55 protein-coding genes and 1 tRNA gene (1 of these 56 running past the window's edge) are annotated in these 57,671 nt (G+C 35.3%); 54 read left to right on the forward strand and 2 right to left on the reverse strand.

All coding sequences use genetic code 11. The annotated features are described in order from the left end of the window. The first annotated feature begins 186 nt into the window (after nt 1–186). On the forward strand, nt 187–348 hold the full coding sequence (locus tag DFR79_RS16110; RefSeq protein WP_166638024.1) for a hypothetical protein: 162 nt from the start codon (nt 187–189) through the stop codon (nt 346–348). Between the two features lie 73 nt (nt 349–421). Here the strand turns inward: DFR79_RS16110 and DFR79_RS09665 are convergent, their stop codons facing one another. Beyond that, nucleotides 422–1,147 (reverse strand): hypothetical protein, encoded by a 726-nt coding sequence (locus DFR79_RS09665; protein ID WP_133515289.1) that lies wholly within the window; start codon nt 1,145–1,147, stop codon nt 422–424. Nucleotides 1,148–1,272: 125 nt separating this feature from the next. On the opposite strand from DFR79_RS09665, the gene cdaA reads away from it, so the two are divergent. The 49 genes from cdaA (at nt 1,273) to DFR79_RS09905 (ending at nt 53,485) form a co-directional block, all read left to right on the forward strand. Further along, complete coding sequence (cdaA, locus tag DFR79_RS09670; RefSeq protein WP_243727763.1) at nt 1,273–2,058, forward strand: diadenylate cyclase CdaA; 786 nt, start codon at nt 1,273–1,275, stop codon at nt 2,056–2,058. Continuing rightward, on the forward strand, nt 2,058–2,447 hold the full coding sequence (locus DFR79_RS09675) for a hypothetical protein (RefSeq protein ID WP_133515291.1): 390 nt from the start codon (nt 2,058–2,060) through the stop codon (nt 2,445–2,447). Before cdaA ends, DFR79_RS09675 begins: the two co-directional genes overlap by 1 nt. A 108-nt stretch (nt 2,448–2,555) precedes the next feature. Next, on the forward strand, nt 2,556–3,908 hold the full coding sequence (gene glmM / locus DFR79_RS09680; RefSeq protein ID WP_133515292.1) for a phosphoglucosamine mutase: 1,353 nt from the start codon (nt 2,556–2,558) through the stop codon (nt 3,906–3,908). Nucleotides 3,909–4,270: 362 nt separating this feature from the next. Next, on the forward strand, nt 4,271–6,094 hold the full coding sequence (glmS, locus tag DFR79_RS09685) for a glutamine--fructose-6-phosphate transaminase (isomerizing) (protein ID WP_133515293.1): 1,824 nt from the start codon (nt 4,271–4,273) through the stop codon (nt 6,092–6,094). Nucleotides 6,095–6,917: 823 nt separating this feature from the next. After that, entirely contained in the window at nt 6,918–7,865 is a 948-nt protein-coding gene (locus DFR79_RS09690; RefSeq protein WP_208107524.1) for a sugar ABC transporter substrate-binding protein, read from the forward strand. 66 nt (nt 7,866–7,931) lie between these two features. Further along, nucleotides 7,932–9,434 (forward strand): sugar ABC transporter ATP-binding protein, encoded by a 1,503-nt coding sequence (locus DFR79_RS09695; RefSeq protein WP_133515295.1) that lies wholly within the window; start codon nt 7,932–7,934, stop codon nt 9,432–9,434. A gap of 1 nt (nt 9,435) precedes the next feature. After that, nucleotides 9,436–10,377: an ABC transporter permease gene (locus tag DFR79_RS09700; RefSeq protein WP_208107525.1), complete on the forward strand. Its 942-nt coding sequence runs from the start codon at nt 9,436–9,438 to the stop codon at nt 10,375–10,377. Nucleotides 10,378–10,458: 81 nt separating this feature from the next. Next, nucleotides 10,459–11,448, forward strand: a complete 990-nt coding sequence (locus tag DFR79_RS09705; RefSeq protein ID WP_133515296.1) for a LacI family DNA-binding transcriptional regulator — start codon at nt 10,459–10,461, stop codon at nt 11,446–11,448. A gap of 48 nt (nt 11,449–11,496) precedes the next feature. After that, complete coding sequence (locus DFR79_RS09710) at nt 11,497–12,546, forward strand: NAD(P)-dependent alcohol dehydrogenase (RefSeq protein WP_133515297.1); 1,050 nt, start codon at nt 11,497–11,499, stop codon at nt 12,544–12,546. 83 nt (nt 12,547–12,629) lie between these two features. Further along, entirely contained in the window at nt 12,630–13,019 is a 390-nt protein-coding gene (locus DFR79_RS09715; protein WP_133515298.1) for a VOC family protein, read from the forward strand. A 41-nt stretch (nt 13,020–13,060) separates the two neighbouring features. Then, nucleotides 13,061–14,002, forward strand: a complete 942-nt coding sequence (locus DFR79_RS09720) for a carbohydrate kinase family protein (RefSeq protein ID WP_133515299.1) — start codon at nt 13,061–13,063, stop codon at nt 14,000–14,002. Nucleotides 14,003–14,028: 26 nt separating this feature from the next. Next, nucleotides 14,029–14,685 carry an HAD family hydrolase gene (locus DFR79_RS09725; protein WP_133515300.1) on the forward strand — a complete coding sequence of 219 codons (657 nt, stop codon included), beginning with the start codon at nt 14,029–14,031 and terminating at the stop codon, nt 14,683–14,685. Nucleotides 14,686–14,926: 241 nt separating this feature from the next. After that, on the forward strand, nt 14,927–15,304 hold the full coding sequence (gene acpS / locus DFR79_RS09730; RefSeq protein ID WP_133515301.1) for a holo-ACP synthase: 378 nt from the start codon (nt 14,927–14,929) through the stop codon (nt 15,302–15,304). A 4-nt stretch (nt 15,305–15,308) separates the two neighbouring features. Beyond that, nucleotides 15,309–16,913: an NAD(P)H-hydrate dehydratase gene (locus tag DFR79_RS09735; RefSeq protein WP_133515302.1), complete on the forward strand. Its 1,605-nt coding sequence runs from the start codon at nt 15,309–15,311 to the stop codon at nt 16,911–16,913. Between the two features lie 11 nt (nt 16,914–16,924). Beyond that, nucleotides 16,925–17,467 (forward strand): dCTP deaminase, encoded by a 543-nt coding sequence (gene dcd, locus DFR79_RS09740; RefSeq protein ID WP_133515303.1) that lies wholly within the window; start codon nt 16,925–16,927, stop codon nt 17,465–17,467. A gap of 16 nt (nt 17,468–17,483) precedes the next feature. Beyond that, entirely contained in the window at nt 17,484–19,733 is a 2,250-nt protein-coding gene (locus DFR79_RS09745) for an IGHMBP2 family helicase (RefSeq protein WP_133515304.1), read from the forward strand. 197 nt (nt 19,734–19,930) lie between these two features. Continuing rightward, the gene (locus DFR79_RS16115) at nt 19,931–20,077 is read left to right on the forward strand and encodes a hypothetical protein (protein ID WP_166638025.1); all 147 of its coding nucleotides are present in this window, start codon (nt 19,931–19,933) and stop codon (nt 20,075–20,077) included. Nucleotides 20,078–20,170: 93 nt separating this feature from the next. After that, nucleotides 20,171–20,476, forward strand: a complete 306-nt coding sequence (locus tag DFR79_RS09750) for a CopG family transcriptional regulator (RefSeq protein ID WP_243727765.1) — start codon at nt 20,171–20,173, stop codon at nt 20,474–20,476. Further along, complete coding sequence (locus DFR79_RS09755) at nt 20,457–20,807, forward strand: type II toxin-antitoxin system PemK/MazF family toxin (RefSeq protein WP_111572463.1); 351 nt, start codon at nt 20,457–20,459, stop codon at nt 20,805–20,807. The genes DFR79_RS09750 and DFR79_RS09755 overlap by 20 nt, the downstream gene beginning before the upstream one ends. 180 nt (nt 20,808–20,987) lie before the next feature. Continuing rightward, nucleotides 20,988–21,362 carry a hypothetical protein gene (locus DFR79_RS09760; protein WP_133515306.1) on the forward strand — a complete coding sequence of 125 codons (375 nt, stop codon included), beginning with the start codon at nt 20,988–20,990 and terminating at the stop codon, nt 21,360–21,362. Nucleotides 21,363–21,379: 17 nt separating this feature from the next. Continuing rightward, a complete protein-coding gene (locus DFR79_RS09765) occupies nt 21,380–21,814 on the forward strand; it encodes an ATP-binding protein (RefSeq protein WP_208107526.1) in 435 nt (144 codons plus the stop codon). A gap of 19 nt (nt 21,815–21,833) precedes the next feature. Beyond that, nucleotides 21,834–23,168 carry a [Fe-Fe] hydrogenase large subunit C-terminal domain-containing protein gene (locus DFR79_RS09770; RefSeq protein ID WP_133515307.1) on the forward strand — a complete coding sequence of 445 codons (1,335 nt, stop codon included), beginning with the start codon at nt 21,834–21,836 and terminating at the stop codon, nt 23,166–23,168. Next, entirely contained in the window at nt 23,158–23,487 is a 330-nt protein-coding gene (locus tag DFR79_RS09775) for a serine kinase (RefSeq protein ID WP_133515308.1), read from the forward strand. Before DFR79_RS09770 ends, DFR79_RS09775 begins: the two co-directional genes overlap by 11 nt. Further along, nucleotides 23,488–24,228, forward strand: coding sequence for a PHP domain-containing protein (locus tag DFR79_RS09780; RefSeq protein ID WP_133515309.1), 741 nt, complete (start codon nt 23,488–23,490; stop codon nt 24,226–24,228). It begins immediately after the preceding gene. A 22-nt stretch (nt 24,229–24,250) separates the two neighbouring features. Continuing rightward, on the forward strand, nt 24,251–24,733 hold the full coding sequence (nuoE, locus tag DFR79_RS09785; protein WP_133515310.1) for an NADH-quinone oxidoreductase subunit NuoE: 483 nt from the start codon (nt 24,251–24,253) through the stop codon (nt 24,731–24,733). Nucleotide 24,734: 1 nt separating this feature from the next. After that, nucleotides 24,735–25,292 carry an ATP-binding protein gene (locus tag DFR79_RS09790; RefSeq protein WP_133515311.1) on the forward strand — a complete coding sequence of 186 codons (558 nt, stop codon included), beginning with the start codon at nt 24,735–24,737 and terminating at the stop codon, nt 25,290–25,292. Next, the gene (locus DFR79_RS09795; RefSeq protein ID WP_133515312.1) at nt 25,292–25,654 is read left to right on the forward strand and encodes a (2Fe-2S) ferredoxin domain-containing protein; all 363 of its coding nucleotides are present in this window, start codon (nt 25,292–25,294) and stop codon (nt 25,652–25,654) included. Before DFR79_RS09790 ends, DFR79_RS09795 begins: the two co-directional genes overlap by 1 nt. Nucleotides 25,655–25,677: 23 nt before the next feature. Beyond that, nucleotides 25,678–27,480, forward strand: a complete 1,803-nt coding sequence (nuoF, locus tag DFR79_RS09800) for an NADH-quinone oxidoreductase subunit NuoF (protein WP_133515313.1) — start codon at nt 25,678–25,680, stop codon at nt 27,478–27,480. A gap of 24 nt (nt 27,481–27,504) precedes the next feature. Then, a complete protein-coding gene (locus tag DFR79_RS09805; RefSeq protein WP_133515314.1) occupies nt 27,505–29,226 on the forward strand; it encodes an NADH-dependent [FeFe] hydrogenase, group A6 in 1,722 nt (573 codons plus the stop codon). A gap of 286 nt (nt 29,227–29,512) precedes the next feature. Continuing rightward, a complete protein-coding gene (gene nagE / locus DFR79_RS09810) occupies nt 29,513–30,952 on the forward strand; it encodes an N-acetylglucosamine-specific PTS transporter subunit IIBC (RefSeq protein ID WP_133515315.1) in 1,440 nt (479 codons plus the stop codon). Nucleotides 30,953–31,044: 92 nt separating this feature from the next. Beyond that, nucleotides 31,045–31,950 carry a haloacid dehalogenase-like hydrolase gene (locus tag DFR79_RS09815; protein ID WP_133515316.1) on the forward strand — a complete coding sequence of 302 codons (906 nt, stop codon included), beginning with the start codon at nt 31,045–31,047 and terminating at the stop codon, nt 31,948–31,950. Between the two features lie 282 nt (nt 31,951–32,232). Continuing rightward, nucleotides 32,233–33,090, forward strand: a complete 858-nt coding sequence (gene glcT, locus DFR79_RS09820; protein WP_133515317.1) for a glucose PTS transporter transcription antiterminator GlcT — start codon at nt 32,233–32,235, stop codon at nt 33,088–33,090. Nucleotides 33,091–33,252: 162 nt separating this feature from the next. Next, nucleotides 33,253–34,674, forward strand: coding sequence for a PTS transporter subunit EIIC (locus DFR79_RS09825; protein WP_133515318.1), 1,422 nt, complete (start codon nt 33,253–33,255; stop codon nt 34,672–34,674). An 80-nt stretch (nt 34,675–34,754) separates the two neighbouring features. Beyond that, nucleotides 34,755–35,234: a PTS sugar transporter subunit IIA gene (locus DFR79_RS09830; protein WP_133515319.1), complete on the forward strand. Its 480-nt coding sequence runs from the start codon at nt 34,755–34,757 to the stop codon at nt 35,232–35,234. A gap of 143 nt (nt 35,235–35,377) precedes the next feature. Beyond that, nucleotides 35,378–36,514, forward strand: a complete 1,137-nt coding sequence (proB, locus tag DFR79_RS09835; protein ID WP_133515320.1) for a glutamate 5-kinase — start codon at nt 35,378–35,380, stop codon at nt 36,512–36,514. Beyond that, nucleotides 36,504–37,760 carry a glutamate-5-semialdehyde dehydrogenase gene (locus tag DFR79_RS09840; protein WP_133515321.1) on the forward strand — a complete coding sequence of 419 codons (1,257 nt, stop codon included), beginning with the start codon at nt 36,504–36,506 and terminating at the stop codon, nt 37,758–37,760. The genes proB and DFR79_RS09840 overlap by 11 nt, the downstream gene beginning before the upstream one ends. A 19-nt stretch (nt 37,761–37,779) precedes the next feature. Further along, nucleotides 37,780–38,583: a pyrroline-5-carboxylate reductase gene (proC, locus tag DFR79_RS09845; RefSeq protein ID WP_133515322.1), complete on the forward strand. Its 804-nt coding sequence runs from the start codon at nt 37,780–37,782 to the stop codon at nt 38,581–38,583. Beyond that, nucleotides 38,584–39,054: a tRNA (adenosine(37)-N6)-threonylcarbamoyltransferase complex ATPase subunit type 1 TsaE gene (gene tsaE, locus DFR79_RS09850; RefSeq protein WP_133515323.1), complete on the forward strand. Its 471-nt coding sequence runs from the start codon at nt 38,584–38,586 to the stop codon at nt 39,052–39,054. Next, nucleotides 39,048–39,755, forward strand: coding sequence for a tRNA (adenosine(37)-N6)-threonylcarbamoyltransferase complex dimerization subunit type 1 TsaB (tsaB, locus tag DFR79_RS09855; protein ID WP_133515324.1), 708 nt, complete (start codon nt 39,048–39,050; stop codon nt 39,753–39,755). Before tsaE ends, tsaB begins: the two co-directional genes overlap by 7 nt. A 16-nt stretch (nt 39,756–39,771) precedes the next feature. After that, nucleotides 39,772–40,809 carry a tRNA (adenosine(37)-N6)-threonylcarbamoyltransferase complex transferase subunit TsaD gene (tsaD, locus tag DFR79_RS09860; protein WP_243727766.1) on the forward strand — a complete coding sequence of 346 codons (1,038 nt, stop codon included), beginning with the start codon at nt 39,772–39,774 and terminating at the stop codon, nt 40,807–40,809. Continuing rightward, nucleotides 40,810–42,171 carry a DUF512 domain-containing protein gene (locus DFR79_RS09865; RefSeq protein WP_243727767.1) on the forward strand — a complete coding sequence of 454 codons (1,362 nt, stop codon included), beginning with the start codon at nt 40,810–40,812 and terminating at the stop codon, nt 42,169–42,171. 238 nt (nt 42,172–42,409) lie between these two features. After that, a complete protein-coding gene (locus tag DFR79_RS09870) occupies nt 42,410–42,703 on the forward strand; it encodes a co-chaperone GroES (protein ID WP_133515326.1) in 294 nt (97 codons plus the stop codon). A 109-nt stretch (nt 42,704–42,812) separates the two neighbouring features. Beyond that, entirely contained in the window at nt 42,813–44,480 is a 1,668-nt protein-coding gene (gene groL / locus DFR79_RS09875) for a chaperonin GroEL (protein ID WP_133515327.1), read from the forward strand. A 558-nt stretch (nt 44,481–45,038) separates the two neighbouring features. After that, nucleotides 45,039–45,848 (forward strand): pyruvate, water dikinase regulatory protein, encoded by an 810-nt coding sequence (locus tag DFR79_RS09880; RefSeq protein ID WP_133515328.1) that lies wholly within the window; start codon nt 45,039–45,041, stop codon nt 45,846–45,848. A gap of 14 nt (nt 45,849–45,862) precedes the next feature. Continuing rightward, complete coding sequence (gene ppdK / locus DFR79_RS09885; protein WP_166638026.1) at nt 45,863–48,487, forward strand: pyruvate, phosphate dikinase; 2,625 nt, start codon at nt 45,863–45,865, stop codon at nt 48,485–48,487. A 190-nt stretch (nt 48,488–48,677) separates the two neighbouring features. Continuing rightward, nucleotides 48,678–50,216, forward strand: coding sequence for a glutamine-hydrolyzing GMP synthase (gene guaA, locus DFR79_RS09890; protein WP_133515330.1), 1,539 nt, complete (start codon nt 48,678–48,680; stop codon nt 50,214–50,216). Between the two features lie 23 nt (nt 50,217–50,239). Continuing rightward, nucleotides 50,240–50,545: a YerC/YecD family TrpR-related protein gene (locus DFR79_RS09895; protein ID WP_133515331.1), complete on the forward strand. Its 306-nt coding sequence runs from the start codon at nt 50,240–50,242 to the stop codon at nt 50,543–50,545. Between the two features lie 71 nt (nt 50,546–50,616). Further along, nucleotides 50,617–51,876, forward strand: a complete 1,260-nt coding sequence (locus tag DFR79_RS09900; protein WP_133515332.1) for a hypothetical protein — start codon at nt 50,617–50,619, stop codon at nt 51,874–51,876. 205 nt (nt 51,877–52,081) lie between these two features. Next, nucleotides 52,082–53,485 carry an NAD(P)/FAD-dependent oxidoreductase gene (locus DFR79_RS09905; RefSeq protein WP_133515333.1) on the forward strand — a complete coding sequence of 468 codons (1,404 nt, stop codon included), beginning with the start codon at nt 52,082–52,084 and terminating at the stop codon, nt 53,483–53,485. A 155-nt stretch (nt 53,486–53,640) separates the two neighbouring features. Here the strand turns inward: DFR79_RS09905 and DFR79_RS09910 are convergent. Further along, nucleotides 53,641–53,717 (reverse strand) — tRNA-Pro (locus DFR79_RS09910). Between the two features lie 158 nt (nt 53,718–53,875). On the opposite strand from DFR79_RS09910, the gene DFR79_RS09915 reads away from it, so the two are divergent. The 4 genes from DFR79_RS09915 to DFR79_RS09930 all read left to right on the forward strand — a co-directional run. Next, nucleotides 53,876–54,346 carry a redoxin domain-containing protein gene (locus DFR79_RS09915; RefSeq protein WP_133515334.1) on the forward strand — a complete coding sequence of 157 codons (471 nt, stop codon included), beginning with the start codon at nt 53,876–53,878 and terminating at the stop codon, nt 54,344–54,346. Nucleotides 54,347–54,622: 276 nt separating this feature from the next. Next, entirely contained in the window at nt 54,623–55,111 is a 489-nt protein-coding gene (locus DFR79_RS09920; protein ID WP_243727768.1) for a DUF456 domain-containing protein, read from the forward strand. A gap of 97 nt (nt 55,112–55,208) precedes the next feature. Next, on the forward strand, nt 55,209–57,188 hold the full coding sequence (locus DFR79_RS09925) for a UvrD-helicase domain-containing protein (RefSeq protein WP_133515336.1): 1,980 nt from the start codon (nt 55,209–55,211) through the stop codon (nt 57,186–57,188). A 2-nt stretch (nt 57,189–57,190) separates the two neighbouring features. Further along, on the forward strand, nt 57,191–57,671 hold the 5' portion of the coding sequence (locus DFR79_RS09930) for an ATP-dependent helicase (protein ID WP_133515337.1). Its footprint extends 1,742 nt past the window's final position; 481 of the gene's 2,223 nt are visible here — the first part of the coding sequence; the start codon lies at nt 57,191–57,193; its stop codon lies off the right edge, out of view.

Here is a 57,671-nt window from a genome sequence, read left to right on the forward strand (position 1 = left end):
AAAGTTAGTGGATTGCAGAGAGCAATAAAGTCTCTTGCATTCTAAAATATTTAAAGGGAGTCTTAATCTATTTCCAAAAGCTACTTGACACAATCTTTTCAAAAATTAACTTGACAGCTGTTATAAGTACTGCTATACTCTAATTAAGCTCATATAATACTATAACACTATAAGGAGGGCTTAATAATGAGAAATAAAAATGTAAAATGTAATGTTTGTGGAAGTCAGAACTGGTCTGGTGCACTATATTGTGAGAAGTGTAGTGGAGACTTATATCATAATCATAATGATGAAAAGATCGCAGCAAAAATTAACCAGGTAAATAGTATCTTTAAGCTGTGGGAGTAAAGTAAATAAGAATTTAAAAAGGTCGGCCCTGGGCCGGCCTTTTATGTTATTATTATGTTATTATATAATTTTTTTAAATTATTACAAAATCAAAACCATAGATAAAGACTATGTAGAGTGTTAAAAAATAGCTGTAAAAAATAATTGGTGTAAAGAGATTATAATCGCTTATAAGATAGAGATAATTACTGATAATTACTGAAACAAAAATTATTAAAATAAAGGCTGGATTAAATTCTAGAAATAAGACTGAGGCAAATAAACCACTAAAGATAACTGCTATAAAACCGGGTAAATATAGATCAAATAGTGAAAAAATTATTTTATTAAATAAAAATTGCTCTACACTGGCTGTAAAAAAAAGAATAATAAAAACCATAACCAGGAGTGGTAGGTCACTATAAATTACTCTGAAAATGTTTTCTCCTAACTGAAGAGGGAAAAAACTGCTTTCAACTTCAGGTCTATAATTAAGATTAATTAAGATAACACCAGCTGTTAACAGGAGAAAGATATAAAATAGTGCTTTGAAATTAACTTTTTCTTTTTTAAACTTAAATCCTAGATCAGCAAAGCTAAAATCATAAAGTAAATTAAAATAACTGTAAATTATGAACAAAAAAACAATATGGGAGAGCACATTAATTGCAAAAGCTAAGATTTCATTAATAAAAATTAGTGAGGTGAAATCTTTTTCTATAATATAATAACTGCTTAAAGTAATAAAATACCAGGCGACAATAATTATTAAAAAGTCTTTATAATTAATTCGTTTATCGGAAAAAATATTATTTTTCAAATTATCACCTCCTCTCTCTTATTTCTATTAAAAATAGATGATTCCTTTAAAAAATTATTTTTTTAAGGTGATTTTAAAAATAAGCAGGGTTTAAGTTGTTGTTTGCCGAATATTTATAGTAAGAGGTGATAAAATTGTCCTGGCAGGTTATAACAAGTTTATTGGATATTTTTATAATTGCGTTTATTATTTATTATTTACTTAATATTATTTCCGGAACAAGAGCTGTCCAGTTGATTAAGGGACTGGGTTTGATTTTTTTAGTCGCCCTCCTGGCTCAGCTTTTAGAACTAAATACTGTTAACTGGTTTTTAGACAGTTTTTTAACCATTATTATGGTTGCACTTCCAATTGTTTTTCAGCCGGAATTGAGACGAGCTTTAGAACAGATAGGAAGAGGCGGTTTTCTTAAAGAACAGTTCTGGCAGAACTGGGGTCCAAAGGAAATCAACGAGATTGTTCTGGCTATGGCAGATATGTCAGAAAAAAAGATTGGAGCTTTAATTGTTATTTCGCGTAGAGTTGGCTTAAAAAATTACATTGAAACAGGAATAGAGCTTGATGCTTCAATTAGCAAACAGCTTTTATTTAGTATTTTTCAGCACGAATCTCCTCTCCATGATGGTGCTTTAATCGTTGAGAATGGTAAGATTCAGGCAGCCAGCTGTTTTTTGAATCTTTCTACTCGTTCTGACATTAATCCAAGATTGGGAACAAGGCATCGAGCGGCAATCGGTATTACCGAGGAATCTGATGCCCTGGCTTTAGTAGTTTCCGAAGAAACAGGTGTAATCTCAATTGCTGAAGACGGAAAGTTAAGCCGTCATCTTGATAAAGCTGAACTGAGAGAATCACTGACCCACGGTTTTGAAAAATCTAAAGAAAAATCGTTTATGAGGAGGCATTTCTAATGTTTTCTCTAACTGAAAATAAAAAGAGGTTAATTTTAGCGTTTGTAATTGCTGTTTTACTCTGGGGTTATGCAAGTAATCAAACTGCCAATATTTTTAATTATGGTGAAGAACAGGCAGCATCATTTTTAGTGGATATTGAAGTTAGAAATTTACCTGAAGGCTATCAGATAGAATCAATGTCTGTTGAGCGTGCTGTAATCAGAATTGATTATGTTTCATATTTTTCTCAGCTGAGCAGAGATGATATTACTGCCTATGTTGATTTGCGTAATGTTAAGCCAGGTGATAATATGAAAATAATTGAGGTCAAATTACCTAGTTCAGCAAGGTTGATTGGGGTTGATCCCGGGTATTTACTTGTCAATATTGCAAGAGAAGATGAATGATTAAACTGTAATATATTGAGCTGATATTTAATTTGCATAGTAAAAATTCGAAATTTAATGTTCAATACTGGTTGAGTAAGATCAATATTAATAACTGAGGTGGAAAATTTGGAGAAGAAATTGTTTGGAACTGATGGTGTGCGCGGTGTTGCCAATCACGAGTTAAAAGGTGAGCTGGCATTTAAATTGGGTAGAATTGGTGGTTATTATTTGACAAGAAATTCAGCACAGGAACGGCCGGTAGTCATTATTGGGAAGGATACCCGACTCTCTGGTGATATGCTGGAGGCTGCACTGATGGCTGGTTTGACTTCAGTGGGAATTGATGTTTACAGGCTGGGAATAATTCCGACTCCTGGTGTCTGCTTTTTAAGTAGGTCGAAAGACGTAGCTGGTGGAATTATGATTTCTGCTTCTCATAATCCAACTGCTGATAATGGAATTAAATTCTTTGATCAGAATGGAATTAAACTCAGTGACCAGGCGGAATTAGAAATTGAAGAGCTAATTTTTAATGATCATTCGGAAGAATTACCCTATCCAATTGATAATAAGATTGGGCTGGTCGAAGAAAAGTATGACTGGATTGAGGAATATATTAATTTTGTAATTAAGAGTACTGAACAAAAACTGGATGGCTTAAAAGTAGTAATTGACTGTGCCAATGGTGCTGCTTATCAGGCGTCACCGGCTGTTTTTAAGTCACTGGGAGCAGAAGTAGTTGTAATTAACAATCATCCAAATGGTGCAGAAATCAATGTTAATTGTGGCTCGACAGCTCCTGAGCTGGCAGCAGAAAAAGTAATAGAGACCGATGCTGATTTAGGTATTGCTCACGATGGTGATGCAGATAGAGTAATTTTAATTGACGAAAAAGGTGAGATTGTAGAAGGCGACAATATTATGGCAGTTGCTGCTAGAGAGATGATTGCTAAAAACAAATTAAATAAGAAGACAGTGGTTACCACCAAATATAGTAATCTGGGATTAAAAGAAAGTCTGGCAGAAGTGGGAGCTAATCTGGTAATAACCCAAAATGGAGATCGGTATGTGCTGGCAGAAATGCTGAAAAATAATTATAAACTGGGTGGAGAAAAATCAGGACATATTATATTTAGTGAATACAACACAACCGGTGATGGAATTTTAACTGCAGTTAAAATTGCTGCAATAATAAAAAAGAGAGATAAGCCTTTATCTCAATTAAAAAAAGTTATGAGTTACTGGCCCCAGCTCCTGGCAAATATAAAGGTCAGTCAGAAAAAAGACTGGGAGCAAAACACTAAGATTGGAGCTGAAATTAGAGCTGCAGAAAAGGAGATCGGAACTTCTGGTCGGGTTTTTGTCCGTGCTTCCGGAACCGAACCTCTGATTAGAGTAATGCTGGAAGGTAAGGAAGAAGAACTTTTAAATAAATGGGAAGCAAAATTAACTCAATTAATTAGTGAAGAATTGAACTAAATAGTTTGCTATTTATAGCAATTCATAATAAAATTAAGTTTGTATTTGCTGCTATTTAGTTAAAAATGCTAAATTATTAGCACTTTAAAAACAGATAAAGGAGGTGAGTATAAAAAAAGATGATGATAAAGCGCCAGAACCTGATTGCAGCGGTATTTTAATCAGGTGGACGAGGAAGAAGGTTATCGAATCTTCGGCGGATGCCTTCAGGTAGAGGCTGTTTACCTTAAGTTTATTTCTTAAAATCAGCAGGTAATTGTTGAGACAGAGGAGATAAACAGCAGCTGACAGTTAAATATTGTGTAAATAAATATTAAAAATAATTGATTTAAAAGATACGAATATAATGGAGGTTAAAATATATGTGTGGAATTGTTGGTTATATTGGAAAAAAAGATGCAGCACCGATTTTACTGGAAGGTTTAAAAAAGTTAGAATATAGAGGTTATGATTCAGCCGGGATTGCTGTTCAGGAAACCCAGGGAATAGCATTAGTTAAAAAGAAAGGTAAGTTAAACAGCCTGGAAGAAATACTTAAACAGAAATCTCCTCGAGGAAATGTAGGGATTGGACATACTCGCTGGGCAACTCATGGTAAGCCTTCAACCCCTAATTCTCATCCTCATCAGAGTTCAGAAGGAGAATTTGTGGTTGTCCACAATGGAATAATTGAAAATTACCTGGAATTGAAAAATCAATTAAAAAAGGAAGGTTATATTTTTGATTCGGAAACTGATACAGAAGTTATCCCTAATTTAATTTCCAAATTTTATCAGGGGAATATAGAAGAAGCTGTCCGTAAGGCAGTGGCTTTGCTGGAAGGTTCTTATGCAATAGCTGTATTATCAAAAAAAGAGAAGGAAAAAATTGTTGCTGTACGGAAAGACAGTCCTCTAATTATTGGTTTAGGTGAAGATGAGTATTTTATCGGTTCTGATATTCCTGCTATTTTGGATCATACCAGAAGTGTTTATATTTTAGATGATAACGAAATGGCGGTACTTGAACATCAGGGTGTTAAAACTTATACCGTAGAAGGTGAAGAACTGGACAAAGAAGTATTTAATGTTGACTGGGAAGCTTCGATGGCTGAAAAAGGTGGATATGATCATTTCATGTTAAAAGAAATCCATGAGCAGCCAGAAACAGTCAAAAAATGTATCAATGGTCGTCTAACAGCGACAGATGTGCAATTTGATAGCTTTAATATGGAGCAGGAAGAATTGAATGAGTATAATAAAATATATATAGTTGCCTGTGGAACTGCCTATAATTCTGGTTTAGTAGGGAAGTATGCTATTGAAAAGCTGGCCCGAATTCCAGTAGAGGTTGCAATTGCATCTGAATTTAGATATCGAGATCCTATTGTTGATGAGAATACCCTTGTAATTGTAGTCAGTCAGTCTGGAGAAACAGCTGATACTCTGGCTGCTGTGAGAGAATCTAAAGCTAAAGGTGCCCGGATTATTGGTATCTGTAATGTAGTTGGAAGTACAATTGCCAGGGAATCAGATGATGTTATTTATATTCATGCAGGTCCAGAAATAGCTGTAGCTTCTACCAAAGCCTATATTGGAATGATTACCGTCCAATATCTGCTGGCGATTTATTTTGCCCGGATTAAAGGTTTATTAAAGGATGATAAAAGCAGAGAAATAATCAGCAGCTTCAGACGCATTCCAGAACAAATAAAAGAAGTTATAGAAAAAAATGAAGCAGAGATTAAAGCTCAGATTGGTAATTATGCTGAGCGAGAGAATATATTTTATATTGGCCGCGGTCTAGATAATGCTGTGGTAGAAGAAGCTTCACTTAAACTTAAGGAAATCTCTTATATCCACGCAGAGTCATATCCTGCTGGTGAACTTAAGCATGGAACTCTGGCTCTGGTTGAAGAAGGAGTACCGGTGATTGCTGTAGCTACTCAGCCTGATGTTATTGATAAAACCTTAAGTAATATCAAAGAAGTTAAAGCACGAGATGGAGTTGTGACTGCTGTAGTAACTGAGGGAGAAAAAGATCTGGATGATATTGACTACAGATTTGAAATACCTGCTACCAACGATTTATTAACAGGTATTCTTTCAACCGTTCCTCTGCAGCTGCTGGCATATTATGTAGCAGTTGAAAGAGAATGCGCGATAGATCAACCGCGGAATCTGGCCAAAAGTGTAACTGTAGAATAGGAACAAAACTATATATATTCAAATAAGAAGTTCTTAATTAACCGGAGCTCTGATTTAGGTTTTAGCCTAAACCAGAGCTCCGGTTATTTCTAATTAGAATGTATGAATGATTTGCATCTTCAAAAAATAGATCTAATAATATCTTAGTAAAAGTATTGAATAGTTTTTAAAATTTATCTGGGATTAAATTTGTTAAAAAAGTTTGACAATCAAAATAAATTATTGTAAAATAAATTTAATCGATTACGTAAAGGATTAAATGAATTATATTGCTGAGCTTAATAGATAAACTGATTTGAAGAAGATAATATGGGAGATTTTATGAAAAACCTTAAAAAAAGCAAATAAAAAGATAATAGATTTTTTTATATCTGTTATGAAGCTTATTATATGCGAAAAAAAGTTTTGAAAGATGATACTTTATTTGTGAAAAATTAATAGCAATTTGATTAAATAAAGTAGAATTATACAAAATTATAGTGTCTATTTATTTTAATGGTAAAAATTACTATTTAATCACAGAAAATATTATTTTAAAGTATTTGATAAAATAAAAATTTTGCACTCTATTTAATGGATTACGCAAACGATTAAATAATTTTCAGCAAATGTTTGACAATTCAAAAAAGTTCCTGTATAATCTATTTAATGGATTACGCAAACGATTAAATGAATATTTTTTTGATTTTAAAAATATTTAAAGGAGGTGAGGTCCCAGTTAGTGAAGTTAATAACATAAGTTAGTAATTGTTTCATTGTATTTTAAGGGAAAAAATAACTAAAAATCAAAATTTTAAAACTATTAAAAATGGAGGAATTTTTAATGAGAAATTTAAAATCAGTATTTGTTTTAACAGCAGTGTTTTTTGCTTTAGTTTCACTTACAGGTATGGCTTCAGCTCAGGATTTTAGTGTCGGTATGACAGTACAGGATTTAAGCAATCAGATCTGGGCTTCTACTGCAACTGAACTTGAAAAATTGGTGGAAGCAGATGGTGGAGAATTTACAGCTGTAGATTGTGATAGTAATGCAGCAAAACAGGTAAGCCAGATTGAAAACTTTATTGCTAGTGGTGTTGATGTAATGATAGTACATCCAGCTCAAAAAACTGCTGTTGAAGAGCCTCTAAAAAGAGCCATGGATCAGGGTATCAAAGTTTTTAGTTGGGATGAAAAGCTTAAAAATTCTAACATGAACTGGGTTATTGACAACTATGAACTTGGTAGAATGATTGGAAGTCATGCAGCAAAGTGGATTAATGAAAAACTAGGAGGAACAGCAGAAGTTGGAGTGTTAACTTATCCTCAAATTCAGATATTGAAACAAAGAGGAGACGGAATTGTTGATGCAATAAACGAAAAGGCTCCTGATGCAGAAATAGTTGCTAAAGCAAGTGCAATTAATCCTATAGAAGGTATTGCAAAAACAGAAACATTTTTACAGGCACATCCTAATATGAAAGTTATTGCTGCTATCGGTGGAGGTGGAGCTGTAGGTGCTAATGAGGCTGTAAAAGCTGCAGGCAAATTAACTGAGGATTTTGGTATCTTTGCTGCAGATGCAACAGATCAAGAATTAAAAGCTATGATGAATAATGAAGCAAATAGAATGTCTGTTCTAATCACTGGAGACGCAGAAAAAATGTCAAAAGTTATTTATGGATATGTTCAAAAACTTCTTAGTGGTGAAGAAGTACCTCAGAATGTTTATAGAGAACTTATTCCTGTGACTCAAGAAAATGTAGATCAATATTATGATGAAAAAGAGTAAGTAAATTATTAAAAGACGGCCCCTCATGAGGGGCCGTCTATAAAATAAACAGAGAGGAGCTAAATTATGGAAGATAACATTATACTCCAATTAAAAAATATAACAAAAAAATATCCAGGTGTAACAGCTCTTGATAATGTTTCTTTAGATATAAAAAAAGGAGAGGTACATGCTCTAGTTGGTGAGAATGGAGCTGGAAAATCAACTTTAATTAAAACTTGTACAGGAGCAATATCTCCTAATGAAGGTAGAATTATAGTTGAAGGTAATGAATTTTCAGAGATGAATCCTAAATTATCAGAGGGAAATGGAATTTCAGTTATTTATCAGGAATTTAATTTAGTAGGAGAACTAAGTGTGGCTGAAAATATTTTTCTTGGTAATGCTATCAGAAATGGCATAGTTATAGATAGAGAAAAAATGATAGAGGAATCTCAAAAAATTTTTGATCAATTAAAAATAGATATAAACCCAAAAACCTTGGTTAAAAATCTTACAGTAGGATATCAACAAATTGTTGAAATAGCCAAAGCTTTATCAAAAAATGCAAAGATATTAATTATGGATGAGCCCTCAGCACCCTTAACTAAATCAGAGTTAAAACATTTATTCGAAATGGTAGATAAACTTAAGAAACAAGGTGTAACTATTATTTATATCTCTCATAGATTAGATGAAGTATTTAGATTAGGTGATAGAGTTACAGTAATTAGAGATGGAGAAAAAATAAAAACATTAAATACTGATGAAACTAATGTTGATGAGCTTATTAATTTGATGGTTGGTAGAGAATTGAAAGAAACTTTTCCTCCTCGGGAATGTAATATACAAGATGATATTTTACTCGAAGCAAATCATTTGACTGGTAATGGAGTTTATGATTGTTCTTTTAAAGTAAAAAAAGGTGAAGTTTTAGGTTTTGGAGGTTTAATTGGAGCAGGTAGAACTGAATTATCTGAATTAGTTTTTGGTTATTCTAAAATTGAATCAGGTGAAATTATATATAAAGGTGAAAAAATATCACCAAAAAGTCCAGAAGAAGCGATTGATTATGGGATAGCTTTAGTACCAGAAGATAGGAAACAGCAGGGTGTTTTATTAGATATAGATATTAAGGGAAATATTTCCATGTCAATTTTGCAAAGAATTTCTTCTTACTCTGTAGTAGATAAAACAAGAGAAATAGATATCTCTAGTAATTATAGAAAAAAAATGAACATAAAAACACCTAATCTTGAGCAAAAAGTTAAAAATTTAAGTGGTGGTAACCAACAAAAGGTCGTTATAGCAAAATGGCTAGCCTCAAATCCAGATTTGATTATTTTAGATGAGCCAACTCGTGGTATTGATGTAGGAGCAAAATTTGAAATTTATAAATTAATAAATCAGCTTGTTGCTGAAGGTAAAACAATTATTCTTATTTCTTCAGAAATGGAAGAATTAATAGGGATGTCTGATAGAATAATGGTACTTGCTGAAGGAGAAATTACTGGGATGTTACAAAAAGATGAATTCAGTCAGGAAAAGATTTTAAATTATGCATCAAAAACTGAAAGAGAGAGTGATTAGGATGGATTTAGCCAAAGTTAGAAAGTATGGAATTTATATAGCTTTAATAGTTCTTATTATATTTTTTAGTCTTAATAGTAATGCGTTTTTAAACCCAGGTAATTTAATTAATATTGCTAGACAAAGTTCTATGTTAGGAATTGCTGCAGTGGGAATGGCTTTTGTATTATTATTAGGTGGTATTGATTTATCAATTGGCTCACAAATTAGTTTGGTAAACATTATAGGTGCCTGGTTAATGGCTAAAGCTGGTATGAACCCGATTTTTGCTATTCTTATATCTTTAACTGTTAGTACCTCAATTGGGTTTATGAATGGTTGGATCATTGCAAATATTAAAATGCCTCCTTTAATTGTAACTTTAGCAAGTTTAACAATTTTGGAAGGTTTAGCCTTTATAATTTCAGGTGGTGTTCCAATTTTTGGATTTCCAGAATCATTCTCTGTAATAGGACAGGGTTATGTAGGATTTGTCCCTGTTCCAGTAATTATAATGATTGTTATAATGGCAATAGGTGCCTTTATTTTAAACAAAACATATTTTGGAAGATATTTTTACGCTGTTGGTGGTAATGAGGAAGCATCTGAATTATCTGGTATCAATGTTAAAAGGGTTAAATATCTTGTTTATACTCTATCAGGTTTATTTGCTGGTATTGCAGGTATAGTTATGCTTTCCAGAACAAACTCTGGACAGGCTATTGCTGGTAAGGGTTTTGAACTCGATGTATTAACTGCTGTTGTGCTTGGTGGAGTAAGTATAACTGGTGGTTATGGTAAAATTTATAATGTTGTTGCAGGTGTACTTATTATGGGAGTTTTAAGTAACGGAATGGTATTAATGAATATAGATTCTTACTATCAGTTGGTTATTAAAGGCCTGGTATTAATGTTTGCTGTTGGATTTGACAGTTATCAAAGATTTGTAGTAGCTAGTGATTAAAGCAAGTTAATAATTTATAACTTATTTAAATTTATAAGCGTATAATTTTATAAGAAAATTTTTGAAATGGAAGTGAATTAAATGAAAGCAAGAATGGAAGATGTAGCAAAAAAAGCTGGTGTATCTACGGCTACAGTTTCTCATGTAATTAATGAAACAAGATTTGTAGCTGAAGATACAAAAAATAAAGTAATTGAAGCTATGAAAGTATTAGACTATCATCCTAATTCTGCTGCTAGATTATTAAGAAGTAAGGAATCAAAGATCATTGGTTTTTTAGTCCCTGATATAAGTAATACATTTTTTACAAGAATCGCACGAGAAATAGAAGTGATTTTAAGTGAAAAAGGATATAATTTAATTGTTAGTAATTCTGATGAAAGAATTGAAAAAGAAAAAGAGCAGTTAAAAGTATATCAATCCCAATTAATTGACGGTTTAATTATGGCACCATCTGCAAATGATCACAGTTATTTAGAAGAAGAATCTAAAGATTATCCTATAGTATTTATTGATAGAAAGCCTGATGGTTTTAACCAAGGAGATTGTGTACTTGTAGATAACGAAAAGGGGTCTTATCAGGCAATTGAACATTTAATCAAAAAAGGTCATGAAAAGATTGGAATTATTACTGGCCTTCCTGGTTTAACAACTTCTACAGAAAGATTAAATGGTTATAAGAAGGCCTTAACTGATTATAATATTGAGATCGACGAAAATTTAATTAAAATTGGGGATTCTAAGTTTGATAGTGGTTATGAACTGACTGAGGAATTAATAAACTCTACAAATATTACTGCACTTTTTGTAACAAACAATTTAATGACTGTTGGATCTATGAATTTCCTTAAAGAAAAAAATATTAAGATTCCTGAAGAAATTGCTATTATTGGTTATGACAATTATGAGTGGGCTACAATTACTGATCCTCCTCTATCTGTAGTAAAACAACCGATTAATGAAATTGGAATCAAAGCTGCTGAATTAATTCTAAATCGTATTTCTGATAAAAAGAAAAATTTTGAAGATGTTAGACTTGAAAATGAACTAATTATTCGTTCATCTTGCTGATATTAAATAAAGATATTAAAAATAAATTTATAAAAGGATGTGTATTAAATGGAAGGGAAAATGAAAGTAGCTGTAATGGAAGGTATTGGGGAAATGGGTTTTGTAGAAAGAGATATTCCAACTCCTGATAAAGATGAAGTTCTTATTAAACTTGAGTATGTAGGGATTTGTGGATCTGACATGCATTATTATGAACATGGAGCAATTGGAGATTATGTTGTTGAACCACCATTTGTTTTAGGGCATGAGCCTGGTGGAGTAGTTGTGGAAGTTGGTGAAAATGTAACTCACTTAAAAGTAGGTGATAAAGTAGCTTTGGAACCAGGAAAAACTTGTGGAGAATGTGAGTTCTGTAAAAGAGGAGATTATCATTTATGTCCAGATGTTGAGTTTTTCGCGACTCCACCAATAGATGGTGTTTTTCAGGAATATGTAGCACATGAAGCTGATTTAGCTTTTAAGTTACCTGATAATGTTAGCACTTTAGAGGGAGCCTTAATGGAACCTCTTGCTGTTGGATTTCATGCTGCCTTTCAGGGAGATGCAAAAATAGGTCAAACCGCTGTAGTAATGGGGGCTGGTTGTATTGGCTTAGTAACCATGATGGCCTTAAAAGCTATGGGCTTAAAAGAAGTATATGTAGTTGATATTTTAGAAAAAAGGTTGAAAAAAGCTTTAGAATTAGGTGCAACTGGAGTTATTAATGGTAAAGAAGAAGATGCTGTAGCAAAAGTTAAAGAAATTACTGGTGGTAAAGGCTGTGATCTAGCGATTGAAACAGCTGGGACTGAAATAACTACTAGACAATGTATTGAAATGACCAAGAAAGGTTCAAATATTGTTCTGGTAGGTTATAGTAATTCAGGAGAAATGACTTTACCAATGAGTTTGGTTCTGGATAAAGAATTAACATTTAAGACAGTGTTTAGATATAAACATAAGTATCCAATTGCTATTGATGCAGTAGCAGCTGGCAAAGTAGATTTAAAAGGTGTTGTAACAGATATCTTTGAGCTTGACGATGTTCAAAAAGCTATGGACTATAGTGTTAATAATAAGAAGGATGTTGTTAAAGCAGTTATAAAAATTGGTGATTAAATAATATTGATAAAATTAAAGGTTTACCAGTAATATTTAAATATTACTGGTAAACCATTTTAAATAATTAAGGGGGTAAATTTATGTTAAAAGACTTAGCTTCAGGAATTCAACATGTAGGAATACCAACAATTGATATTAATAAAACAGTTGATTTTTATCAAGGTCTAGGTTTTGATTTGGCTTTTAGTACAACTGATGATTCTGGAAATCTTGATGTTGCTTTTTTAAAGTTAAAAAATTTAGTTATAGAAACATATCAGGAGGGTACAGAATTATCTCAAACGGGATCTATTAATCATATTGCAATAGATGTAAACGATGTAGAAGAAGTATTTAAAAAACTAATGGAAAAGAATTATGATATTTTAGATAAAGAGATTAATTTTTTGCCTTTCTGGCAAAATGGAGTTAAATTTTTTACTATTAAAGGACCAAATAATGAACAAATTGAGTTTTCAGAAATGCTTTAAGTTGAAAAAATTGTTAATCAGATTTGGGAAGGAGATTTTCAATGCAGGGAGTAATAACTTTAGGAGAAGCTTTAATTGACTTTACACCATTAGATGATCAGAACATGGATTTTCGTAAAAACCCTGGAGGAGCTCCAGCAAATGTTGCTGTTGCTTTAAGCAGATTGGGGATAGATGTTAGTTTTATCGGTAAGGTTGGAGATGATGTTTTAGGTAACTTTTTAGCAAAAAAATTACAGACAGAAAAGGTTAATATTGATAATTTGATTTTAACTGAGGAAGCAAAAACAGCAATTACTTTTGTTACTCTAGATGAAGATGGAGACAGGAGCTTTGATTTTTACATAGATCCAAGTGCTGATCGATTTTTGAGAGCAGATGAGATTAACAGCAAATTATTTAAAAAAAATAAGATCTATCATTTCGGTTCAATTTCTTTAATCGATGAATCAGCAAGAACTGCAACAAAAAAAGGGATAGAGCTAGCACATCAAAACGAGATGTTGGTCTCTTATGATCCTAATTTAAGGGAAATGCTCTGGGATTCTCTTGCTGAAGCAAAAGAAATAATTTTATCTGTTATGAATAAGATTGACATTTTAAAAGTTTCAGAAGAAGAGCTTGAATTTTTGACAGGGGAAAAAGATATTAAAAAAGGAGCAGAGGAGTTAAAAGCTGAATATGATATCCCAGTAATATTCATTACCTGCGGCAGTAAAGGTTCATATTATTTTAAAGATCAGCTTGGTTTTGTAGAAGCCTTTAAGGTAGATGCAGTAGATACAACTGGGGCTGGAGATGCTTTCATGTCTGGAGTTTTATACAATTTTAATAAGGTCGATTTAACCCTTACAGAAATTGATAATAAGTTTTTAGAGAAAACTTTAAAATTTGCCAATTATTCAGGTTCGCTGGCAGCATCAGCAAGTGGTGCAATGGCTGCATTACCTACATTAGCAGAAGTACAGGAATTAGAACTATAAAATTACCTAAAATAGGAGTAATAATAATGATTAAAGGAATTATTTTTGATATGGATGGTCTTATGTTTGATACAGAGAAACTTTCTAAAACGATATGGAAGAATATAGGGAAAGAAAAAGGATATAATTTTGATGAGGATTTATTTGACCAGCTTATTGGCACAGATATAAATACTACAAAAAATATTTTTAAAGATAAATTTGGGTCTGATTTTTCTTATGATAAAATGAGAAAAAGAAAAGGTAAAATTATGGCTAAAAAAATAAAGAAAGATGGCGTGCCTATAAAAAAAGGATTAAATGAGACTATTAAATATTTGAAAGAAAATGATTATAGGATCGCTGTTGCTTCATCCAGTTCTAAAGAAACTATTGAATTTTATCTTAGATCAGCTGATTTAAATGGAGAAATTGATTCTATAATTGGAGGAGATGAAGTAAAAGAAAGCAAACCCAATCCAGAAATTTTTAATAAATGTTGTGAAAAAATGAACATAAATAAAAAAGAAACTTTAATTCTAGAAGATTCAATTAATGGAATCTTAGCTGCTGATAAAGCAAATATTAATGTAATATTAATTGAAGATATAGTTAATGTACCTGATGAAGTAAAAAAAATGGCTTATAAAGAATTAAATCATCTAGGTGAATTGCCTAATTTTTTGGAGAAAATTAATAATTAAATATTTATCTTTGAAATTTAATCCATTAAAATAATATTAATAAAGAAAATTTAAAGCCCTTAGATTAAGTGAGAGTCTGCTTAATTTAAATGGGCTTTTTTCTTTTTCGGGGGAAATCTATTTTTAAAGCCTGATTGAGACAATCAAACGCTTAAGTATTTTGCATTTAGGTGAGAATTTTAATATAATTATGATAGACAACTTATTTAATAGTAGAAATGTAAAGTAGAAAGGAAATGTTATGATAATTGGCACCGGAATAGATATTGTGAAAAATAGCCGTATAGAAAGCTTGATTAAAAAATATGGACTGCGGTTTTTAAAAAAAATATATTTAGATAATGAAATTGAATATTGTTATAATAAAGTTAATGCCACTCCCTCTTTTGCTGCTCGTTTTGCTGCCAAAGAGGCAGTACTTAAAGCCCTTGGTACGGGAATGCGCAAAAACAGCTGGCATGATATCGAGATATTTAATAATCAACTGGGGAAACCGGAAGTTAGATTATTTAATAATACTTCTAGTAGAGCAGTAGAATTAGGAGTAAACAATATTTTTTTGAGTATTTCTCACGAAAAAGAATACAGTGTAGCACAAATCATTTTGGAAGGAGCTTAAAAGAATGTATGTTTTGACTCCAGAATCAATGGCAAAGTGTGATCAGGAAACTATAGAGGCTGGTGTTCCAGAAATTTTATTGATGGAGTCTGCAGCCCGGGAAACTGCTGAATTTGCAGACAAAATTATAGAAGAGAAATTATTGAACAGAGTTAATTACTATCAAAAATCTGAAAAGAAAAAAAATAAAAATTTTAGAATTACAATTCTGGTGGGTAAGGGCAATAATGGGGGAGATGGTCTGGCAGCAGCTCGATTTCTGGCCAGTAAAGGTTATCGGGTTGAGATAGTTCTTGCTGCCGCTGTGGAGGATCTTTCTGGTATCAACAAGAAAAATTTTGAACTCTGTCTTTATCATAATCTTAAATACTATCAATTTGATGATTTAAATTCGAAAAAATTATTGAGTAAATTAAAGCATAGTGATTTTATCATCGATGCTCTGCTGGGAACAGGTATCAAAGGTCAAGTTAGAGGTAACAGTAAAGAAATAATTGCTTTGATAAATCAGGTAGTTGAAGAAGATGGCAAAAAGGTTCTGGCTGTAGATATTCCTTCCGGGATTAACGGGGAAGATGGAAGTGTAGCCGGGAGAGCGGTTAAGGCTGATTATACTGTAACCATGGCTGCCTATAAACGGGGACTGCTTTTATATCCCGGCAGTGATTATGCCGGCAGAGTTGAAGTAGTAGATATCGGAATTAAAGAAGATGTAATTGCTAAAAATAGTAAAGATCTTAAGTTGTTTACCAGAAGTGAAGCTCAATCTTTACTGCCGTCTAGAAAAAATGACGGGCATAAGGGTACTTTTGGCAAGATTGCTTTTCTGGCTGGCTCCAGAGGGATGGGGGGAGCTCCCCTTTTAAGCTCAGAAGCAGCTCTGAGAAGTGGTTCCGGGCTGGTTTATCTTCTGACAGCAGCTGAGGTCGAAGCTGGGATTGCAAATCAATTAAGGGAGCTTTTAAGCATTCCTCTGGCTTCCAGTGATGGAATCATAGCAGAACAGTCACTTGCCAGGATTTTAGATTTTAGTGCAAAAGCAGATCTGCTGGCAGCTGGCCCGGGTCTGGGTAATAATCAGGCCACCCAAAAAGTTATCAGAGGTATCCTGGAAAACCTGAGTCTGCCGCTGGTACTTGATGCTGATGCACTTAATTCAATTACAGATCTAGATTTATTAAAAAAATATGACGGGGAAATATTAATTACTCCTCATCCTGGAGAAATGGCCAGGCTGCTTGATAAATCAATTGCGGAAATCAATCAAAATAGAATTAAAATCGCTGCAGATTTTGCCAAAAAATACAGGGTTAATATTATTCTCAAAGGGGCTGCAACAGTTACTGCAGCAGCTGATGGTAGGGCCTATCTTAACCAGACAGGGACTAACGGAATGGCTACTGCCGGTAGTGGTGATGTTTTAACAGGTATTGTTTCTGCCCTGATTGGTCAGGGGATGCCTATTTTTGAAGCGGCCGCACTGGCTGTTTATGTTCATGGTAGAAGCGGAGAACTGGCAGCAGAGCAAAAAAGTGATTTTGGCTTAAAATCAGGTGATTTAATAGACTTATTGCCAGAAGTATGGAATTTTTTAAAAATTAAATATTAAGGAGTTAAATAATGATACTATCAGATAATACAATAAAAAAAATGTTAGCAAATAAAGAACTTATTATAGATCCTGTTGATGAAATGCAGATTCAACCAGCTTCTGTTGATATGAGGCTGGGTGATGATTTTCTTAAAGTAGATGAAAATTCTCTGCCTTTAATGACTTTAAACGATCAGGTACATTACGAAGAAGTAAAAGGTTCAGAAATTATTATTCCACCGCATTCATTCTTACTTGCTACAACAAAGGAATATATTAAACTACCCGATAATTTAACTGCCTTTGTTGAAGGAAGAAGTTCTATTGGTAGAATGGGGCTTTTTATTCAAAATGCGGGCTGGGTTGATCCCGGATTTGAAGGGCAGATTACTCTGGAACTTTATAATGCAAACAGACTTCCGATAAAACTGGAAGCTGATCGCAGAATCTGTCAGCTTGTTTTCGCCTCGATGGATAATAAAGCAGATAACCCATACCGGGGAAAATATCAGGGGCAGAAAAATACAGTTGGCACCAGAGTTTTTAAAGATCCAGAAAATAAAAAGAGATAGACCTGGAGGTGTAGTTATGGTAACATTAGTTATTTCGAATATAGATAAAAGTATTGGACCTGGTGACATTGTAGGTGCTTTTATCAATGAAGCCGGGACAGCAAGTGATGATATTGGTAAAATTAATATAGACCAGAGAAATAATAAAGCTGAGGTAGAGGTGAACTGGGATTCTGCCTCTCAAATTATTGAAGCCATGGATAATAATCAGATTGGTGGAGTTCAGGTTCAGGTAAGTGCTAAAAATCAGGATGACTTAATTGATAAAGAAATTATAAATTATTATAATAAATTTCATAAATTAGTGGATTTAGAAAGAGAGGAAGAAATAGATAGACATAAGCTGGAAATAAAATATTTATCGGCCAGAGAAAGACAGGCAAAAGGGAGAACATTATTAGATCTACACGGAAAAGATAATGGCACCACTTTCGGCCACCGACCTCTGGTAAAATTTACTTCTAAATATCAGGGAGAACGGCTGGCAGAGACCCAGATAACTCCTGGAGATTTAGTAATGATCAGTCTAAAAAAGCCTTTACATCCAGATAATCCTACCGGGACAGTGGTAGAAAAAACATCTTATTCGATCACAGCTGCTTTTGAGAGTCACCCCCCTGAGTTTATTTATAATAAAGGGGTAAGACTTGATTTGTTTGTTAATGATACCACTTTCCAGAGAATGTTTACTGCTCTGGATAAAATAAAAAATCCCGAAAACGAGCTGCAGCAGAGAAAAAGAGATATCCTGCTGGATAGAGAAAGAGCAAGATCTGCTGAGAAAAAGGAATTAGAACTTGATTCTCTTAATCCTTCTCAGAAAAATGCAGTAGAAAATGCGCTGGCTGCAGAGGATATTTATTTAATTCAGGGGCCTCCTGGAACCGGTAAAACTGTAACAGCAGTGGAACTGATAGCTAAGGCTGCTGCACAGGGTGATAAGGTTCTGGCAGCGGCAGATTCGAATACAGCAGTTGATAATTTGCTGGAACTGCTGGCTGAAAAAGAGCTTAATGTAATTAGAATTGGGCATCCAATTCGAGTGACTAATAAATTAAGGGAACATACCTTAGATGAGATAGTTTTAGAACATCAGGATTATTTAGACGCAGAAAAATTGCGAGATCAAGTTTCTGATTTAATCAACAAACAGGAATCTTATATTTATCCTGGTGGAAAATACAGAAGAGGTTTATCAGACCAGGAAATAAAAAATTATGCAGAAAAAGACTTGGAACATCATGTTCGAGGGATCAGTCCTGAGGTTATTGATGAGATGGCAAGCTGGTTGGAGCTGCAGGAGAAGATAGATAAGTATTTTAAAGAAATAGAAAGGCTGGAAAATAAAGCTGTAGAAGAACTACTGGATCAGGCTGATGTTATATGCACTACCAATATTACAGCCGGTTCTGAATTGTTAGAAAACAGGGAGTTTGATTTAAGTGTAATAGATGAGGCAACTCAGGCGACACAACCGGCTGCTTTAATCCCTTATCTAAAAGCTAAAAAAACGATTTTGATCGGTGATCATAAACAGCTGCCTCCGACAGTTGTCAATCAGGAAGCCGCAGAAAATGGTTTAAGGGTTTCCTTATTTGAAAAGTTAATTGAAAATTATCAGGAAGATCTCAGCTCTCTGCTGGAAATTCAGTATAGAATGAATAGAAAAATTATGGGTTTTTCCAGTATTTATTTTTACAATAACAACCTTAAAGCAGCTGCTTCTGCAGCAGAACAGAAAATAGATGATCTGGGAGTTGAAATATCTAATGAGGATTGTTTTACAGATAAATCATTAAAATCGGAATATCCCTTGGTCTTTCTGGACACCAGAGAAATGAAGTCAGCGGAAAGGTCCTTTGAAGGTTCAAATTCTTATGATAATCCTGTTGAATCAGAAATTGTACTTGATATCCTTGATCGAGCTCTTAAATCTTCTCTGTCAGAAGATGATATTGCGGTGATTGCAGCTTATAAAGATCAGGTTGATTTAATAAATCAGCATAATAAATTTCAAAATGTTGAAATTGATACAGTTGATGCTTTTCAGGGAAGAGAAAAAGAAATGATTATTTTTTCTGCTGTCCGCAGCAATCAAGAAAATAATATTGGTTTTTTAAGAGATTTGAGACGACTTAATGTTGCTTTAACCAGGGCTAAAAGAAAAATGATTTTTATCGGTGACAGCAGCACAATCTGTGAGCATGATGCATATGATAAACTGCTTAAATATATTAAAAAAAGTGGCCTCTATTATAAACTCTAGTTAGTTTCTAAAATTATCATTAAATATCCAGATATTATATTTCTCTGGAGAGCTTTTACAGAGATATAAAAAAATGATTGATCCCAGTAATATCAGTAATTTAAAGGGATATTTTTGTTGACACTATTCAAATTTTAAGATATAATTAGAGTGTCTAAAAGTATTTCGAAATTATTTTAGGATGAGGTGATCAGGAAGTGGAGAGGCTGCGCCGCAAGAAAAACTTTAGTAAAAGTGAAAGAGAAGAGATTGCCAGAGCAATGGTTAAGGGCTATGAAAAAATGGCTGCAGTAAATGAAGATCTTATTCGAAATGTTTCTCTACTTAAGGATGGGGCTAATTAGTCTCATCTTTTTTCTTCATTTTTCAAAAATCTAGCTGTTAAATTGATTAATATCAACCAAATGGTAGGAAAAAACAGCTGAAAAGCAGTGGAGGTGTGTCTGTTGTCAGAAAGCAGAAAATTAAAGATTGAACTTCCCGTATACATTGTGGAAGAAATTGAGTATTATTGTAAACACAATAATCAGAAGCGAAATGCATTTCTAAATCAGGCAGTTAAATATTATTTAAAAGAATTGAAAAAAGAAGAGGTTCGCAATCATCTTCGTGATGGTTATAAAAAAATGGCCGGTCTAAATCAACAATTAGCTGATGAAGGTTTATCTAGTGACTGTTATTCATACTTATGCTATGAACAGAGACTGGTGGAGTGTGAAAAAATTGAAAGTAAAAAGGGGTGATGTTTTTTACGCTAATTTAAATCCAGTTGTAGGTTCTGAGCAGGGAGGAGTAAGACCAGTCTTAATTATCCAGAATGATATTGGTAATAAGTACAGTCCGACTGTAATTGTGGCTGCGATTACTTCCCGGATTAACAAAGCTAAGCTGCCAACTCATGTTGAGATTCCAGCTGATTACAACAATTTGGATAAAGATTCTGTTATCTTATTAGAACAGATCAGAACTTTAGATAAGAAGAGATTACAGCGTCATATAGCTCACCTTGGTGAAGATGTGATCGAAGACGTAAATCAATCACTGGAAATAAGCCTCGGCTTAATAGATTTATAATACATTTTTATCTATTGAGAAATTTCTGCTTGACAGTGTGAAAAAAATATCATATACTTTTGATGGGTATTTTTTTATTGGTTAAAGTGAATATTATCACTACAATCGAGATGTATAGAAATATTTTACAAATTGCAAAAACGGCAAAAATAAGATATTATTTAATTATGGAGGTTAAAAATGAATCTAAAAACGGTCAAATCTCTTCTTAAAACTGAAACTATCTTTGAGGAGCCTGGAGGAAAAGATGATTTTGAGGTAAAAAACGCCTGTGGTGCAGATTTAATGAGTGATGTGCTGGCTTTTTCGAATGAAAAGACTCTTTTGCTTACTGGTTTAACTAACCCTCAGGTAGTACGGACTGCTGAAATGGTGGGGATTAAGGTGATTATATTTGTCAGAGGAAAAGAACCACAGATTGAGACTATTTCTTTAGCCAATCAATTAAATATTTTTCTTTATTCCACAGACAAGCCTTTATTTGAAGCCTGTGGTCTTTTGTATAAAAGTGGGATTGGACCGGAAGAGATGAATTATATAGAAACCTCCAAATAATTTGTCAGGAGTTGATTTTGTCTTTGCAAAAACAACAAATATTGAATAAAGAAATTGAAAGTTTTGATTTTCAAAGTGGGGGAGAAGCTTCAAGTAATTTAAAAAATATTCTGCGCAAACTGGGAGTTCCATCTCAAACTGTTCGTAAAACAGCAATTATTACCTATGAATTAGAAATGAATGTGGTAATTCATTCTCTGGGAGGAGAACTCACAGCTTTAATTTCGGAAGAGGAGCTGGAGATCAGGGTTGATGACAGTGGCCCGGGAATAGAAGATCTTGATAAAGCTTTTACAGCAGGTTATTCTACTGCCAGTGATGAAATCAGGGAAATGGGATTTGGAGCCGGGATGGGACTGGTCAATGTAAAACGATATGCAGATCAGATTGATGTTAAATCATCTAAAGAAGAGGGAACCCATGTGAAAGTAATAATTAATCTAACTAATTAATCGCAGCAGGAGGTTAATAATGACCAAAAAGCATTCTGTGCTCTTAAAAGAAGAAAAATGTGAGGGATGTACAAATTGTGTTAAGGGCTGTCCAACAAAGGCAATCCGTGTACATCAGGGAAAGGCCTGGATTAAAGAAGATCTCTGTATTGATTGTGCAGAATGTATCAGGGCCTGTGAGTATCATGCTAAATACACTAAAACAGATCAACTATCCGAAATTTTGGAGTCCGAATATCCGATTTTACTGATTCCTCCAAGCTTTTACAGCCAGTTTTCTGCAAAAATATCTGCACAGAAAATAAAAAAAGCTATTAAAAAATTAGGATTTAAGGAAGTTTTTGATGTAGCTGATGCTGCTGCCGCTTTATCCCGTAAAACACTTGATTTTTTAAATAATAATTCCGGAACTTATATTTCTACTTCCTGTCCGGTAATTGTTAGATTAATTAAACTTCAGTTCCCTGATCTCATTGAAATGTTAATCCCTCTTAAATCACCAGTTGAATTGATTGCCGAAAGGGTTGAAAGAAAATTTAAAGAAGAAAAAAACATTGTGCCCGATATTTTCTTTTTAACTCCCTGTCCGGCCAAATTAACTACTGTCCAGAGAGCGATCGGTCAGAAAACAAGTTTTTTAAGTGGTGCTATTGGGGTAGAGAATATCTATCAAAATATATATGAGTCACTGGAAGACATTGTTTTAGAGGAAGAAGAAAATCAACTTACAACCCTAGCTACACTCTGGGGAAGTGAAGGTGGAGAAGAAAGTATTTTAAAATCCTGGCAGAATATCAACACTTTAAGTGTTTCTGGAATTTCTGAGGTCAAAAAGCTGCTGGATGAAATAGAAAGAAATAATATTCCAGAAGCAATTAGGTATTTTGAACTCACCTCCTGTACCAATGGATGTATTGGAGGAGTTTTGAATGTCATTAACCCCTTTCAATCTCAATTTAATTTAGAAGAAAGAATAAAAAAAATTAGAGAGATTATGCAAAAACAGAATATTGATTTAATCAGAAAAGATGATGAATTTTATAATTTTGCTCTTTCTAATAAAATTACTGCAGATAATGTTTCGAAACTGGATAATGATTTTAAGAAAGCAATGCAGAAACTGGAGCAGCTGCAGAAAGAAATAGAAATCTTACCCGGTTTAGATTGTGCAGCCTGTGGTGCTCCAGACTGCAAGACTTTTGCCGAGGATGTAATTAACGGGCGCGCCAGCAGAACTGATTGTATATTTATGCTTAGAGAACAGCTTGGCAGACTGGCAGATGATCTTTCGATTCTGGCAAATGAGTTACCGCCGGTCATGGGATCTAAAAAGGAGGAAGCAGATGACAGTTAAAGAACTGGTAGATCAATTTAATTTAGAAGTAGTTGCTGGGCCAGATTTGGACAAAGAAATTGATGGAGCTTATATCGGTGATCTTTTGAGTAATGTAATGGCAAGAGCTGAACAGGGGAATCTCTGGTTGACAGTCCAGGGACATCAAAATGTGGTAGCTGTAGCTTTATTAGTAGAGCTGGCTGCTGTGATACTGGTGGAAGACTTTGATTATGAAGAAAATGCAGTCCAGAGAGCCTGCCAAAAAGGAGTTAATCTGTTAAAAACCAGAAAAAAAAGTTATGCCTTAGCCTGCAGTTTTTGTGAAAGTAAAATTTAAATGCTAAAATTAAAAGCTGATCTTCATCTTCATTCTGTATTATCTCCCTGTGGTGATTTATTGATGACCCCGGAAGAGATAGTAAAAAAAGCTAAAAAAGAAGGGGTTGAAGTTGCAGCTTTAACAGATCATAATACTGCAGAAAATGTAGAAGTTTTTGAGTTTTTTTGTGAAAAGCATAATTTGAAATTTATTCCAGCTATGGAGGCTGAGACAAAAGAAGAAATTCACATTTTGTGTTATTTTCCAGATCTCAAAAGTCTTCTGAAATGGCAGGAAATTGTTTATGGAAGGCTGCCGCAACAGAAAAACGATGAGGATTTTTTTGGGCCCCAAATAAAGTGTGATTTTAAGGATGACTATCAGGCAAAAGTAAAACACTTACTTGCAGGAGCTGTTGATTTGAGTCTGGAACAGTGTCTTGCTCAAGTTAGAGAACTGGGTGGGATAGCAGTACCTTCTCATCTGGATCGAAAGCACAGTATTATTTCTCAGCTGGGTTTTATACCCCCTGAGCTGAATTTAATTACAGCTGAAATATCCAAAAATACTAAGCCGGAAATAGTACTTGAAAAATTTTCTTATTTAAATGAACTGCAGTTTATGCAGAATTCTGACAGCCACTATCTTAAAGAAATTAAAGCCTATCAGAGGCTGATAGTTAAGGAGTTTTCATTTATAGAATTTAAAAAGGCTGTCCAAAAAGAAGAAGGCAGAAAGATTGAATTAATTAAAACTTAATTTATCAAGGAGGTAATTATTGATGGCAGAGATGACAGAAGAAAAATTAGCAGAGTTTTTAGAGCCATTAAAAGAGATTTTATCACGTTATGAAAAAAAAGAAAGATACTTAATTCCGGTTTTACAGGAAGCACAGGAAGAATATGGTTATTTACCAGAAGAGGTTATGAAAGAAATTGCCCTGGGTTTAAACCTTTCTTTAAGTCAGGTATATGGGGTTGTAACATTTTACAGTCAGTTCCATCAGCAGCCAAGAGGTAATAATATTATTCGTGTCTGTATGGGAACCGCCTGTCATGTTCGCGGTGGAGAAGGTATTTTAAATGCTATTAAAGATGAACTGGGAATTGAAGCAGGAGAAACAACTGATGATTTAGAGTTTACACTTGAATCTGTAGCCTGTATTGGTGCCTGTGGTCTGGCTCCAGTTATTATGGTCAATGATGATACCCACGGCCGTTTAACTCCAGAAAAAGTTCCTGAGATTATGGCAAAGTATAAATAAAATGAGGGAATTATCTCTTCATATTTTAGATATTATTGAAAATTCTCGGAGAGCAGAAGCCGATTTAATAAAAATTAAGATTGAAGAAAAGATAGAAACTAATTTATTAAAAATAGTGATTAAAGATAATGGTAATGGTATTTCTCAAAAAAAATTAAATGAGATTACTGATCCCTTTATTACTTCCAGAACTACCAGAGAAGTTGGTCTGGGTCTATCTTTATTTAAAGCAGCTGCCGAAAGTTGTGGAGGGAGATTTGAAATCGATTCTCAAATTGATAAGGGTACCAGGGTAACAGCAGAGTTTGAATATGATCATATTGATCGAGCTCCTCTGGGAGATATGACAACTACTCTCAGTAATTTTATAGCAGCCAATGGTGATCAGGTAGATATTATTTATCAACATCAATATCAGGAAAATAGTTTCAAATTTGACAGCAGAGAAATTAAAGCAGAGTTGGAAGATCTTTCAATTCAGTCCAGGCAGATAATTTCCTGGATTAGAGAATATATTGGAGAAAATTTAGCAGAAATCCGCGGAGGTGAAGCTTTTTAATGAAATCTTTAGCAGAATTAAAGGAATTAAGAAATAAAGTACAGAAGGAAATGAAAAAGCGTGATCAGGGAACAAAAGCAGAAATTATTGTTGGAATGGGAACCTGTGGTATTGCAGCAGGAGCCAGAGATATTTTAAAGGCTGTATTGGCAGAAATTGAAAAACGCGATCTTGATGTCAGAGTAACTCAAACCGGATGTATTGGTATGTGCGAAAAAGAACCTCTAATCGATGTTAAACTTCCTGGTAAAAAAAGAATTACTTATGGAAATTTAAGTGAAGCAGATGTACAAAAGATTATTACAGAACATGTAGTAAATGGTAATATAGTAACTGATTTAGTAATCGCCCGACACAACTAAGAATAATAAGGAGGTACTTGTAAATGAAGGATTCTATTTATCGTTCCCATGTATTAATTTGTACAGGAACAGGATGTGTATCATCTGGAGCTAAAACTTTAAAAGATTCTTTAAATGAAGAATTAGCTGCAAATGATTTAAGTGGAGAAATAAAAATAGTAGAAACTGGCTGTCACGGATTCTGTGAAAAAGGTCCAATTATGATTGTCTATCCAGAAGGAGTATTTTACTGTGAAGTACAGTCAGATGATGTGGCAGAAATAGTAGAGGAACATTTATTGAAAGGTAGAACTGTAGAAAGATTACTTTTTAAAGAACCAATGACAGAAGAGCAGATTCCATCTTATCAGGATATTGCTTTTTATAAAAAGCAGCAGCGGATAGCATTAGCTAATTGTGGTAAGATTGATCCGGAAGATATAGATGAATATATTGCTTTAGGTGGTTATGAAGCAGCAGGTAAAGTTTTAACTGAGATGGATGCTCAGGAAGTTGTAGATACTATAAAAGACTCCGGTCTTCGCGGCCGCGGGGGTGGAGGTTTCCCAACAGGTTTAAAGTGGCAGTTTGCTAAAAACTCCGAAAGTGATAAAAAGTATTTGATTTGTAATGCGGATGAGGGAGATCCTGGAGCATTCATGGACCGCAGTATTTTAGAAGGAGATCCCCACAGAATTATAGAAGGAATGCTAGTTGCAGCTTACGCAATTGGTGCTGATGAAGGTTATGTTTATGTTAGAGCCGAATATCCACTGGCAATTAAAAGGCTGGAAAAGGCTATAGAAGATGCTGAAGAATATGGTTTATTGGGTGATGATATATTCAGTAGTGGTTTTAACTTTAAACTGCATATTAAAAAAGGTGCAGGAGCTTTTGTTTGTGGTGAGGAAACAGCTCTTATGAACTCTATTGAAGGTAAAAGAGGTATGCCTACTCCAAGACCTCCTTATCCTGCAGTAAGAGGCCTCTGGGGTAAACCAACGAATATCAACAATGTAGAAACATATGCAAATATTCCTTATATTATTAATGAGGGAGTAGATAAATTTACAGCAATTGGTACAGAAGGTAGTTCTGGTACAAAAGTTTTTGCTTTAACAGGAAAAATTAATAATACAGGTCTGGTAGAAGTTCCAATGGGAACTACCCTAAAAGAAGTTATTTTTGAAATTGGTGGTGGTTTAGGACAGGGCAAGAAATTCAAAGCTGTTCAGACTGGTGGCCCATCTGGTGGTTGTTTACCTGAAGATTATTTAGATCTTCCCATTGATTATGATTCATTACTTGATGCTGGAACTATGATGGGTTCTGGTGGGATGGTTGTGATGGATGAAGATTCCTGTATGGTTGATGTAGCACGATTCTTCTTAAACTTTACTCAGAGTGAGTCCTGTGGTAAATGTACTCCCTGTCGGGAAGGTACAAAAAGAATGTTAGAGATTTTAAATAGAATCACTGATGGTGAAGGTAAAGAGGGAGATATTGAACTTTTACTGGAATTAGGAGAACATATAAAGAGTACTTCTTTATGTGGTTTAGGTCAGTCAGCTCCAAATCCAGTCTTGAGTACAGTTCGCTATTTCCGGGATGAATATGAAGCGCATATTCATGACCATAATTGTCCTGCTGGTGTTTGTTCTGATTTAGCTGGAGCCTATGTAATTGATGAGGAAGCCTGTATTGGCTGTAGTAAATGTGCTAAAGTATGTCCTGTAGATGCAATTAGTGGAGAAATCAAGAATCCATTTACAATAGATCCTGATGTTTGTATTGCCTGTGGAGCCTGTGAACCAGAATGTCCTGTAGACGCAATTTCACAGGGATAAACTCTTATAATAGGAGGGAAATTAATGAGCAAAGTTAAATTAACAATAGATGAACAGACTGTAGAAGTTGACGAAGATAGCTCTCTACTGGAAGCAGCAAAAGAGATCGGGGTAGATATCCCTATTCTCTGTTACCACCCAGATTTAAGTTTACACGGTGCCTGTAGGGTATGTGTGGTAGAAGATGAGGAAAGCGGAAAATTACTTGCATCCTGTGCTTCACCAGTTAGAGATGGAATGAAAATTAATACCAGAAGTATGAAGGCCAGAAAGGCCAGAAGAAGAAATGTTGAATTGTTACTGGCAAATCACCCTAACGATTGTCTTGGTTGTGACCGGAATAATCACTGTGAACTCCAGGATTTAACTTATGAATTAGGTATCAAGTCAGAAGATGTGGAAAAATTTGCCGGAGAACAGAGTGAATATGAGATAGATGAAACAGGGCCAGCTTTAAGAAGAGATCCAAATAAGTGTATTCTCTGCGGCCGCTGTGTTAGAATCTGTGAAGAAGTCCAGGGGGTTTCTGCTCTGCAGTTTACTGAGCGCGGTTTTAATTCAATAGTAACTACTGCCTTTGATTTACCACAGGCAGAAATTAACTGTGTTAACTGTGGTCAGTGTGCAACTGTCTGTCCAGTTGGAGCAATTACTGAAATAAGTGAGATAGATAAAGTGTGGGCTGCTCTGGAAGATGAAGACAAACATGTTTTAGTTCAGACTGCTCCTTCAATTCAGGCAACTCTGGGAGAAGAGTTTGGAATGGAAACCGGCACAGTTGTCAGAGGAAAAATGGTTGCAGCTTTAAGAAAACTTGGTTTTGACCAGGTATTCTCAACTGACTTTGCCGCTGATCTGACGATTCTGGAAGAAGGTAGTGAATTTTTAAAGAAATTAAATGGTGAGGGAGAGTTACCTCATATTACTTCCTGCTGTCCGGGCTGGGTTAAAGGGGCTGAGCATAACTTTCCAGATCTGCTCAAACATTTATCTTCCGCCAAATCTCCAATGCAGATGTTTTCTGCCTTAAGTAAAACCTATTATCCAGATCAGACAGGTGTTGATCCAGAAAAAATATATACAGTTGCAGTTATGCCCTGTACAGCTAAAAAATTCGAAAAAGATAGAGAAGAAATTAATGGATCAGATTTTAAAGATACAGATGCTGTGTTAACAACTCGCGAGTTTGCCCGGATGATTAAGGAAATGGGTATTGATTTCACCTCACTTCCAGAGGAAGATTTTGACGAACTAATGGGAGAATCAACCGGTGCTGGTACTATTTTTGGTACAACTGGTGGAGTTGCTGAAGCTGCTGTAAGAACAGTAAAGGAAAAATTAACTGGAGAGCCGCTGGAAAGGTTAAATTTAGGTTTTAGAGGTATTAATGAGGCTGAAGTAAAAATAGGTGATCGAGTTATTAAAGTTGGAATTGCAAATGGTTTTGCAAATGCTCAAAAATTAATGGAAAGAGTTCAGGCCGGGGAATGTGATTTAGATTTTATTGAGGTTATGGCCTGTCCTCATGGTTGTGTTGGTGGTGGTGGTCAGCCGCGCCCAGCTACAAATGAAAAGAAAGAAAAACGCGGTCAGGGTCTGGCAGCTATTGATGATACAAGTAAGATTAGAAAATCACACGAAAATCCACAGATTATCAAATTATATGAGGAATTTTTAGGTGAACCTTTAGGTGGAGAATCACATCACCTCTTACACACTAAGTATAAAGCAAGACCTAAAAATTAAATAATGAAATAGTTGGCTTAGCTTAACTATTTACTAACTAGAGTCGTTCTGATGAAATTTAATCAGGACGACTTTTTTGCTTATTGATAGAAATTACTGCATATAATTGATTATCTTGACAACAAAACTCTAGTTGAGTATAATTAATAGTAGAGTCAATATTCAAAAAATTGACACCCTAAATATTCGAGGATATTATTTTAATTTTTAATTAGGGTAACCGGAAGAAAAGGAGGGCTAAATTAACTTAATTATTTTATTAAAAATAACAGGGAGGTTGATTTAATTGAAAAAATTATTTTCTCAATTACAGCGTATTGGTAAGTCTCTGATGCTTCCAATCGCAGTTTTGCCAGCAGCTGCTTTATTACTTAGACTTGGTGCTGGTGATGTTTTTGATATTCCTTTTGTAATGGCTGCCGGTTCTGCAATTTTTGATAATCTGGCTTTATTATTTGGTATTGGTGTTGCAGTCGGAATCGCTCATGATAGCTCAGGTTCTGCGGGTTTAGCTGGAGCAGTTGGTTATCTTGTAATAACTAATGGAACTCAGGCTATTAATTCGGATATTAATATGGGAGTTTTAGCCGGTATTATTGGTGGTTTAACTGCCGGTGCTTTATATAATCGCTATCACGATATTGAATTGCCTGATTTTCTAGGATTCTTTGGCGGACGTCGTTTTGTGCCGATTGTAACTGGTGCTGCTGCTGTTGTTTTAGCAGGAATATTTGGTTTTATCTGGCCTCCAATTCAGGATGCCATTCAGCTTGCAGGTCAGTGGATAATTGATGCCGGAGCAGTTGGGGTCTTTGTTTATGGATTTTTAAATCGTTTATTAATTCCACTGGGACTGCACCATGTTATTAACAGCTTTATCTGGTTTGTATTTGGTGAGTTTACTACGGCAGCTGGAGAAGTTGTTACTGGAGATCTTTCCCGTTTCTTTGCCGGAGACCCTTCAGCAGGATTTTTCATGTCTGGATTTTTCCCAGTGATGATGTTTGGTCTGCCTGCTGCAGCACTGGCTATGTATCATTCAGCTAAACCGGAAAATAAAGCTGCAGTTTCTGGTATCTTTTTAAGTGTAGGTCTGACTTCATTTTTGACCGGAATTACGGAACCAATTGAATTCTCCTTTATGTTCCTGGCACCAGTATTATATTTAATCCACGCTATTTTAACCGGTTTATCAATGGTTATTACCTATGTGCTAGGTATTCAGCATGGTTTTGGATTTTCTGCAGGAGCAATTGACTACTTCCTAAATTATGGACTTGCAACCAGGCCGCTCTGGATTATTCCAATTGGGATAGTATTTTTTGTAGTGTATTATTTATTGTTCCGTTTCGCAATTGAGAAATTTGATATCCCCACTCCTGGCCGTCTGGGTTCAGAGGCTGCTGATTCTGGTATGAGTGTAATGCCTGAAACACAGAAGCAGAAACAGGGTTCAGTCGAATCTAAGGCAGGTGGAAAAAACAAACCTAGAGCTTATATTGAAGCCCTTGGTGGTAAGGAAAATATTAAAAGTATAGAGTCCTGTATCACCAGACTTCGTCTTGAACTTCGAGACACTTCTAAAATTGATGAGCAGACATTACAGAAGCTTGGTGCAACTGGTGTTTTAAAAGCAAATAAAAACAATGCTCAGGTAGTAGTAGGAACAAAAGCAGAAATGATTGCAGATGATATTAAACAGGAATTAAAGGTAATGGAAGGATAATTATCTTAATTCTATTATTAAGCCGGAGCGTAAAAACTCCGGCTTAAACTTTATTTTAAAAAATAATTCAATCGAGAAAGAAGGGTATATAGATGGTCAAAAGATTATTAAGTTCTAGCAGCTCAGAGCTTTTAAATTATAATAAAGAGGAGCTGCTGCAGTCGATTAAATTATCGGAAGGAAGAACTATTGTTTCTGAAGTAATAGGTGAAGAATCTTTATTTAGAGATTTAAGTAACGCAGAAGTAGCGGCAGCCTTTGGCGCAGATATTTTGCTATTAAACTTATTTGATTTAAATCAACCATTTTTTAAAAATATTAAAAAGGGTAAGGCAGCAGAAATAGTAAGTGAAATAAAAAAATTATGCGGTCGGCCCCTGGGGATTAACCTGGAACCGGTAAATGAAGAAAATATGGAAGCTGATCATTTTGTAAAATTGAGTTCCGGCCGTAAGGCAACTTTAAAAAACATTGGACAGGCAGTTGAAGCCGGATTTAATATGATTACTTTTACCGGTAATCCTTCTGTAGGAGTCAGTAATCAGGCAATAATTGAGGCAGTTAAAATTGCAGATCAAAATTTTGGGGATCAGATTATAATAACGGCTGGCAAAATGCATATGGCCGGAATAGATGAAGATTATCTGGCTGCAAAATACATTGATTCACTAATCTCAGCTGGAACAGATATTATTTTACTGCCGGCAGTTGGTACGGTTCCCGGTATAGACTTAGCTTCGCTTAAAGAAATAATAAAGTTAATTCATAATCGCGGTAAACTGGCTTTAACTGCAATTGGAACTTCACAGGAAAGTGCTGATCCGGAAACCATCAGGGAGATTGCACTGATGAGTAAAATGGCCGGTGCAGATATTCAGCATATTGGAGACGCTGCTTATAGTGGTATAGCTTTACCAGAGAACATCCTGACCCTATCAAAAACAATTAGAGGTAAAAGACACAGTTATCGCAGAATGGCTCTCTCAATTAATCGATAAGTTAAAAATATTATTTATTTTAGTCTGTAAGAATTCAGCTTTCAAGAGCTGCTTAGTGCTAGAACTAAACTTTAAAGTTTTTAAAAAACACTTGAAAAAAATATTAAATACTGTTATTATTAAAGAAATGAATATTTTTTAGAGTGTAACTGTTAAATCAGGCATAATCTAGGAAGGGATAACTTTAATCGATTGGGCAAAGGCTATCTTTTTCTGGATTTTTTAGTCTATTATTACAGCCACTTAACTTGCCGGGGATTTGTAGTTTTTGAGGAGGCTTTTATGGCTGCAGCTGAGAAATATATTATCAAAAAGATATTTAATAATAATGTTATTCTGGCAGAAGAAATTTCTTCTAAAAGCGAATTGATTTTTATAGGGAAAGGGATTGGCTTTTCCCGAAAAAATGGAGATCAGATAAGCAAATCCGAGCTTAATATTGACAAAGAATTTGCACCAATCAAAGGTGAAAAGAGAGAAAATTATATTCAACTTTTAGAAGAAGTTGACAGTAAAATAATTGGAATAACTGAAGAAATAATTGCTATGGCCAGTGAGGAATTAAATGAAGAATTAGATCAGCATATTAGAATTGGTCTGGCTGACCATATAGCTTTTTCACTAAAAAGAATAAAAGATGGGATAGAGGTAGCTAATCCTTTTTTAGCAGAAACTAGAACCCTTTATAATGAAGAATATAATGTGGCAGAAAAAGCGGTTCAAATGATTTCGGATAGATTCGATTTAGATATTCCAGAAAGTGAAGTTGGTTTTATAACCCTGCATATTCATGGAGCCAGGAATGAAAGAGGAATTTCTAAAACTTTAAAAAATACCTCTTTAATTAAAGAGCTGGTAACTAAGGTGGAAACAGAACTTGGTAAGAAATTGGCTTATGAAAGTTTGAACTATGCTCGTTTAGTTAACCATCTGCGTTTTGCTCTGGAGAGGATAGAGACGGGAGCTTCAAATCCGAATCCTCTTTTAGAAAATATTAAGGAAAATTTTGATTTTTCCTTTAAACTTGCAGAAAAACTTGCTATAATAATAGAGGAAAAATTTGATTATCAGGTGCCAGAATCTGAAAAGGGTTATTTAGCTCTGCATCTGCACAGATTAAAAAGAGATCTTGAAACATAGAATTTAATATTAAATTTATAATTTAGCGTGTTACTGTTAGATCAGGCAAAAGCTGATTAGATAGGAGAGTTTAGTTTTAGACTCTACTCTATCTGGTCAGCTTTTTTGCTTTTATATATATTATATCTATAATCAGGATAAATTTAAAAGGAGGATTTTTTAATGAAAGGATTTAAAAATTTACAGAAAATAGGTAGAGCGTTAATGACCCCTGTTTCAGTTTTGCCTGCTGCCGGTATTTTAGTGGCTGTTGGTAGATTGCTGCAGGAACAGAGTGGTCTTGTTGTTGATGTTGGTCAGGTAATGTTTAATAGTGGAATTGCTATTTTTGAACAATTACCGTTGATTTTTGCTCTTGGTGTCTCAATCGGTTTTGCAGGAGATGCTGTTGCAGCTCTCGCTGCTGGAGTTGGATTCGTCATTTTCTCTAAAGTACTTGAAGTTATGGCAGGTATAATTAATATTTCAGAAAAAACAGGTGGAAGTATTGAGTCAATTAACACTGGTGTTTTTGGTGGTATTGTAATCGGAATTATTGCAGCCCAGATGTATAAAAAATTTCATAGTACTGAGCTGCCGCCGTATTTAGGATTCTTTGCTGGTAAAAGACTGGTACCAATTGTGACTGCAGTTGGAGCAGTGGCAGCTGGTGTATCTTTATCATTTATCTGGCCGCCAATTCAGATTCAGATTAATCAATTTGCTCGTTTTGCGATGAACTCTCCCATTGGTCCAGCACTTTATGCTGCAGGTAAAAGAGCTTTAATACCTGTTGGATTACATCATGTTTATTATCCACCATTTTTATATGAATTTGGACGTTTTACTACAGAAGCAGGTCAGGTTTTAAGAGGAGAAACAGCCAGATTTTTTGCTGGTGATCCGACTGCTGGACGTTTTATGGCTGCAGAATATCCTATAATGTTATTTGCTCTTCCAGCAGCCTGTCTGGCAATGTATTTGAGAGCTAAAAACAAAGTTAAAGTTGCTGGTATGTTATCAACTGCTGCTTTAACTTCATTTTTAACAGGTATCACCGAACCAATTGAATTTTTATTCATTTTTGTAGCTCCACCACTTTATTTATTTCATGTAGCCGGTGCTTTTATTTCTGGACTTTTAACAAATTACTTTAATATTAGAATTGGGTATACTTTTTCAGCCAGTGCTATTGACTATGTCTTAAGTCTTTCCAATCTGGGCAGCCCCTGGATGTTCTGGCTGGTTGTGGGACCAATAATGGCAGTTTTATATTTTGTAGTTTTTTATGTTACAATCCCACTTTTTGATTTTAAAACCCCCGGTCGTGGAAGTGATGCAGTAGTAACTGAAGAAACCGAAACCTTTGACAAAGATAAAAGAGCGGAAAATGTTCTTGCTGCTCTGGGTGGAAGTGAAAACTTAGAAAGTGTAGATGCCTGTATTACAAGGTTAAGACTGGAAGTGGTTGATAATAGTCAGGTTGAGGAAGAAGAATTGAAAAAATTAGGTGCCTCTGGAGTTATGAAATCTGGAAGCAGTGTTCAGGTAGTATTTGGACCGGAATCTGATGCTTTAAAAGATAAGATTAAAAATATAATGTAGTAGAGATATATCCCTGATTTATATGTTCTGCTGTAAAAACAAAAGAAAATGTATTATAATAAATAAAAGGAGGCGGTTTGATGTTTAATATATTTAAGAAAAAAGAAGAATATTTAGCAGCACCATTTGCAGGAGAAGTTACTGAACTGCAGTATGTACCGGATGATGCTTTTGCTCAAAAAATGCTGGGGGATGGCTTTGCTATAACTCCAGAAGAAAATGTTGTCAAAGCCCCCTGTGCTGGCGAAATAGTACAGATCTTTTCTACCGGCCACGCGGTGGGGATTAAAACTAAAAAAGGTTTAGAGGTTCTGGTGCATATCGGGATAGATACAGTTAAATTAGACGGCGAAGGCTTTGAAAAACTAGTAAAAAATGGTGATAAAGTAGAAGTTGGAACTCCACTGGTTGAGGTGGATTTAGACTTTATTGAAGAAAATGCACCTTCAATAACTACTCCAGTTATTATCACCAATATGGAAAAGGTAAAAAGTATGGAAATTCTTAAAAAAGAAAGAGTCAAGGCAGGAACTAAAGTTTTAAAGGTAGAACTGGCTTAATCAGTTCAAATAAATTAATATTAGACTTAGAAATGGGGGATGGCTGTTGATGCTTACAGTTATTCCCCTTTTTATCTTTAATTAAATTTGATATAATAAGTTAAAGTGACTTTATTCTTATTCAGGGACAGGATGATTTGATAATGAAATTTAAAAGAATTGTAGTTAAAGTCGGCAGCAGTACTTTAAGCAATCAAAATGGTAAACTTAACTTTTCTCAAATTGATGCTTTAAGCAGACAGCTTGTCGATCTCGAAAATCAGGGAAGAGAAATTATTCTTGTTAGTTCAGGGGCTGTTGCAGCTGGTATGGGCGAACTTGGTTATGCCAAAAGGCCAACTTCTATTCCCGAGCAGCAGGCCTGTGCAGCAGTTGGACAGGGTCTTTTAATTGGGATATACAACAAATTTTTTAGAGAATATGGGGCTAAATGTGCCCAAATTTTACTGACCTCAAGTGATTTAGAAAATAGAAATCGCTATTTAAATGCATTTAATACTTTAAAAACTTTAATTGATCATGGAGTAATCCCGGTTATTAATGAAAATGATACAGTTGTTACCAATGAGATAAAAGTCGGTGATAATGACACTCTGGCAGCTAGAGTTGCCGGTCTGGTAGAAGCGGATTTACTGGTTAATCTCTCAGATGTGGACGGGCTATATAATTCTAATCCAGATCTGGAAAATGAGAACGCAAAACTAATTTCTAAGGTGGAAAATATTACAGCTGAAATAGAAAAGATGGCCGGTGGTAAGGGCAGCCGGGTCGGGACCGGTGGTATGGAAACTAAAATTGAAGCTGCAAAAATTGCTGTCAATTCTGGTGTTGTAATGATTATTGGTCCTGGAAAAGAAAAAAATTCACTCTTAAAAATAGTGGAAATGGCTGAAAATGATAAATTTGATCTGGGAACCACCTTTTTAACAGCTAAAGAAAGACTTTCTAAAAGAAAGCAGTGGTTGAACTTTAATCTGCCACCTATGGGAAAAGTAGTAGTTGATCAGGGAGCAGCAGAGGCTCTGCTAAAAAGAGGTAAGAGTTTACTTCCGGGTGGAATTGTTGAAGTTAAAGGAGATTTTAATAGTGGTGATCCGGTTACTATTAGTAATGGTCGGGTGACGATTGGAAAAGGAATTGTTAATTACAGTTCTGAGGAAATAGAAAAAATTAAAGGTGCTCATTCAAATGAGATAGATAAAATTCTTGGATATTTTAATAAAAGTGAGGTTATCCACAGAGATAATATGGTTATAGGAGGAGATAATAATGAGTATTAGAGAAGAGTTAATTTCACAGGCAGATTCAGCAAAAAAGGCAGCTCGCAAACTGGCAAAGGCAGGGACTAATGAAAAAAATAAGGCCCTGAATTTAATTGCAGATAAGCTGCTGGAAAGACAGGAAGAAATTTTAGAAATCAACGAAAAAGATATGCAGAAGGGTAGAGATAATGACCTGAGTCGGGCCCTGCTTGATCGACTTAAGCTGACAGAGTCCAGAATTGAAGGTATGGCTCAGGGGTTGAGAGAGGTTGCTGGCCAGGAGGATCCAATTGGAGAAGTACCTCAAATGTGGAAAAGACCAAATGGACTCCAGATCGGGAAAATTAGAGTTCCACTTGGTGTTATCGGGATTATTTATGAAGCTCGACCTAATGTAACTGTCGATGTAGCGGGACTCTGTTTAAAATCTGGAAATACTGTTATTCTGCGTGGTGGCTCGAATGCATTCAATTCCAATCAAATCTTAACTAATATTATTCAGGATGGTCTGCTGGAGGCCGGACTACCCAGAGAAGCAGTACAGCTAATTGCTACCACTGACCGGAAGGCGGTAGATATCTTATTTACTTTAAATGACTATTTAGATGTTTTAATCCCCCGGGGTGGAGCTGGTCTGATTCAAAAGGTAGTGAACGAATCCAAGGTGCCCGTAATTGAAACAGGAGTTGGAAATTGTCATGTTTATGTAAATAAAGATGCAGATCTAACAAAAGCTAAAAAGATTGTCTTTAATGCAAAATATTCTCGCCCTGCAGTCTGTAATGCGGCGGAAAGCCTGCTGGTTGATCAGGAAGTTGCTGAGGAATTTTTACCTGAGATGGCCCGGATTTTTGCAGAAAGTAATGTTGAATTAAGGGGTTGTGAACGCACTAAAAAAATTGTTCCTAAAGTAAAAGAAGCTGCAGAAGAAGATTATGCAGCTGAATATCTGGATTATATTATGTCTGTAAAAGTTGTAGATAATTATGAGGAAGCTGTAGAGCATATTTATCAATATGGGACCAAACATTCGGAAGCTATAGTTACTGAAAATTATACTACTGCCCGTGCTTTTCTGGATGATATTGATGCAGCAGCAGTTTATGTAAATGCTTCCACTCGGTTTACCGATGGCGGCCAGTTTGGTCTGGGAGCTGAGACAGGAATTAGCACCCAGAAGCTGCATGCTAGAGGTCCAATGGGACTTAAAGAATTAACGACGACAAAATATATAATTATGGGTGATGGTCAGATTCGCGAGTAAGCTGGAGGAGGACTTTGAGATGAAATTAGCAATTATTGGTCTGGGCAATATGGGTCAGGCCATTATAAGTGGAATTTTAAAGCAGAACATAATTACACCTGAAAATATAATAGCAGCCGATAGAAAATTCTCTGATCCAGATTTTAAACTTCAGGATCAATTTTCGGGAATAGAAATTACAGAGGATAATCAGCAGGCAGTTCAGAAAGCTGATTACATTATTCTGGCAGTTAAACCACAGATAATTAAATTTGTACTGGAAGATATCAAAAAAGATGCCGCCTCAAAAGTTATTATTTCAATTGCAGCAGGAGTTAAAACAGATATGTTGGCTCAGTATTTCGGCTCAAATGCCAGAATAATAAGAGTTATGCCCAATACTCCGGCTTTAGTGTCTCAGGGGATGAGCGCACTTTATTATTCTCCGTCTGTTGAGGCAGACGAAAAAGCATTTGTAGAAAAAATATTCAGAGCCCTGGGGAAAACAGCAGAGGTTAAGGAAGATGAAATGGATGCAGTCACTGGTCTCAGTGGTAGTGGGCCTGCTTATGTTTATCTTTTTATAGAAGCTTTAGCTGATGCAGGGGTTTTAAATGGTCTTGATCGACAAACTGCCCTGAAGCTGGCTGCCCAGACAGTTAAAGGTGGTGCTGAGATGGTTTTAACTACCGGCAGACACCCGGGAGAATTAAAGGATATGGTCTGTTCTCCGGCAGGGACTACAATTGCTGGAGTTGCTGAGCTGGAGGAGAATGCATTCCGTTCAGCTGTAATTAAGGCCGTTAAAACAGCAGTTGAACGATCTGAGGAGCTGGGGAAATAAATGGATAGCAGTTATTCGATAATTACTGAATCACCTGCTGAGACTAAAGATTTTGGCAGAAAACTGGCAGAATTAATTGAAAACCCCGCTCTAATCTTACTTAAGGGTGATCTGGGTACAGGAAAAACCTTAATTATTAAAGCTGCCGTCTCTGCTCTGGGTTATCAAGGGGATGTTACCAGTCCTACTTTTAATCTGGTTCAGGAATATCAGGCTGAAATCGAGATTATTCATATGGATCTTTACCGTCTTGATAGCAGTGACGAATTATTAGAAATTGGTTTTAAAGATTATTTAAATAGAGATGCAGTGATTTTTATTGAATGGCCGGAACTTGCTCTACCTCTAATTCCGGCTGATTTTATTTTTATTAATCTAGATAAAATTTCTGCTGAACAGAGAAGAATTACTGTTCGGGGAGAAGGAGAACAGAGCAGATTGTTAATAGAAAGGTTGAATAAAGAATGTTAATTTTGGGAATTGATACCTCTACAGATATTTTAGGACTGGCTTTAATGGAATCTGGTCAGCTTAAAGGAGAATATAATTTAAGTTTAAAAAGGCAGCACAGCGAAAAACTGCTACCTTTAATAGAAGAAATTTTTGAGCTCTTAGGTTTTGAAGCTGGAAATCTTGATGGGATAGCGGTAGCTGTTGGGCCCGGGTCTTTTACCGGTTTGCGGATTGGAATTACCACAGCTAAAATGCTGGGGAGGATATTTTCGATTCCGGTTAAAGGAATCTCTACTCTAGAGATTTTGGCAGCCGGAGCTGAGGGAAATTACCTCTTACCTCTGCTTGATGCCAGACGAAAAAGAGTTTATTATTCCTTTTTTCAGCGAATGGAAAACGAGCTTTTCTTAAAAGCAATAAATAAGGCAGCAAGTGCTGGTATTTCAGAACTTCCGGAGATTTTAAGTAAATACCAGGATCAAGAAATTTCAATTATTGGTGAAAAGACTGCTGAAGTTAAAGAAGTTTTAGCAAAAAATAATTTTAGAGTCAGGGTTTTCAGGGCCGAAAAAAATCATCCCCGGGCAGCAGTTTTGGCCAGATTGGGAGAGGACTATCTTAAATCTGGTCAGGCTGATGATATTTATCAGCTAAAACCTGCTTACCTTAAAATACCTCAGGCAGAAATTAACTGGCAGCAGAAATACGGCAGCAAATAATATGGGAGTGGAAAAAGTGAGTTATAAAGATAAAATAAAAGATAAAGATCAGGATATTTATATACTGGCTCTGGAGAGTTCCTGTGATGAGACAGCAGCTTCAGTCAATAAAAATGGGCTGGAGATATTATCTAATGTTGTTTCTTCTCAGGTTGACTTACATAAAAAATTTGGAGGTGTAGTCCCGGAAATTGCTTCCCGCAAACATCTGGAACTGCTGCTGCCGGTAATTGATCAGGCTCTGGCAGAGGCAGGAGTTGAATTTGAGGATTTAGATGCAGTTGCCTCCACTTATGGCCCGGGACTGGTTGGTGGACTTTTAGTGACACTGACTGCAGCCAAGACTATTTCTCTGGCTTTAAATATACCCTTAATTGGTGTCAATCATATTGCCGGGCATATTTATGCTAATTTTATTGCCAACCCTGAGATAGAAAAGCCTCTGATCTGTCTCACGATTTCCGGAGGTCATACAGATTTATTATATTTTGAAGATTTAAGAGGTTATCAGATTCTGGGACGCACTATTGACGATGCTGCAGGTGAGGCCTTTGATAAGATTTCTCGTTTTCTGGGACTGGGTTATCCTGGTGGTCCGGCCATAGAAAAAGCAGCCCGTTCTGGAGATAGAGATGCTATTGATTTTCCCAGAGCTGATTTAGGTGACAGTTATGATTTCAGCTTCAGCGGTTTAAAAACAGCTGTAATGAATCATGTTCACAATGAAGAACAGCGGGGAAATGAGATTGATCAGAATGATCTGGCTGCCAGTTTTCAGGAAGCAGTTGTCGACAGTCTGGCTTCAAATTTGATTAAAGCTGTTAGAGAATATAAAGTTGAGAGTGTTGTGATTTCAGGAGGAGTAGCGGCCAACCAGCGGCTCCGGGAAGTAATAGCTGAAAGACTTAAAGAGCATAACTTAGAGCTGTATTATCCTCCCTTAGAACTCTGTACTGACAATGCAGCTATGATTGGAGCAGTTGCATATTATCAGTATCTAGAGCAGGATTTTGCACCTTTAAGTATTAGTGCTGATCCATCCTTAAAATTGTAGGTGATTAAATTGAAAACCAGTCGAAGCAGAGAAGAAATACTTTTTAAAACAGTTAAAGAAGATAATATTCTGCCTATAACTTCAATCTGTAAGTTAAACTGCATTTTCTGCAGCCACAAAAACAACCCGCCTCAGGTAGAAACTTACAGTTTTGGCCATCTAGATCTGGATTTAATTAAAACAATGATTGAATTTTTAGATCCAGAACAGCCGGTTTTTATCGGAGAATCAGCCAGCAAGATTATAGAGGGAGAGCCCTTCGTTCATCCTGATATTTATCAGATTCTCAAATATTTACGGCAGCGCTGGCCGGAGATTGAAATCAAAATTACTACAAGCGGCTCATTTTTGGAACTGAACCAAATAGAAAGATTAAAGTCTTTAAATCCTTTAGAATTGAATATTTCTTTAAATGCCCCCGCTCCTGAGGAACGGGTTTTTTTAATGAATGATTCCCGGCCGGATAATGTTTTTAAAGTAATTACCAGGTTAAGAGAATTCAATATTGATTTTGAAGCCAGTATTGTTTCGATGCATCAGCTGCAGGGTTTTGAATATTTAAGCAGAACATTTGATTTTTTAGAAAATTACTCTCCCAAAAGTCTAAGAGTTTTAATGGCTGGATTTAGCAGTTATGCAGCAGAAAATTTAATTATTGATCAGGATGAATATTATAAACTGGCTCAATTTATTACTAAAATAAAAGGCAAATATTCTTATCCGATTATTATTGAGCCCCAGCAGATTTCTTCTCTTCAGGCAGAAGTTAATGCTGTGATATCCAATTCACCTGCAGCGGCTGCAGGATTAAAGGAGAGAGACATAATTACTCAAGTTAATCAAGAGCAAGTTGAAAGCAGAGTAGATGCTTTTTATAAAGTTAAGTCTGCTGCAAATCCTGAAATAGAATTTTTAAGAGAAAATAAAAGTATGTCAACAATTATCTCTAAAGGAAAGAAACAAAGTTCAGGGCTAATAATGTCTTATGATTTAAGTCTGGAACAAAAAAGAAAATTGAAAGCTTATGCGGAAGCAGGTAAAAAAGAACAAAATGATCATTTAACTGTAATCCTTTGTTCACAGCTGGCCTATGTTTTTTTAAAAGAATTTCTACAATCTTATCTAAATTCAGCTCAGAATTTAAAACTGCTGCAGACAGAAAATCAGTTTTTTGGAGGCTCAATTATGGCTGCTGGATTATTAACAAATCTGGATTTAATCAAATCTTTAGCTGAGTTCGATAAAAAAATTGAGCGTATCATTTTACCTGAGATAATTTTTGATTATTATGGTAATGATCTCCTGGGGAACCATTACAGTCAACTAGAAGAACAATTTGGAGCAGAAGTTATATTGATTTAATAATATTAAAAAACATGATTGCAGTCCATTAGAAAAATATTTAATGTTATTTAAAGAATCAGAGACTTAATTAATTCTAAGAACATTTATAAGCCTTAGAGGAACAATAATAGCTTTTTAAAGAGTTTGATTTTCCTTTCTGTCTTAGATATTATATTTACAGTGCTTATTAGCACTCGACTCAAATGAGTGCTAATTACTATAAAAGAATATTATATTAGAAGGGGGTTATTTTTAAATGAGTATTAAACCGCTAAATGACAGAGTTGTAGTAAAACATGTAGAAAAAGATGAAGGTGAAGAAAAAACTAAGGGAGGAATTGTACTTCCTGACACAGCAAAAAAAGATGAAAAACCACAGCAGGCAGAAATTATTGCTGTAGGCAAAAATATTGCTCCAGAAGGCGAAGAAGCAGAAGTAGCTGTAGGAGACACAGTAGTCTTTGACAAATATGCTGGAACAAAGGTAGAAGTTGATTCGGAAGAATATATTATTCTTTCAATTGAAGATGTTTTAGCAGTTATTGACTAGCAGCTGATAGATTTAGAATGCTAGTTTATTTTACTGTTAAATATATCTGAACATTAAATTTTAATTTTTTACTTAAAAAGTCAGTTTTAACTATACAGGAGGGTTTTAGATGCCAAAACAATTAAAGTTCGGTGAAGATGCACGCCGCAAGTTAGAAAGCGGAGTTTCTCGTTTAGCAAATGCAGTAAAGGTAACTCTTGGTCCTAAAGGACGTAATGTACTTTTAGAAAAGAGCTTTGGTGCTCCCACAATTACTAATGATGGAGTAAGTATTGCCAAAGAAATAGAACTTAAAGATCGTTATGAAAATATGGGTGCCCAGGCAGTAAAAGAGGTGGCCACTAAAACTAATGATGTTGCTGGTGATGGTACAACTACTGCAACAGTATTAGCAGAAGCTATTTTAAAAGAAGGATTTAAAAATGTAGCAGCTGGTGCCAATCCAATGCTTCTAAAAAGAGGTATTCAAAAAGCAGTAGAAAAATTAACTGAAGAGATTGCTTCAGTTTCTAAACCAGTTGAAGGAAAAGAATCTGTTTCTCAGATTGCTTCTATTTCTGCAGGAAATGATGATGAAGTGGGTAACTTAATTGCAGAAGCAATGGAAAAAGTTGGCCAGGACGGAGTTATTTCAGTAGAAGAATCAAAAAGTATGGGAACTTCTTTAGAAGTTGTTGAAGGTATGCAGTTTGACCGCGGATACCTATCACCATATATGGTAACTGATACTGATACAATGGAAGCTTCTCTTGAAGATCCATATATTTTAATTACAGATAAGAAAATCTCCAGTATTCAGGATATTTTACCATTATTAGAGCAGGTTGCTCAGTCTGGTAAAAGCTTAATGATTATTTCCGAAGAAGTTGAAGGTGAAGCTCTAGCTACATTAGTAGTCAACAAGATTCGCGGAACCTTTAACTGTGTTGCTGTTAAAGCACCTGGATTTGGTGACCGCCGTAAAGCAATGCTAGAAGATATTGCAGTTTTAACTGGTGGTACTCTAATCACTGAAGATCTGGGCTTAAAGCTTGAAAATGCAAGCATTAATGATTTAGGTCAGGCTCATAAAGTGACTATTACTAAAGATGATACAACAATTGTTGAAGGTAATGGAGATAAAGAGAAAATTAAGGATAGAATTTCTCAGTTAAGAAAGCAGATTGAGACTACTACTTCTGATTTCGATAGAGAAAAGCTTCAGGAAAGATTAGCTAAACTAGCCGGTGGAGTTGCAGTAATTCAGGTTGGTGCAGCTACAGAAACTGAGCTAAAAGAAAAACAGCATAGAATTGAGGATGCTTTATCTGCTACCAGAGCAGCTGTAGAAGAAGGTCTGGTTGCAGGTGGAGGTACAACATATCTAGAAGTTATGTCTGCTCTTGATGACCTTAATTTAGAAGGAGACGAAGGAACAGGTGTGGACATTGTCCGCAAAGCTCTGGAGGCTCCAATAAAGCAGATTGCAAATAATGCAGGACACGAAGGATCTGTTGTAGTAGAAAGAGTTAAAGAAAAAGAAGCAGGAATCGGTTTTGATGCCTTAAAAGGTGAATATGTAAACATGATTCAGGCTGGTATTATTGATCCAGCAAAAGTTACACGTTCTGCCTTGCAGAATGCTGCAAGTGCTGCTTCCATGCTCTTAACCACTGAATGCCTTGTTGCTGATAACAGTGACGATGATGATGACGGCAATGGTGGCGGAATGCCCGGTGGTATGCCCGGAGGAATGGGCGGCATGGGTGGCATGGGTGGAATGGGCGGTATGATGTAAGCCCGAACCACTCAGTCAATTAATTGTAAAATTCAGGGATGTATTCTCTTTGATCAGAGAATGCATCCTTTTTCTATTTATCAAAATAATATAACCTCAACTATGCGTAATAAAATAAAGAGTTAGAGTGACGGACTCGATGTCCTAATACTATGACGCACTCAATGTGCTAACACAAATCTATCTATTTGCTATTAACGAGAGATTTGTGCCTCGACCATGCGTAATAAAATGAAGAGTTAGTGAAAATTTTTCTGTTTTAAAAAAGGATTTTTTTAATGGACAGAGAATAAATATTAATAAGAGAAAACTATTTAGCTGTGAAAGTTTAAATTAAAGTTTTTCCTCATAATAATTCCCATAAGTAGTTGTTATCTAGATAAAATAATAATACTAATAAGTTATCTTCAAAATTACTTTGCTTTAAATTTTCACAATTTTTTGCGAAAAGAAAAGGTTTATTTTTCAAAAAATAGAGATAAAATACAGGTGGTGGTAGTAAAAAGATCAGGAGTAAAAATAGTTCATAAAAAAAGCTCTGTAGGATAAGGTGATTATATGAAGAAAAATTTTTTAGTCTATGTATTATCAGACTCTGTCGGAGAAACTGCAGAACAGGTGGCAAGAGCTGCAGCAGAACAGTATAAAGACACAGATTATGATATTAAGAAATATCCTTATGTTGAAAGCAAATCTAAAGTTGATAATATTATAGAAAATCTTAATTCAGAAAATTCAATTTTTGTCTACACTATTGTAAACAAGGAAATATCCGAATATCTGCGGCAAAAATGCGAAGAAATAGAAGTACCCTATATTGATGTGATGGCTCCCTGTCTGGATACTTTTACTAAATTTTTGAATAAGGAGCCTGTAAGAGAATCTGGAGTTATTCGCAAACTGGATGAAGATTATTTTAAAAGAGTAGAAGCGGTAGAATTTGCTGTAAAATATGATGATGGTAAGGATCCACGCGGAATTTTAAAGGCAGATATAGTTTTAATTGGAGTTTCTCGTTCCTCAAAAACTCCTTTAAGTATGTATCTTGCCCATAAAAACTACAAGGTTGTTAATATTCCGCTGGTTAAAGGTTCTAAAGTACCTGATCAATTATTTGAAGTCCCAAGAAAGAAAATTATTGGGTTGATGATTGATCCTTCTGATTTAATAGAAATTCGGAGAGAAAGGATCAGAGTTTTAGGACTTGACAACAGTGTGGATTATGTATCAGTCGAAAAGATTTATGAAGAACTGGATTATGCTGAGAGGATAATGAGAAAAATTGGCTGTCCAGTAATTGATATGACTAAAAAAGCTGTTGAAGAAGCAGCTAATCTAGTTATTGATATCATAAATGAACTTAACTAATAAAAGGAGGGGTTTTGTTGAAGAAATATGTTTATGCCTTTGAAGAAGGTAAAAAGGAAATGAAGTCACTGTTGGGTGGTAAAGGTGCTAACCTTGCTGAAATGAGTAAAATTGGACTGCCTGTACCTCCAGGATTCACACTAACTACTGAGGCCTGTATTCACTATATTGAAATTGGTGAAAAGTTAGAAGATAGCCTAAAAGAAAGTATTTTTGAACATCTGGAAGATTTAGAAGAAAAAGTAGGCAAAGAATTTGGTGATGTCAATGATCCTCTCTTAGTTTCTGTTAGATCTGGTGCTGTAATCTCTATGCCCGGTATGATGGATACAATTTTAAACTTAGGTTTAAATGATGAAAGTGTAGATGGGCTTGCTAAGAAAACTTCAAACCCACGATTTGCCTATGATAGTTACAGACGTTTGATTCAGATGTTTGGTAATGTTGTGCTGGGGATTCCCGGATATGAATTTGATAATTATCTTGAAGATAAAAAAGATGAAAAAGGTTATGATAATGATACTGATTTAACTGTTGAAGATCTAAAAGATATTATTAAAGATTTTAAAGCTTTAATTAAAAATAGAAAAGACATAGAATTTCCACAAAAACCAGAAGAACAGCTATTAATGGCTGTCAAGGCTGTATTTAGCTCCTGGGATAATAACCGTGCTATTTCTTACAGAAATCACAATGATATACCTCATGATTTAGGTACTGCAGTAAATGTACAAACTATGGTTTTTGGTAACATAGGTGAAAAATCTGGTACAGGTGTTGCCTTTACCCGTAATCCTGCTACTGGAGAAAATAAAGTATTTGGAGAATTTCTGCTTAATGCTCAGGGTGAAGATGTTGTTGCCGGAATCAGAACTCCAAAAGATATTCAGGAATTACAAAATCTGATGCCTGATGTTTATGATGAATTTATAGAAGTAACTGAAACTCTAGAACAGCATTACAAAGATATGCAGGATATTGAGTTTACTATTCAGGAGGGTGACCTCTACTTACTGCAGACCAGAACCGGTAAGAGAACTGCTGATGCAGCCGTAAATATTGCGGTTGATATGGAAGAAGAAGGGTTAATTGATAAAGAAACAGCAGTAATGAGAATAGATCCAGAAGATATCAGTCAATTATTACATCCTAACTTTAAAGAAGATGAATTAGAAAAAGCTGATCTGCTGGCTACCGGACTTGCAGCATCTCCCGGGGCAGCTACAGGTAAAATCTATTTCAATTCAGAAGATGCAGCTGAAGCTGCTGCTGATGGTGAAGATGTAATTCTGGTTCGTAAAGAAACATCTCCTGAAGATATTGAAGGTATGGTTAAATCCAATGGTATTTTAACCTCTCGTGGAGGTATGACTTCTCATGCAGCTGTTGTTGCCCGTGGTATGGGTAAATGCTGTGTTGCAGGTGCTGGAGATATTCAGGTTGATGAAAGTTCCAGACAGTTCTTTGTAGATGATCGAGTATTTAATGAAGGAGACTTTATATCCTTAAATGGAAGTACAGGTGAGGTTTATGCTGGCGTTGTAGAAACTACAGATGCTCATTTAACAGAAAACTTTAAGATGTTGATGAGATGGTCAGATAAATATCGGACAATGGGTGTTTATACAAATGCGGATACTCCTCATGATGCAGAAGTAGCACTCGATTTTGGAGCAGAGGGTATTGGTCTCTGCCGGACTGAGCACATGTTCTTTGACAGTGAAAGAATAATTTCTGTCCGGGAAATGATAGTTGCTGACAGCAAGAAAAAACGAAAGAAAGCTTTAGATAAGCTATTCCCTTATCAGAAAGAAGATTTTAAAGGAATCTTTAAAGTAATGGAGGATAAAACTGTAACTGTAAGATTATTAGATCCACCACTACATGAATTCCTGCCGCAAAATGATAGAGATATCAAAAATCTGGCTGATCAGCTGAGTGTTCCAGTAGATGATTTAAAGCGGCTTATTGGGGAATTGGAAGAAATGAACCCGATGCTCGGACACCGCGGCTGTCGTCTGGGAATTACCTATCCAGAGATTTATAAAATGCAGGTTAAAGCAATTATCTCTGCAGCTCTGGAAGTAAAAGAAGAAGAGGGCTATGATGTAAAGGCAGATATTATGATTCCTCTTGTTGGTACAGCTAAAGAGTTAGAAATATTAAGAGAAGATGCTCTGGAAGTTGCAGAAGAACTCCTGGAAAATTCCAGTGTTAAAATTAATTATAGTATAGGTACAATGATTGAGATTCCAAGAGCTGCTTTAACTGCAGATAAAGTTGCGGCTCATGCTGATTTCTTCTCTTTTGGTACAAATGATCTGACCCAGATGACTTATGGTTTCTCTCGTGATGATGCCGGTAAGTTTATCAGTAAATATTTAGATCAGGATATATTTGCTAAAGATCCTTTCCAGGTCCTAGATCAGGAAGGTGTGGGTCAGTTGGTTGAAACTGCAGTTAAACTTGGACGTCAGGAAAAACCAGATCTTAAATTAGGTATTTGCGGTGAACACGGTGGAGAGCCTTCTTCAGTTGAGTTCTGCCACAGAACAGGTTTGAATTACGTGTCCTGCTCACCTTATAGAGTGCCAATTGCACGTCTGGCTGCAGCCCAGGCTGCATTAAAAAATGATTAACTGTTAAATATGAAGCTCTGTTTATAAGCTAATAACTGCTTATAAACTTAACTCCCTCCTGTTTATCTATATATCAGGAGGGAGTTTTAAATATTTAAATCAAAAAAATATTTTATCTAGCCGCAGAACCCTTGACAAAGACAGCAAATCCACTGTATACTTTATTAAATAAAAGCGGAAGGGGAATTAGATGGATTACGATAAGATATTGATTCTTGATTTTGGCGGTCAGTACAGCCAATTGATTGCAAGAAGAGTGAGAGAATTTAATGTATATTCTGTGATTAGAGGCCATGATATTGAGCTGGATGAAATTAAAAAAATTGATCCAGCTGCTATAATTTTTTCAGGTGGACCGGATAGTGTAACATCTCCAGGTGCTCCCGGTGTTGATCAGGGTGTATTTGAGCTGGGGATTCCTATTTTGGGTATTTGTTATGGGATGCAGTTAATGGCTCAGCTCTTAGAAGGCGGTCATGTAGAAAAAGCAGAACAGGGTGAATATGGTAAAGCAGATTTAGAAATTTTTAGCCAGAAAAAATTATTTAAAGAGATAGAAAACCACTCTCAGGCCTGGATGAGCCATGGTGATCATGTAAAAGAGCTGCCTAAAGGTTTTGAAGTGATTGCTAAAACGGAGATAACTGCCGTGGCTGCTATGGCTGATTTTAAAAGAGATTTTTACGGAGTCCAATTTCATCCCGAAGTTAATCATACTATCCAGGGAAAAACAATCCTCCACAATTTTTTATTCAGAATTGTAGATCTTAAAGCCGACTGGAATATGGCGGATTATATTAACGAAGAAGTTGAGAAAATTAGAAAACAGGTGGGACAGGGTAAAGTAATCTGTGGCCTTTCTGGAGGAGTTGATTCTGCAGTTGCCTCAGCTATTGTCCATAAAGCGATTGGAGATCAGCTAACCTGTATTTTTGTTGATCACGGTCTGCTGCGCAAAGGTGAAGCTGAACAGGTTAAAAGAACTTTTGGTGAGGAATTTAATATTCCTTTAATTTATGTAGATGCCAAAAAGAGATTTTTGGACAGACTGGCTGGAGTTGAAGATCCAGAAGAAAAAAGAAAGATTATCGGTGATGAGTTTATTAAGGTTTTTGACGAAGAGGCTGAAAAATTATCCGATGTTCGTTACTTAGTTCAGGGAACAATTTATTCTGATGTTATAGAAAGTGGTGGAACAGATAAGGCAGCAACAATTAAAAGTCATCACAATGTGGGAGGGCTGCCGGAAGAGATGAATCTGGAACTTGTAGAACCATTACATTTCTTATTTAAAGACGAAGTTAGAAAAATTGGTGAAGTTCTTGGTTTACCGGAAGAAATTGTCTGGAGACAGCCATTCCCCGGTCCAGGACTTGCAATCAGAATCATTGGTGATGTTGATTGGGATAAATTAGAAATTTTAAGAAGTGCTGATGCAATTGTGCAGGAAGAAATAAAAGAAGCAGGACTTTATCGTGATATCTGGCAGTCATTTGCAGTTCTTCCTGATCTCAGGAGTGTTGGAGTTATGGGTGATGAAAGAACCTATGGTTATCCGATTATTTTACGAGCTGTAAATAGTGATGATGCTATGACAGCAGACTGGGCTCGTCTACCCTATGAGGTACTGCAGTCAATTTCTAATAAAATAGTTAATCAGGTGGAAGAAGTAAATAGAGTTGTTTACGATATTACATCAAAACCACCGGGAACAATAGAATGGGAGTAATATCCAGGAAAGAGGTGTAAACTTTGTCCCGAAATATAAAGGATAAATTTACTGAACAGCTATTTGAAGCAATTTTAATGCTTGAAAGCAAAGAGGAATGTTATAATTTCTTTCAGGATATAGCTACTATTGGAGAAATAAAAGCCCTGGGTCAGAGGCTTGAAGTAGCCAGAATGCTGAAAGAAGGTTATACATACGATCATATTGTTGCTGAAACTGGAGTCAGTACCGCAACTATCAGTCGGGTTAAGCGCTCTCTGGAATACGGTGAAGATGGCTATAATCTGATTCTGGCCCGTCTGGAAGAAAACAGTAATTCAAATAATTAATAATTATTAAGAAAAAAGCTCATTCCGGGCTTTTTTCTTTGATAATAAATAAAAAATCAAGGGGGAAGAAAATGAAGAAAACAATATTATTTTTACTAACTATTACAATCATTTTTGCAACAGCATTCACCGCTTCTGCAGCACTTGATGCTGAAGCAATTGGGATGGGAGATAACTTTTCTACTATGACAGGTGAGGCAGCCTATTATTCCAATCCGGCTGGACTGGCTTTAAGAGAAAACAATTTTGCTTTAAAGGCAAACTTTGGTTTTTCTGTCTGGAATAATGTTTTTGAGAATAGTGAATTTACTGAAGATGAGATTGAAAGCAAGCTAACCGGTGAGAATTTAATTTTAGCCGGAAGAAGTGCTTTTGGAACTCAGTTTTATTACAAAAACTTTGCTCTGGCTGTTAATGGAAGAGCAGAGGGAATGCTGGAAACAGATAGTGATGCAGCTGAGATTTTGACAGGTGATACTCCAGAAATAAGTCTTGCTGCTTTAAGAGACAAAGGATCAATTACGGTTGATTTTGGTGAAAGCGGAGGTGGAGCAGCTGCCACAGCTGATGTATCTTTAAGTTATGCCCGTGAGATTTTTAAAGACTGGTCTAATAACTCTCAAAATGTAGAAGGGTTATATTTTGGAGCCACTTACCATCATTTAGAAGGAGAGATTTATAAATTTTCTGGTGGAGGAACTATTACTGCAACAGTAAATGATAATGATCCTAATAATCCATATGTAGAATATAGCACTTCAGATGCTGAGTTTTATGAAAATCATTCAGAAGATGGTGAAGCAACAGGAAATGCATTTGATTTTGGTCTGTCAATGAAAACAGGGGGAGATTATACTTTTGCCTTCAGTGCAATGAATATTGGAGAATTATCAGCTGATAGTTCTGTTATTGATGGAACAAGATATGAAGCAACAACAGAAACCAATACTAATGATACTTTAACAGAAAGTCAGTTAAGTGGAGAAGCTGGCGAAATCACTTATCAGCTTCCACGTGTCTATAGATTAGGTATCAAAAAAGAATTTAGTGAAAACACTGTTCTTTATGCTGATTATTCGCGTGTAAGTTATGATGGCGGCCAGGATGATAATATCTATGCTTTAGGTAGTGAATTCAGAAAAACTAAATTTATTCCACTGCGTTTAGGTGTTAATTATTCTTCTTTAAGAGAAGATGTTGAGCTGGCAGCTGGAATGGGTATTAATATCAGCGATAATTTCAAAATTAATGTAGGTATTTCTGATCTAATGGCAATAAGTGATAGTGCTAAAGGTCTTAAGTTTGGAATTTCTACTTTAATTGGGTTTTAATTAATACTGATCAGAAATAAAACAAGATAAAATCAATAAATTAAACTGCCGATCTTTAGTCATTTTTGATTAAAGGTCGGTTTTTTATTTTGAAAAATTTAAATTAAAAGCAGGAATTTCAACTCTGGTCTAGAAACTATAGTATTGGTTTGTCTAAAAAATAATATTTAGACTTTATTTTAAAAACCTGGAGGTTTAAAAATTAATGAGTAAAAAAGATTATGATGTGATTATCATTGGTGCTGGACCGACTGGAATATTTACTGCGATGGAATTTGTAAAAAAAGAAGCAGACTTAGATATTCTAATTTTAGAAAAAGGAACTAATCTGGAAAGAAGGGTCTGTCCAATGAAGGAAAACCCTGGCATGGGCTGTGTTAACTGTCCCAGCTGTGCAATAGTATCAGGCTGGGGTGGAGCTGGAGCTTATAGTGATGGGAAACTTTCGCTTTCTCCTGATATTGGGGGAAACCTGGAAAATTATATTGGGCGACAGCAGCTGATTGATAATATTTCTTATGCAGATGATATTTATATGGAATTTGGCGCCCCGGATAGAGTTTTTGGAGTTGCCGAAGATAAACAGAATGAAATAAGAAAAAAAGCCGTTAAAGCTGAATTGAAATTTATCCCTGCCAGTTTAAGACATTTAGGAACCGGCTACAGTCAGGTAGTTTTACAGAATATGCAGGATTACTTAGAAGAAAAGGGTGTCGAAGTTAGATTTGGAGTCAATGTAAAGAAATTTATTGTAGAAAATGATAAAATTAAAGCAGTAGAAACAGCTGAGGGTGATACAATTACAGCTGATTTTGTAATGACCGCTGCCGGAAGAGAAAATGCAGAATGGCTGACCAACCAGGCTAAAAAATTAGAGATTGAGACAGCAATTAACCCTGTTGACATAGGAGTTAGAGTGGAATGCCCGGCTGCAGTAACAGAATATATGACTGATAATTTATATGAATCAAAATTAATATATCATACCCCAACTTTTGAGGATAAGGTAAGAACTTTCTGTATGTCACCATATGGAGAAGTTGTTAGTGAAAACAATCAGGGTTTGATTACCGTTAATGGTCACAGTCACTCCGATCTTAAGACTCACAATACAAATTTTGCCCTGCTGGTCAGTAAAACATTTACTGAGCCCTTCCATGAACCAATTACTTATGGTAAAGATATAGCTAAACTTGCCAATATGCTGGCTGGAGGAGTTTTAGTGCAGAGACTGGGGGATCTGCTTGAAGGTCGGAGAACTACTGAAGAAAGATTAAAGCGTTCAGTTACCGAACCGACGCTAAAAGATGCAACTCCGGGAGATTTATCTCTGGTCCTGCCGCACAGACATCTTACAGGAATTATTGAAATGTTGAAGGCTTTAGATAAAATTACTCCGGGAATTTATGGACGGGATACTCTGCTTTATGGAGTAGAAGTTAAATTCTACTCTTCCAGACTTGATGTTAAAGATAATCTGGAAAGCAAGGTGGAAAACCTATTTTTCGGAGGTGATGGAGCAGGTATAACCAGAGGATTAATGCAGGCTTCAGTCTCAGGTATAGTAATTGCCCGCTCAATAATGGAAAAGTTAAAAGCAGATAACTAATTAGCTAAAAAGTTATATTTAGTTATATTTAAAAGTGAATACTTAAAAGTGTAAACTAAACAAAAAAGCAATAAGACTCACTCTGTTTAAAGACAGTAAGTGAGCTTTATTGCTTTTCTATATTTTAAAGAAAATAATAAATTTTGTAAATAAAATGGTCTGGCTGCGGGGATTTGAACCCCGGACCTCTTCGTCCCGAACGAAGCGCGCTACCAAGCTGCGCCACAGCCAGCTAATAACATAAGATATTATATCATAATTTCAAAAAATACTAAAGCAAAATTATCTCAGTAATTGTTAAATTTTCACTTGATATTTATTCTCAGCAACTGTACAATTAAATCAAGTTGAGAGTTAAAGTTTTAATATTTTTAACAGGAGGTATAAAAAATGAAATTTTTAAAATTTGACAAAGGCGAAAAAATTCCGGAATTTAAATTGGTAGATCAGAATGAAGAAGAAGTAACATTAGACAAATTTGAGGGTAAAAATGTACTGCTTTCATTTCACCCTTTAGCCTGGACCAGTGTCTGCCGTAATCAAATGCAGGAATTAGAAGATAATTATCAAGAATTCGAAAAAAATAACACTGTCCCTCTGGGAATCAGTGTTGACCCTGTTCCCTCCAAAAGCGCCTGGGCAGATACTTTAGGTTTAGAAAACTTAAAACTTGTATCTGACTTCTGGCCCCATGGAGAATTAGCTACCAAACTAGGTATTTTCATCAAGAAAAAAGGAATTTCAGGTAGAGTTAATATTTTAGTAAATGATCAGGGAGAAATTCTCTGGGCCAAAGAATATGAGGTTCCAGAATTACCTGATATTGATGAAGTTTTAAAAGCTGTAGCTGATAATGCTTAAACTTTAAATTAATTATAATTGGCTGGAATAACTTTATAGTTTTAAATGTTATTCAGTAATAGAGTGAAAAGTTCACAACTAATCTATTCTAAATAATTATATTTAAGAGCGAGTAAATGCCCTGTTTTTAAGAACAGGGTTTTTTGCTTGCTCTTTGTAACTTGTGTTATAATTAAATTTAGTTAAATAATTAAGGGAAATCTATTTTGTAGTCTGAGTTCTGGTAGTACTATTAAAATTTAAAGTTAACAGCTCAAAGCTGACAATAATTTAGGAGTGGTCATTTTGGAGATTTTTTTAATTATTATGGTCTTGATCTTATTTGCAGTGGAAATTGCAGCAATATTTTTACCGGTGCTGCCTGACTCAGTTTTTTTCTGGGCCGCGGTTATTTTATACAGATTAATAAAAACTGATATTAGTTATTCCCCTTATTTTTGGACAGGGGCAGTTCTGCTTACAGTAGTTGTATTTATGGCAGATTATCTGGCCAATGCTTATTTTATAAAAAAACGGGGCGGCAGTAATAGGACAATTATGGCTGCAGTTGTAGGAATGATTGTAGGAACAATTTTTTTAGGACCCCTGGGTTTTATAATCGGTCCTTTTGTTTTAATTTTTATTGCTGAATACTGGCAGAGTAGAAATAAAAGTAATTCTTTTAAATTAGCTATCAGCAGTATTTTTGCTTTTGTAGCCAGTACGGCCTCCCGATTGGGGATGCAGATTTTTTTGATGATCTGGTTTTTTATTGAAATATATTAAATATAAATTAGGTTCAGAGCATATTTATTAAAGGAAATTAAAGGAAATAAAGAAAAATTTAGTATATATTGATATTTTGAGTGAGGGAGGCTGGCAGATGTATAAAATTTACAGCGGCAGTACTGGCAGTGGTAAAACAACAAGATTGAAAACAGAATACCAGCAGCTTGCTGCTGACAGAGGTAGTGAAAAAATATTATTATTTTTAAATTCAGCCCGTTCTGTCAGCCAGTTTCGGGAAGAAATAGATTTGAAAATGCTGGGTAACCTAAATATTTATACATACTTTGGTTTTGTCAACCAGCAGTTAAATAAACACTGGCCGGCTGTGGAAAGAAATTACAGCGGAGCCAATCAGGTGATTGAGCCAACTTTTATGAATATCGAAACATCTCATTTTTTAATGAGTAATTATGTAGCTAAATACAGAAAAGATAAATCTTATTTTCGCAGTATTAAAGCCAGACCGGTACAGATTGCAGTCCAGCTGATTGATAATTTAAATCTGGCGGCTTTCAATATGCTTGATTTCGAAGAACTTGAACAGAGACTGCTCAGCTGGACTCAAAATGAGGAAGAGAGAAAAGAATATGCGGAGCAGTCAATTGAAATTATGAAGACTTTTAGAAACTTTTCGTTAAACTACCGTTTATTTGATTATTCTGCCGCAGTAACTTTATTTAACAGATATCTGCTGCCAGACCAGGAATATCTAGAAAACTTAAATAATAAATATGATTATCTGCTGGTAGATGATCTGGAGAAGATGATTCCTGCTGGTCAGGAATTGATTAAAACATTAACTGAAGCACAGATTAAAGGAATCTTTACTTTTAATGAAAGTGGGGGCTTTAACCGTTTTTTTGGTGGAAATCCGGCTGCGGCTAAAAAGCGTTTTTTTGATTCAGAGGCGGAAATAGTAAAAATAGAAGAAAATTATACTGCAGCAGAAGCCAGCAGCCAGTTAGCTGCGGAAATAAAGTCTGTGGTTCAGGAAAGAAAATCAAATTTAGTTCAGTCATCACTTTTATTAGAAGAAATAGACAGTGAATTAAGAGGAGAAATGTTAATTAAGGTAGGAAAAAAAATTATTTCTCTCTTAAAAAAGGGAGTTGAAGCTGACCAGATAGCAGTTATTTCGCCTAAAATTGATAAGGTATTAAGTTTCAGTCTGCAGCAGATCTTAGAAAAAAATGGCTATCAATTAAGTAATTTTAACCGCTCAAAGCGTTTGATTGATATCCCTTTTGCCAGAGCCTTATTAATATTATATTTGTTTCACTGTGAGCGGACCAACATAGTTGGAGTTTCTTCTCTGCAGCAGGCTCTCTCCCTGCTTTTAGAACTTGATCCACTGCGCTCCTATATTCTGGCAGAAGAGATTGCAGCTTCAGGTATGGAGTTGATTGATCTTGATGATTCGGATTTAAGAGAAAAAATTAATTTTCAGGCAGCAGAAAAATATGATTATTTAAAAGACTGGCTGCATGATAAAAAAGAAGAACAATTAGAAATCGAGGTCTTCTTTCAGCTCGTTTTCAGTGAAGTTCTGGCACCTTTAGATCCTTCGCAGGAAGATATTTTTGCCTGCAGACAGATGATAGAATCAGTTGCTCGTTTTCATCAGGCGGTGGAAAACTTTCATCATCAAAAAGATGATTTAAGTGAGCGTTATATTAATATGATTTATGAGGGAACCCTGGCTGCCGAAACTCTGTTTAAGGGTCAGGAAAAAGAGGCGGGAGTGATCCTGGCTTCTCCTTACAAATTTTTGTTTTCACCTGAGTTAGCAGGTGTTGATTATTTGTTTTTGCTCGATATTTCAAGCAGTGACTGGATGCAGAGTATTGCAAAAGAATTAGTTAATCCCTATATTTATACCGAACAGTGGCAGCAGGTAAATAATTGGGATGATCAGCTTGATCAAAAGATCCGCTTAAACCAGCTCAGTGATTTTTTGATTAGTTTAATTTATAAAGTAAAAAAAGGAATTTATATAGCAGATAGTTTTCTAAACAGCAGTGGTAAAGAACAGGAAGGCCCACTTTATCGCTGGCTTGATGTGAGAGGAGAGTAAGGATGGATTTTAAACCGAGAGCCGGACAGAAAGAAGTTCTAGAGTATCGAGGTGGACAGCTTGCTGTTCCTGCAGTACCAGGTGCAGGTAAGACAACAGTTCTTGCTCATCTGGCAGCAGAGTTAATTGCCTCTGAATTAGATAATGATCAAAAAATATTAATAGTAACCTATATGAACTCAGCAGTTGCTAATTTTCGCAAAAGAATTGGAGACTTTTTGGCAGAGAAAGGACTGCCCCGGAGTCGGGGGTATAGTGTTAAAACCCTGCATTCACTTGCCCTGGGAATTATCAAAGAAAAGCCGGAAGCCAGATTGATTAATCAGGATTTTGAATTAATTGAATCCGGCAGACGCTACCGCTGGATCAAAGATTTATGCCGTAAATGGGCGGGAGAAAACAGCAATTTGTTACAGCAGTTTTTTAATCTGGATAAAAACAGCTACCAGTTTGATAAGTACTTAAAAAAATGGAAAGAAGATG

This window comes from Halanaerobium saccharolyticum (genome assembly GCF_004362045.1).
Taxonomy (GTDB): Bacteria; Bacillota; Halanaerobiia; order Halanaerobiales; family Halanaerobiaceae; genus Halanaerobium; species Halanaerobium saccharolyticum_C.

What these genes read in the sequence shown, in the direction of transcription:
- DFR79_RS16110 (WP_166638024.1), top strand. Translation starts at nt 187, where the DNA reads ATGAGAAATAAAAATGTAAAATGTAATGTTTGTGGAAGTCAGAACTGG.
- DFR79_RS09675 (WP_133515291.1), top strand. Translation starts at nt 2,058, where the DNA reads ATGTTTTCTCTAACTGAAAATAAAAAGAGGTTAATTTTAGCGTTTGTA.
- glmS (WP_133515293.1), top strand. Translation starts at nt 4,271, where the DNA reads ATGTGTGGAATTGTTGGTTATATTGGAAAAAAAGATGCAGCACCGATT.
- DFR79_RS09690 (WP_208107524.1), top strand. Translation starts at nt 6,918, where the DNA reads ATGAGAAATTTAAAATCAGTATTTGTTTTAACAGCAGTGTTTTTTGCT.
- DFR79_RS09695 (WP_133515295.1), top strand. Translation starts at nt 7,932, where the DNA reads ATGGAAGATAACATTATACTCCAATTAAAAAATATAACAAAAAAATAT.
- DFR79_RS09700 (WP_208107525.1), top strand. Translation starts at nt 9,436, where the DNA reads ATGGATTTAGCCAAAGTTAGAAAGTATGGAATTTATATAGCTTTAATA.
- DFR79_RS09705 (WP_133515296.1), top strand. Translation starts at nt 10,459, where the DNA reads ATGAAAGCAAGAATGGAAGATGTAGCAAAAAAAGCTGGTGTATCTACG.
- DFR79_RS09710 (WP_133515297.1), top strand. Translation starts at nt 11,497, where the DNA reads ATGGAAGGGAAAATGAAAGTAGCTGTAATGGAAGGTATTGGGGAAATG.
- DFR79_RS09715 (WP_133515298.1), top strand. Translation starts at nt 12,630, where the DNA reads ATGTTAAAAGACTTAGCTTCAGGAATTCAACATGTAGGAATACCAACA.
- DFR79_RS09720 (WP_133515299.1), top strand. Translation starts at nt 13,061, where the DNA reads ATGCAGGGAGTAATAACTTTAGGAGAAGCTTTAATTGACTTTACACCA.
- DFR79_RS09725 (WP_133515300.1), top strand. Translation starts at nt 14,029, where the DNA reads ATGATTAAAGGAATTATTTTTGATATGGATGGTCTTATGTTTGATACA.
- acpS (WP_133515301.1), top strand. Translation starts at nt 14,927, where the DNA reads ATGATAATTGGCACCGGAATAGATATTGTGAAAAATAGCCGTATAGAA.
- DFR79_RS09735 (WP_133515302.1), top strand. Translation starts at nt 15,309, where the DNA reads ATGTATGTTTTGACTCCAGAATCAATGGCAAAGTGTGATCAGGAAACT.
- dcd (WP_133515303.1), top strand. Translation starts at nt 16,925, where the DNA reads ATGATACTATCAGATAATACAATAAAAAAAATGTTAGCAAATAAAGAA.
- DFR79_RS09745 (WP_133515304.1), top strand. Translation starts at nt 17,484, where the DNA reads ATGGTAACATTAGTTATTTCGAATATAGATAAAAGTATTGGACCTGGT.
- DFR79_RS09760 (WP_133515306.1), top strand. Translation starts at nt 20,988, where the DNA reads ATGAATCTAAAAACGGTCAAATCTCTTCTTAAAACTGAAACTATCTTT.
- DFR79_RS09770 (WP_133515307.1), top strand. Translation starts at nt 21,834, where the DNA reads ATGACCAAAAAGCATTCTGTGCTCTTAAAAGAAGAAAAATGTGAGGGA.
- DFR79_RS09775 (WP_133515308.1), top strand. Translation starts at nt 23,158, where the DNA reads ATGACAGTTAAAGAACTGGTAGATCAATTTAATTTAGAAGTAGTTGCT.
- DFR79_RS09780 (WP_133515309.1), top strand. Translation starts at nt 23,488, where the DNA reads ATGCTAAAATTAAAAGCTGATCTTCATCTTCATTCTGTATTATCTCCC.
- nuoE (WP_133515310.1), top strand. Translation starts at nt 24,251, where the DNA reads ATGGCAGAGATGACAGAAGAAAAATTAGCAGAGTTTTTAGAGCCATTA.
- DFR79_RS09790 (WP_133515311.1), top strand. Translation starts at nt 24,735, where the DNA reads ATGAGGGAATTATCTCTTCATATTTTAGATATTATTGAAAATTCTCGG.
- DFR79_RS09795 (WP_133515312.1), top strand. Translation starts at nt 25,292, where the DNA reads ATGAAATCTTTAGCAGAATTAAAGGAATTAAGAAATAAAGTACAGAAG.
- nuoF (WP_133515313.1), top strand. Translation starts at nt 25,678, where the DNA reads ATGAAGGATTCTATTTATCGTTCCCATGTATTAATTTGTACAGGAACA.
- DFR79_RS09805 (WP_133515314.1), top strand. Translation starts at nt 27,505, where the DNA reads ATGAGCAAAGTTAAATTAACAATAGATGAACAGACTGTAGAAGTTGAC.
- DFR79_RS09815 (WP_133515316.1), top strand. Translation starts at nt 31,045, where the DNA reads ATGGTCAAAAGATTATTAAGTTCTAGCAGCTCAGAGCTTTTAAATTAT.
- glcT (WP_133515317.1), top strand. Translation starts at nt 32,233, where the DNA reads ATGGCTGCAGCTGAGAAATATATTATCAAAAAGATATTTAATAATAAT.
- DFR79_RS09825 (WP_133515318.1), top strand. Translation starts at nt 33,253, where the DNA reads ATGAAAGGATTTAAAAATTTACAGAAAATAGGTAGAGCGTTAATGACC.
- DFR79_RS09830 (WP_133515319.1), top strand. Translation starts at nt 34,755, where the DNA reads ATGTTTAATATATTTAAGAAAAAAGAAGAATATTTAGCAGCACCATTT.
- proB (WP_133515320.1), top strand. Translation starts at nt 35,378, where the DNA reads ATGAAATTTAAAAGAATTGTAGTTAAAGTCGGCAGCAGTACTTTAAGC.
- DFR79_RS09840 (WP_133515321.1), top strand. Translation starts at nt 36,504, where the DNA reads ATGAGTATTAGAGAAGAGTTAATTTCACAGGCAGATTCAGCAAAAAAG.
- proC (WP_133515322.1), top strand. Translation starts at nt 37,780, where the DNA reads ATGAAATTAGCAATTATTGGTCTGGGCAATATGGGTCAGGCCATTATA.
- tsaE (WP_133515323.1), top strand. Translation starts at nt 38,584, where the DNA reads ATGGATAGCAGTTATTCGATAATTACTGAATCACCTGCTGAGACTAAA.
- tsaB (WP_133515324.1), top strand. Translation starts at nt 39,048, where the DNA reads ATGTTAATTTTGGGAATTGATACCTCTACAGATATTTTAGGACTGGCT.
- DFR79_RS09870 (WP_133515326.1), top strand. Translation starts at nt 42,410, where the DNA reads ATGAGTATTAAACCGCTAAATGACAGAGTTGTAGTAAAACATGTAGAA.
- groL (WP_133515327.1), top strand. Translation starts at nt 42,813, where the DNA reads ATGCCAAAACAATTAAAGTTCGGTGAAGATGCACGCCGCAAGTTAGAA.
- DFR79_RS09880 (WP_133515328.1), top strand. Translation starts at nt 45,039, where the DNA reads ATGAAGAAAAATTTTTTAGTCTATGTATTATCAGACTCTGTCGGAGAA.
- guaA (WP_133515330.1), top strand. Translation starts at nt 48,678, where the DNA reads ATGGATTACGATAAGATATTGATTCTTGATTTTGGCGGTCAGTACAGC.
- DFR79_RS09900 (WP_133515332.1), top strand. Translation starts at nt 50,617, where the DNA reads ATGAAGAAAACAATATTATTTTTACTAACTATTACAATCATTTTTGCA.
- DFR79_RS09905 (WP_133515333.1), top strand. Translation starts at nt 52,082, where the DNA reads ATGAGTAAAAAAGATTATGATGTGATTATCATTGGTGCTGGACCGACT.
- DFR79_RS09915 (WP_133515334.1), top strand. Translation starts at nt 53,876, where the DNA reads ATGAAATTTTTAAAATTTGACAAAGGCGAAAAAATTCCGGAATTTAAA.
- DFR79_RS09925 (WP_133515336.1), top strand. Translation starts at nt 55,209, where the DNA reads ATGTATAAAATTTACAGCGGCAGTACTGGCAGTGGTAAAACAACAAGA.